The organism is Methylobacterium sp. ap11 (assembly GCF_900110515.1).
GTDB lineage: Bacteria > Pseudomonadota > Alphaproteobacteria > Rhizobiales > Beijerinckiaceae > Methylobacterium > Methylobacterium ajmalii.
The window spans coordinates 89,306-145,933 of record NZ_FOEB01000011.1 but is presented as its reverse complement, the minus strand read 5'-3'; the positions used below and the strand labels follow the sequence as shown (position 1 = coordinate 145,933).

Here is a 56,628-nt window from a genome sequence, read left to right as displayed (position 1 = left end):
ACCTTCCTGACCTTCGAGGGCGAGGTGGCCGAGGGCGAGCCCTTCGCCCACATGGTCGAGGGCGGCGGGCTGCTCGCGGCCCTGCGGGACGCCGCCGTCGCCGCCGGCGTGGTGCTGGAGGCGAGCCCCGTCCAGGCGGCCGTACCGGAAGCCGACCGCATCGTCGCGCGCCTGCCGGACGGGCGCGCCCTCCGCGCCGACCTCGTGGTGGCGGCCGACGGCGCCCGCTCGCGCCTGCGCGAGGCCGCCGGCATCGGCTGGGTCGGCTGGTCCTACCCGCAATCGGGCATCGTCGCGACGGTGGCGCACGAGCGCGACCACGAGGGCCGGGCGATCGAGCACTTCCTGCCCTCCGGCCCCTTCGCGGTGCTGCCGCTGCCCCCCGGCGGCTCCCTCGGCCACCGCTCCTCGATCGTCTGGACCGAGCGCCAGGCCGACGTGCCGGCCCTCCTCGGCGGCGGGCCGGAGGAGGCCCTGATGGAGGTCGAGCGCCGCTTCGGCCTGGCGCTCGGACGCATCGCCCTCGAATCGCCGCTCAAGGCCTATCCGCTCTCCTTCGGCATCGCCCGGCGCTTCGGCGCCAGGCGCCTGCTGCTGCTCGGAGACGCCGCCCACGTCATCCACCCGATCGCCGGCCAGGGCCTGAACCTGGGCCTGCGCAGCGCCGCCGCCCTGGCGGAATCCCTCGCCGACACGATGCGCCTCGGCCTCGATCCCGGCGGCCCCGAGGCGCTCGAGGCCTACGAGCGCAGCCGCCGCTTCGACACCCTGGCGATGGGGGCGGCCACCGACGGCCTCAACCGCCTGTTCTCCACCGATGCCCTCCCGGTGCGCCTCGCCCGCGACCTCGGCCTCGGCCTCGTCGACCGGATGCCGGGCCTGAAGCGCCTCTTCATCCGCGAGGCGGCGGGCCTGCGCGGGCGCCAGCCGCGGCTGATGCGCGGGGAGGCGTTGTAGGGGGACGGACCGTCCCCGCGCGCCGCAGCCGGGACGGGCTCACCCCGCCTGCCGGTCGTCCGCGTCGATCCTGTAGGTCGCCGCTGTTCCCTTTCGGGTGCGCTTGGCGACGTAGAGCGCCGCATCGGCTTGCCGCAGGAGCCGGTCGCGGTCTTGCCCGGCCGTGCTCGACCACGCGATCCCGATCGTTCCCGTGACGCGAGCGATGTGACCGGAACCTTCCATGACGATCTCGAGGTCGTGCAGGAGGCGCCGCACCGTCCGGTCCACGCCATCGACATCGGCGGACAGCACGACGGCGAACTCGTCGCCCCCCAGCCTCGCCGGAAAGCTCCCGGCATTGCAGGAGGCGCGCAGGCGATCGGCGACCTGGCGCAACACCGCGTCGCCGGCGGCATGGCCGAGGGCGTCGTTGACGCCCTTGAAGCCGTCGAGGTCGATCAGCAGGACGGCCACGTCGCCGTCCGCGGCGCGTGCGTCCCGCAGCCGGGCATCGAGAACCCGGTGAAACTCGACGCGGTTGGCCAGCTGGGTCAGGTCGTCGGTGCGGGCCAGGTGACGCAGACGCTGCTCCAGGCGGTGACGCTCGGTGATGTCCTGGATCAGGCCGATGAGGGCGACCGGCTTGCCCTTGGCGAGCTCGATCTCGCACGAACACCGCACGCGCCGCGCATTGCCCTTGGCGGTGACGAAATCGGCATCCAGCTCGAACGGCTCGCCCGTCTCCAGCGTGCGCATCACCGCGGCGACGAACGCGGTGCGGTCGGGCTCGGGAAAGTAGTGCAGGATGTCCTCGCCCGGGACGCCGGCGGCGACGGGGCGTTCGTGGATGGCGAAGACACCGTCCGACCACTCCGTCGACCGCTTCTCGATGTCGTATCGGTACGATCCCATGTCGGCCATGCGTTCGGCCTGCTTGAACTGGCGCCGCTCGCGCTCCAGCCGCTCCGCGGTCCGACGGTGCTCCTCCGCGGCCTCGGCGGCGCGAAGCGCGACGGACCGGGACTCGATCAGCGCTTCCGCGAGGCAGGCCAGTCCCTCCAGAACCTCCAGGTCGATCGGCGTCGGCTCGCGCGGTCGCGCGTCGAGGACGCAGAGCGTCCCGACCGTCACCGGGTCGCCGCCGGGCCGCTGAACGCGAACCGGGACGCCGGCGTAGAAGCGGATGTTCGGTGCGCCCGTGACGAACGGGCTCCCGGCGAAGCGGGGATCGAGGCGGGCATCCGCGACGACGAGCGGCGCCCCGGTCTCGACCACGACCGGGCAGAACGCCCCATCCCGCGGGGTCTGCGGGGCGAGGGGGCCGCAGCGGGCCTTGAACCACTGGCGCTCCGGGGCGATCAGGGTGATCGAGGACATGCCGGTGCCGAGCATGCGTTGTGCGAGCTTCGCCAGGGCATCGAACTCGCGCTCGGGCGGCGTATCGAGGAGGGCGATCTCGGCCAGGGCCTTTTGCCGGAGCGCCTCGTGCTGATCGTCCGACATGCGCCGTTCCGCCCCCACATCGCCTCGCCGAGGCGAGAATGCGACGATGTCTTACGCCGAGCGGGTTTAACCGCTCGTGACGCTGCCGGGCGGACGGCGTCTGCCGAAAGCTCTGAAGGCCCGACCGCGGCGCCAGCCCCGTCGAAGGAAGGTATCCGCACGCATCGGCCCGTATCGTGGAGCGGATCGGCGACGGTCCGCCCGTCCCGATTACCCCCTCGTCTCGGCGCGGGGCGCGGGGCGGACATCGCCGGCCCGCGCAAACGGTCGATGACGCTCGTTCCCTCGGCGAAAACCCGAGCCGATCCGGGCTCCGACGCCTCAGCGCAGATCCCCCGCATGCCGCACGGCGAAATGCGTCAGCTCGGTCAGGGTCCCGAGCCCGAAGCGCTGGCGCAGGGCCGCGCAGGCGTTGGTCACGGTCTTGTAGCTGACCGACAAATCGTCGGCGATCGCCGTGTAGCCCCGGCCCTCGGCCAGCAGCGTGAGGACGCGGCGCTCGCGCGGGGTGAGGGCGCCCAGCATCGTCCGGCGCGGGTCGGCCTGAAGCAGGGCGACCTCGGTGGCGAGCGTCCCGTCGAGGTAGGGCCGGCCGGCCCGAACCTGCTCGTAGGCCCGCACCAGGTCGCCGGCGGGCGCGTCCTTGAGCACGTAGCCGACGGCGCCGGCGGCGAGCGCCCGGGCCACCACCGCCGGGTCGGCGTGCATGCTGAACACCATCATGCGGGTCGCGGGCGCCCGCTTGCGCACCCGCCCGATCAGCGCGAGGCCGCCGAGGTCGCGGCCCGGGAAGGTGAGGTCGATCACCGCCACGTCCGGCCGGTGGCGCAGGATCGCCCGGTAGCCCCGGCACAGGCTCGCGGCCTCGCGCACCTCGGCGCCGGTGTCTTCCAGCAGGCGGCGGGCCCCGCGCAGCACGATCGGGTGGTCGTCGACCACGACGACACGGGTCACGGCGATGCCTCCTCGGGGCTCTCGGGGCCGGAAGGCAGTACGATCCGCAGGGCGGTGCCGGGCGTGCGCGGGACGAGCGCCAGCCGGCCGCCGAGCGCCTCGACCCGCTCGCGCATGCCGGCGAGACCCCGCCCCGCGGTCCGGTCGTCGCCCCGGTCCGGCCCGAGGCCGGCGCCGTCGTCCTCGACGGCGAGGCGCAGGCCGCCGTCGGCCTCCTCGGCGACCGCGACGCTCACCCGCTCCGCCCCGGCATGGCGCAGCGCGTTGGTCAGCCCCTCCTGCACGCAGCGATAGACGGTCAGGTCGACGAGGTCGCCGTAGCCGTCCTTGAGCGGCGCGAAGCGGCCCTCGACGGCGATCTCCGGGTGGTGCCGGGCGGCCTCGCGCACCAGGAGCTCGAGGCAGCGGGCGAGCGGCACCTGGCCGAGCCCGGCCGGGCGCAGGCGGTTGAGCAGCGCCCGGTTGATGGTCTGCACCCGCTTGACGATCGCCGCGATGTCGTCGGTGCGCTGGGTCAGGCGGCCGCGCGCCGGCTCGTCGAGGGTCGTGGCGATGCGGGCGATCGAGGAGGAATTGGCCTCGAGCGCGAACAGGCACGGGCCGAACTCGTCGTGGAGTTCCAGCGCGGTGCGCCGGCGCTCGTCCTCCTCGGCGGTGAGCAGGCGACGGTGGAGCCGCAGGTTGGCGGCCCGGGCCGCCCCGAGCGCCTCGGCGAGGCGGTTGAACCGGGCCGCGATGACGGCCAGCTCGCGGGTGTCGGGCCGGTCGACCCGGGCGCCGTAATCCTGCTGCTCCAGCCGGGTCAGCCCGGCGGCGAGCTGGGCGAGCGGGCTCAGGATCCGGCCGAAGGCGACGTAGAGGATCGCCAGCATGGCGAGGCTGAGCGACAACCCGGTGAGACCCAGGGCCAGGGCGTAGCCCCAGACCTCGTCGATCTCGTCGGAGGGCTCGGCGATGACGAGCGCCGTGCCGATGCGGGCGCCGCGCAGCACCAGCGGCACCTCGTGGCGCTGCTCCGGCGGGGCGATCAGCCGGGAAAACCAGCGCGGGGCCCGCCGCTTGCCCTCCCGCTGCGGACCCGCGCCGGCCGGCCGGTTCGCGGCATCGAGCAGGGTCACCCGGACGTGGCGCAGGCCCTGGAAGCGCAGCGCCAGGGTGCGGAACAGGCCCGGCAGGGGGGCGTCCTGCAACGCCTGCAGGGTCTCGGCCACCAGGGGCTCGACCACCGCGAGCGAGGCCGCGGTCTCGACCTCGGTGGCGGTGCGTGCCTTGTGGATGATGACCGCACCGGAGATCGCCGCCGCCATCAGGTCGATGAGGACGACCACCACCATCAGCCGCGCCCGCATCGGCCGGCCCGACCACAGGGCGGGCACCAGCCCGCGTCCCGCGGCGGCGCCGGCCGGCACCGGACGGTGCGGATCGGCCCCGTCGGTCTCGGGGAACGGCGGTGTGGGGGCGGGGCGCGGAAACAACGGGCTCTCGGGGGAGCGGGGAGGCCCCGCGACACGAGCCTGGGGGCGGGCTCGCTGTCAATGCGACGGACGCGCGTCAGGCGGAATTGCTCCGCGCAATTCCGCCTGACGCTGCTGGATCTTATCCCCCGCACCGGGGCGGCGGGCGCGCCGGTGCAAGGGGCCGGTGCAAGGGACCGCCGGTGCAAGGAGCCGGTCGAGGTCCCGCGGCGGACGACGCACCGTCCGCCTGGGCCGTCCTACCAGGTCATCCGCACGCCGCCATAGACCGACAGCGGCTGCACCAGGGTGGTGGTGCGCGGGTCGTTCAGGACGTAGCGGCCGGCGAAGTCGTTGCTGCGCTCCAGGAAGGTTCCGAAATTGGCGTAGCGGTTGTTGAACAGGTTGGTCACCAGGCCGAAGATCTGTACGTTCTGCGTCAGCTGGAAGCTGGTGTTGAGATTGGCAGTGAAGTAGGCCGGCAGCTTGCGGTTGATGTTCGACTCGTCGCCGCGGAAGTAGGACGACGAGAACGCCTGCATGTTCATGCCGAAGCGCCAGAACGGCGTGATCGCGTAGTCGAAGCCGGCCTTGATCTGGTGGTCGGGGACGAGCGGCACCTTGTTACCCGGGCGAATGGTGATGAGCCCGTCGTCGGCCAGCGGGTTGTTGGGCGAGGACAGGTCGCCGCGGAACTGGAAGGTGGCGTCGATCAGCGCGTAGTTGGCGTAGAGGCTCAGGCGCCCGGTGACGTACTCGGCCGAGACCTCGATGCCCTGGCGCTGGGTCGCCGGCACGTTGACGAAGTAGCCGCGCGCCGCGTTGCCCGGCACCGCCACCTGCAGGATGTCGTTGGTCAGGTCGGTGCGGAAGGCGCCGAGCTTGTAGTTGAGGAGACCGTCCTCGTAGAAGTTCGGCACCGAGCCGCGGATGCCGACCTCGTAGGTGCGGGCCTCGACCTGGCGCAGCGGCGGATCGGCGACGAGCGAGTTCGGCAGCAGGCACGGCCGGTCGGGATTGGCGCAGGCGAGCTCGAGCGGCGTCGGCGCCCGGTTCGACTCCGAGTAGCCGCCGTAGAGGCTCATCCAGGGCGCGATCCGGTAGGTCAGGCCGGCGACCGGGTTGATGCGGCTGAAGTAGTGGGTGCCGGTGACGTCCGGCGAGAAGCCGGTCAGGTCCTGGGTGTTGATCCGGGCGAAGTTCAGCCGGGCGCCGGCGGTGAGCGAGAGCCGGTCGGTGACGTCGAACGTGTCGAGGGCGTAGAGGCCCATGTAGAGGTTCGAGCCGTTGACCGAGCTCGGCGCGATGCCGAGGGCGCCGGCGGTGCGGATCGGGCCGGTGCCGAGCCCCGGGATGTTGCCGTAGGTCGGGTTGTTCGGATCCGTCGTGACGCTCAGGTCCGGGTTGATGACGCCGAGCGTGCTCGACGACTTGAAGCCGTAATGCGCGACGTCGATGCTGCCGCCGACGATGAAGGTGTTGGGACGGTCGAAGATCCGGTCGCGGTTCGTCGCCTGGAGCGTGCCGCCGTAGCCGGTCGCCTCGGTCCGCACGGTGTCGACGGTGCCGTAGGGCACCCCGGCCCGGAACGGGATCCGCTGGTTCTGCGGCCCGAGGATCAGGAACTGGTTGCGGAACTGCGCCTGGGTCTGGCCGGGGGCGGCGGAGAAGCCGTCATCCTCGAAGCACAGGAAGCCGCGGAAGTTCGAGCGCGAGCTGCAATTCTCGAAGTTGCCGTCGTTGCCGTCGATCACGAACTGGCTCAGGCGACGGACATAGGCGTTGCCCGACAGGTCCCAGGTCGGCGAGACGTTGACCTTGCCGGTGACCTGGATCTGGCCGACCTCGGTGTCGATCGATTGCGGGTAGGTGAAGATCGCCCGCTCGTTGTTGCGGGTGAAGTCGACCGGCGAGGCGGCGGCGGCGCCGAAATAGGTCTTGGCGCCGGAGGCGATGATGTGGAACTCGGAATCGAGGGTGCGGTGGCCGATATCGGCGTAGACCCGCCCGATCTCCGACGGCGACTGGTAGCGCCAGCCGGCGTCGCGCAGGCCCTCTCCGGCGAAGTAGAAGCTCCAGGGGCCGATCACCTCGCCGTATTGCAGGGTGCCCAGGATGCGGCCGTCCGAGCCGCCGATCACCGAGACTTCCTTGCCCTGCCAGGTGAAGCCGTTCTTCATCTCGATGTTGACCGCGCCGCCGAGCGCGTTCAGGCCGAAGACCGGGTTGCCGGTGACGATGTCGATGCGGTTGATCGCGACCTGGGGGATCAGGTCCCAGTTCACCACGTCGCCGAAGGCCTCGTTGATGCGGGTGCCGTTCTGGTAGACGGCGAGCCCCTGCGGCGCGCCGAGCAGCGGCGAGGCGTCGAAGCCGCGATAGGTCAGGGTCTGGCGGAAGCTGTTGCCCTGGCCGTCCGACAGGTTCACGCCGGGCGTGGTGCGGGCGAGCGTGAAGGTGGGATCGAGGGTGGCGCGGTCCTGCTCGAGCTTACGGGCCGTCACGGTCTCGACGGTGAACGGCACCTTGGCGAGCGACAGGTTGCCGCCGCCCTCGATCCGCTCGCCGGTGGCCGAGCGGGCGGTGCCGCCGGAGCCTGCGACCGGGGTGACCGGCACCACGTCGATGGTCTCGAGGGCGATGGTGCCCTGCGCGGCGGCCGGCGCGGCGAGCGCGGCCGAGACGAGGGCGGTCGTGACCAGAAGTCCCCAGCGCGACGCAACCATGCCCACCATTCTCCCCCACCGTCTCTCGGTTCGTGCGGTACCGCACGGCCCCGCGAATTGGAGGAGTGATAACGAGCTTCACCGTTTCGCCGCAATCCCGGCAAAGGTCATACGGCACTCTTAGGAAGTACCGGGACAGGATCGGTGCTCGAACCCCGGACACAGTGACGGTCCTGCAACAATCCGTCGGGCCGAAAACGTCGCGTCAGGGAAAGATCGGCAGTGAGAATTGCCGAATCTTCCTGTTCGATCGTCTTCCAGGGAGCCGGTCGGGATCGGGCGAATCATGTCACGGATGGCCGAGGGCCGCCACCGCCTCAGCCCCGGTGAGCGGCGCGCCGTCCCACTGCGCCGGCCGCTCGATGGCCGCGCGCAGCATCGCCTTGTAGGCCTGGCGCGGTACCTCCTCGGCGCCGAACTGGGCGAGGTGGCTGGTGACGAACTGCGCGTCGAGCAGGGTGTAGCCGCCGCGCCTCAGGCGCGCGGCGAGGTGGACGAGGGCCACCTTCGAGGCGTCCCGGACGGTGTGGAACATGCTCTCGCCGAAGAACGCCGAGCCCAGCGAGACGCCGTAGAGGCCGCCCACCAGGGTCCGGGACTCGCCGGCATAGACCTCGACGGTGTGGCAGTGGCCGAGATCGAACAATTCGCCGTAGAGGGCGCGGATGCGGGCGTTGATCCAGGTGCGGTCGCTGTCGCGCCGCGGGGCGGCGCAGCCCTCGATCACCGCGTCGAAGTCGCGGTCGGTCACCACCTCGAAGTCGCCGTTGCGCACCGTGCGGGCGAGGCGAGCCCCGAGATGGAAGCGGTCGAGGGGCAGGATGCCCCGCTCCTTCGGCTCGACCCAGTACAGCGTCGGGTCGTCGGCATCCTCCGCCATCGGGAAGATGCCGGCGGCGTAGGCCTTGAGCAGGATCTCCGCGGTGATCTCGACGTTCAGGCTGCCGTGCATCGACGGGGGTTCCGGGCACAGGGTGCGGGGGCGGCATTCTCACCCCGGACCGGCTCTCGGGAAAGGGCCGACGGGGAGACCCGGTCGAAGTAGGGCGGAGAGCTGCCCCGAACGAGGAAAGGCCCGCGGCGGCCGGCCGCGGGCCTTTCCTGGCGTATCGGGGTGCCCGGTCCGGCTCAGTTCGACGGGCCGCCCGAGGTGTTGCCGAGGTTCGGGTTCAGGCGGCTCGGCATCGCGGCGTTGCCGCCCTTGGCCGAATCGATCTCGGTCTCGATGGTGTTGCGGCCGACGCCGCCGACGGGGGCCGGACGGTCGGGGTTCACCACGGTGCCGGTCGAGAGCGGATCGACCACCGGGGCGGCCGGGCCCGAGTAGACGGGGGCCTGGGCGAGGGCGGGGGTGGCCAGCATGGCGGCCAGGGCGGCAAGCGTGATCATGCGCATGGGACAGTCTCTCTCGGTTCTCGACTGCGATCGTTACAGTCCGGACCGCCCTGTTCACCACCTGACGCTGGGGTGGTCCAAGTGTTCCGGCCGTTGTCGCCGGGAGAACCGGCGAGGCGCCGCCCCGTTCCGGCGCGCGCGCAAAAATCTCGCGCACCATCGATTGCTGCGGCGCCGCATCCGGGCCGAGACCGCAGGCCCCGAAACGCGAAGGGGCGCCCGTGAGGACACCCCTTGCCGAGGATCCGCCGTGCGGGTCCGCCTACTCGACCTCGAGCCCGCCGGTCTTGAGGAATTCCTCGAGCCAGTGGATGTCATAGAGGCCGTTCTGGATGTCGGCGTTGCGCACCAGGGTGCGGAACAGCGGCAGGGTCGTGTCGATGCCCGCGACCACGAACTCATCCAGCGCCCGGCGCAGCCGCATCAGGCACTCGTTGCGGGTGCGGCCGTGGACGATGAGCTTGCCCATCAGCGAGTCGTAGTGCGGCGGGATGCGGTAGCCCTGGTAGGCCGCCGAATCGACCCGCACCCCGAGGCCGCCGGGGGGGTGGAAGTAGGTGATCGTGCCCGGCGAGGGCCGGAAGGTCGCCGGGTGCTCGGCGTTGATCCGGCACTCGATGGCGTGGCCCTCGACCCGCACGTCCTCCTGGCGCACCGAGAGCGGCGCACCGGCCGCCACCCGGATCTGCTCGTTGACGAGGTCGATCCCGGTGATCATCTCGGTAACGGGGTGCTCCACCTGGATCCGGGTGTTCATCTCGATGAAGTAGAACTGCCCGTCCTCGTAGAGGAACTCGATCGTGCCGGCGCCGGTATAGCCCAGCTCCTGCATCGCCCGGGCGACCGTGCCGCCGATCTGCTCGCGCATCTCGGCGTTGAGCGCCGGGGAGGGGCCTTCCTCCCAGACCTTCTGGTGCCGGCGCTGGAGCGAGCAGTCGCGCTCGGCGAGGTGGATGGCGTTGCCGCGGCCGTCGCCGAGCACCTGCACCTCGATGTGGCGCGGCTTCTCGAGGTACTTCTCGATATAGACCGCGTCGTCGCCGAAGGCGGCTTTCGCCTCGGTGCGGGCGGTCATCAGGGCGTTCTCGAGGTCGGCCTCGCTGCGGGCGACCTTCATGCCGCGGCCGCCGCCGCCCGACGCCGCCTTGATCAGCACCGGGTAGCCGATGTCGGCGGCGACGCGCTTGGCCTCGTCGGTATCGGTGACGCCGCCCTCGGAGCCGGGCACGCACGGGATGCCGAGGCGCTTGGCGGTGCGCTTGGCCTCGATCTTGTCGCCCATCACCCGGATGTGCTCGGCCTTCGGGCCGATGAAGCCGATGCCGTGGTGGTTGAGCACCTCGGCGAAACGGGCGTTCTCGGACAGGAAGCCGTAGCCCGGATGCACCGCGTCGGCGCCGGTGATCTCGCAGGCGGCGATGATCGACGGGATGTTGAGGTAGCTGTCGCGGGCCGGCGGCGGGCCGATGCACACGCTCTCGTCGGCGAGCCGGACGTGCATGGCGTCGGCGTCGGCGGTGGAGTGCACCGCCACGGTCGCGATGCCGAGCTCCTTGGCGGCCCGCAGGATGCGGAGCGCGATCTCGCCCCGGTTCGCGATCAGGATCTTGTCGAACATGGGGGCCTAGGCAGGTTCCGCAAAAATGGCCGCCGGTCTCGCGGTGAAAACCTGCGGCGAAACAAGGAACGGAGCGGACGAAGCGGTGGCGCGCCAGCGGTTCGTCCGCGGAGCGATCACTCGATCAGCAGCAGGGGCTCGCCGAACTCGACCGGCTGCCCGTCCTCGATGAAGATCGCCGTCACGGTGCCGGAGCGCGGCGCCACGATGTCGTTGAAGGTCTTCATCGCCTCGACGAGGAGGACCCGGGCGCCGCTCTCGATCCGCGAGCCGACCTCGACGAAGTTCTTCGCCTCGGGCGAGGGCTTGCGGTAGGCGGTGCCGACCATCGGCGAGAGCAACGCGCCCGGATGGGCGGCGAGCGCCTTCGGGTCGGATTCGGCGGTGAGGACCGGCGCGGCGGCGGGGATCGCGGCGGCGGGAAGGGGCGGGGCGACGGCGGCCACCGGGACCTGGACCTGCTGCACGGCGCGCTCGCGGGCGACGCGGATGCGCAGGTCGCCCTTCTCGACCTCGATCTCGCTCAGATCGGTCTCGGCGATCAGGGTCGCGAGCTCGCGCACGAGCTCGGGGTCGAAGGGATCATGCTTGTTGTTGGAGGGCACGGCGGTCTTCGGCACTCGTGAAGGAGGGGCGGGGGTTGGCCCGCCGGGACCCGGTGTCGGACGACGCGGGGGGCGTCGGGCGTCCGTCGGGCGATCGGCGGGCCTCATAGACCATGCGACCGGCGCGCGATAGTGGCGCCGGCGCGACGGGCAAGCAGGAACCTCAGCAGGTGGCGTGGCCGCACTGGCGCACGCCCGCCACCGTCTTGCGGATCGGCTCGACGCCGACGGCGCCCGGGATGATCTCGTCGCCGATGATGAAGGCCGGGGTGCCCGACAGGCCGAGCTTGTCGCCCAGGCCCACGTTCTCCTGCAGGGCCGCCTGGATGTCGGGGGCCTGCATGTCCTTCTGCAGCTTGGCGATGTCGAGGCCCATCTCCTTGGCGACCGCGATCGCCCGCTCGCCGTTCACCCGGCCGCGGCTCTCGAGCAGGCGGATGTGGTAGTCGAACAGCTTGTCGCCCTTGATCTGCTGCTTGGCGGCGAGCGCCACCTTGCTGGCCTCGAGCGAATCGGGTCCGAGCACGGGGAAGTCGCGCAGGACCACCTTGAGCTTCGGGTCGCCCTTGATCAGGGTCTGCAGGTCGGTGAGCGCCCGCTTGCAGTAGCCGCAATTGTAATCGAAGAACTCGACCAGGGTGACGTCGCCGTTCGGGTTGCCGGCGACGAAGCCGTGCGGCGAGTTGTGCAGGGTGTCGCGGGTCTCCTTGAGGGCACTGGCCTGGGCGACCTTCTGGGCGTCCTGCTGGCGCTTCTCCAGCTCGGCCATCGCCTCCTGCAGCACCTCGGGGTTCTTCAGCAGGTAGTCGCGCACCACGCTCTCGATCGCCTGGCGCTGGGCGTCCGGCATCGCGGCCGGGGCGGGAGCTTGGGCGGCGGGCGCCGCCGGCGTGGTGGTCGGCGACTGGGCCTGCGTCGGGGCAACCGCGGCGACGAGGCCCGCGAGGGCGAGGGCGGGCAGAAGGCGGGGCAGGGGCAGCATCGTCGTCCTCATCGGGGTCGTCCACCGTCGGTGGCGCACAATCGTGGCGCGCTCCTTGACTCGCCGGTTAGGCGGTTTCGCGGCGGCCTTGTCAAATCACGCCTGGTCACATCCGTCTCGGCGCCGGCCGCGGGGCGCAATCGCCGGCAAATCCCGCTATGTGCGGGGACGCACCCGTGCCCTCCCATCAAGGCCCGTCATGTCCGATCCCACCTCTCTCGTCTCCCGCCGCGCCGCCCGCGTCGCGCCCTTCCTGGCGATGGACGTGCTCGCCGCCGCGGCGCGGCGCGAGCGGGCCGGCGACAGCGTGGTGCACATGGAGGTCGGCCAGCCCTCCGCACCCGCGCCGAAACCCGCCATCGCGGCGGCGCAGGCGGCGCTGGCCTCGGGCCGCATCCCCTACACCGAGGCGCTCGGCCTCGCGCCGTTGCGCGAGCGGATCGCCCGCCACTACGCCGAGGCCTACGGCGTCGCCGTCGCGCCCGAGCGGGTCGTCGTCACCACCGGCTCCTCGGCCGGCTTCGTGCTGGCCTTCCTCAGCCTGTTCGATGCCGGCGGGCGCGTCGCGATCTCGGCGCCCGGCTATCCGGCCTACCGCTCGGTCCTCCAGGCGGTCGATCTCGAGCCGGTCGGCCTGCCGCTGCGGGCCGAGGACGGCTTCGTGCCGACCGCCGCGGGAGTGCGGGCCGCCCATGCTGCGAGCCCGCTCGCGGGCCTCCTGGTGATGAGCCCGGCCAACCCGTCCGGCACGATGATCGACGAGGCGGGTCTCGCCGCCCTCGCCGGGACCTGCCGCGACCTGGGGCTGCGCTTCATCTCCGACGAGATCTATCACGGCCTGACCTACGGCCGGCCCGCCGCCACCGCGCTCGCGGTCGATCCCGACGCGGTCGTGATCAACTCGTTCTCGAAGTACTATTGCATGACCGGCTGGCGGATCGGCTGGATGGTGGTGCCGGAATCCCTGGTGCGGCCGATCGAGCGGCTGGCGCAGAACCTCTACATCTCGGCGCCCTACCTGTCGCAGGTGGCCGCGCTCGCCGCCTTCGAGGCGACCGAGGAGCTGGAGGGGGTGAAGGCCGACTACGCCCGCGCCCGCGCGCTGCTGCTGAACGAATTGCCGTCGATCGGCCTCGGCGACGTGCACCCGGCCGACGGCGCCTTCTACCTCTACGCCGACGTCGCGCGGCTCACCAACGACTCGATCGGCTTCTGCCGCCGCATGCTCGACGAGGCCGGGGTGGCGGCGACGCCCGGCCTCGACTTCGACCCGGAGGCCGGCGCCCACCACCTGCGCCTCTCGTTCGCCGGCGGCGAGGCCGAGGCGCACGAGGCGGTGCGGCGGCTGAAGGGCTGGCTGGCCTGACGCGCCCGCGGCAGGCCCCGGGTCTGGTGCTCAACCGGCCATCAGGCCGACGCCGAAGCTGACCAGCAGGCCGGAGAAGACCCAGCGCTGCGCCCGCTGGGCCGCCGGGCGCCGGTCGAGCCAGCGGCCGAGCTTCGTCCCCGCCTCGGCATAGACGAGATCGAAGGCGAGCCCGGCCGCGACGAGGACGGCGCCGAGCACGAGGAGGCGGGCGGACGCGTTCGCCTGGTCCGACCGCACGAATTGCGGCAGCAGCACGGAGCAGAACAGCAGCGCCTTCGGGTTGAGGATGTTGGTCACGAGGCCGCGCAGGAAGGCCGCCGCCGGCGAGAGGGCGGGGGCGCCCCCCAGTTCGGGCAGCGCGACCCCGGCGCGCCAGACCCGCCATCCGAGCCAGACGAGATAGGCGGCCCCGGCGAGGCGCAGCCACCCGAAGACGACGGGCGACGCCACCAGGAGCGCGGCGAGCCCGACGGCCGACAGGCTGACATGGACCGTGCGGGCCACGGCGAGGCCGAGGGCCACCGCCCGGGCCGCCCCCCGCCCCTGGGCCGCGCCGGTGCGCAGGATCAGCACCATGTCGGGGCCGGGCACCAGGAAGGCGACGGCCAGGAAGGCGAGGAAGACGACGAGATCGGTCGTGGTGGGATCGGTCATGGCGGGATCGGTCATGGCGGCCCTTGGGCGAACGGCCGGACCCTAGCGCTCCCGGACTGGCCGATCCGGCCGAATGCGGCTTCGCGTGCGGCGATCTTTGGCATATCGTGCCAAGAAACTAGCCTTTGAGGCCGCATCGATGCCCAAAATGGTTCTCGACGCCATCGATCGGCGCATCCTGGCGGCCTTGCAGCGGGACGGGCGGCTGACCAACGTGCAGCTCGCCGAGGAGGTCGGCCTGTCGCCCTCGCCCTGCCTGCGCCGCGTCCGCCTGCTGGAGGAGGCCGGGGTCATCGGCGGCTACCGGGCGACGCTCGACCGGGCCGGGCTCGGCCTCGGCCTCACGGTCTTCGTCGGGGTCAAGGTCGTCCGCCACGACGAGAGCGGGGCGGCGGCGTTCCGGGGCGCGGTGCGCCTCCTCCCGAGCGTGGTGGCCTGCCACCTCGTCTCCGGCGAATCCGATTTCCTGCTCCAGGTCGTCGTGCCCGACCTCGCCGCCTACGAGCGCCTGCTCCTCGACACGCTGATGCGCCTGCCGGGGGTCAGCGACATCCGCAGCAACTTCGCGATCCAGACGGTCAAGGCCGAGGGCCCGCTCCCCCTCGACCATCTCTGATCGCGACGGCGCCGACCGGGCTTGCCCCGTCCCCTCTCCACCCGGATACCCGGCGTGCCGGGCCCGCGACGCCGAACCCGGCCGGCCCGTTCCGTCAGGGGAGGACACCGATGACCGACCTGCATCCCGCCGCCGCGACCGGCTTCGCCTCCGGTGCCGAGACCTACGCGCGGGGCCGGCCCGACTATCCGGCGGCGCTCGGCGCCTGGCTGCGCGACGCCCTGCGTCTCGGGCCCGGCCGCAGGGCCGCCGATCTCGGCGCCGGGACCGGCAAGTTCACCCGCCTCATCGCCGCGACCGGCGCCGACGTGACGGCGATCGAGCCCGTCGCGGCCATGCGGGACGCCCTCGCCGCCGCCCTGCCGGGCGTGACCGCGCTCGCCGGCTCCGCCGAGGCGATGCCGCTCGCCGATGCCAGCCTCGACGCCCTCGTCTGCGCCCAGGCCTTCCACTGGTTCTCGACGACGGCGGCGCTCGCCGAGATCCGCCGGGTGCTCAAGGTCGGCGGCCGCCTCGGCCTCGTCTGGAACGTCCGCGACGAGGGCACGCCCTGGGTGGCGGATCTGACCGCGATCATGAACGCCCACGAGGGCGACGCGCCACGCTACCACACCGGCGCGTGGCGGGCGCCGTTCCCGGCCGAGGGCTTCGGGCCCCTGCACGAGGAGGTTTTTCCGCACGGCCATGCCGGCGCGCCCGATCAGGTGATCCTCGACCGGACCCTGTCGGTGAGCTTCATCGCGGCCTTGCCGGAGGTGGAGCGGGCAGGGGTGGCGGCGAGCGTGCGGGCGCTGATCGATCGCACGCCGGCGCTCGCCGGGCGGCCGGAGGTGACCTTCCCGTACCGGACGCACGTGTACTGGTGCGAGCGGTCGCACTGACCCGCCGCGTGTCCCGACGATCGGCCCCGCGATGCCGGAGAGCGGGTGCGCTCGCACGCCCGGACGTCATTTCCCCGCCGGCGCCGCCACCCCGAAATGGTCGGCGAGCTGCGCGCCCGTATAGCTCTCGGTGAAGCTGTCCGACCGCTCCGGCAGCATGCTGGCGCTCCAGGCGGTCCAGGCCGTCTGAAGTCGCGAAAAGTCCTCCGGACGGCGGTCCTTCAGGTTCGCTCGCTCCAGCGGATCGGCGACCACGTCGAACAGGAACGTGTTGTCCCGGATCTTGAGGTACTTGAGGTCGCCGTCGCGCATCGCCGCCTGGGCGTTGGCGCGGTAGCGCCAGAAGAACGTGCGGGGCCGCTCCGAGGCCTGGCCGGTCAGGATCGGCAGGAGGTCGATGCCGTCGGACGGATAGGCCGGATCGGGGGCGGAGCCGGCGGCGGCGAGCAGCGTCGGCAGCCAGTCCATGGTGATCATCGGCTGGGTCGAGACCGTGCCCGCCTTCAGCCGCCGCGGCCACGACACGATCGCCGGGATGCGCAGGCCGCCTTCGAGCAATTCGGTCTTGCGGCCGGTGAACGGCCAGGTGTCCGAGAAGCGCTCGCCCCCGTTGTCGCTCGTGAACACCACGATCGTGTCCTCGGCGATGCCGTTGGCCTCGAGGGCGTCGAGGACGCGGCCGATCTGGGCGTCCATCTCGCCGACGATCCGGCGGTAGGTGGCTTGGGTGCCGCCGTCGAAGTGGCGCAGGTTGCTACCGGCGATGCGGCGCGATTCGGCCTCGTCGTCGGGCGTCTCCCACGGCCAGTGCGGCGCATTGAAGTGCAGGCTGAGGAAGAACGGCCGTCCGGCCTTCGCCGAGGCCGCGATCGTCTCGACCGCGCGCTGCCCCAGGAGGTGGGTGGCGTAGCCGGCCTCCTCGATCCGTACGTCGCCGTCCCACAGGTCCGGCTTGTCGTCGGTGCCGCGGTGGCTGAAGTAATCGATCGTACCGCCGCGAAAGCCCCAGAACGCGTCGTAGCCGCGCTGCAGCGGCCCGTATTCCTGCACGCTGCCGAGATGCCACTTGCCGACGAGCGCCGTGCGGTACCCGGCCTGCCGCAGCAGGCCGGGCAGGGTCGGATGCTCCGCCGGGATGCCGCCCGCGAAGCGGGTCGTCACCGGCTCCTCGAGCCCGACGGCCAGGCGGTACTGGTAGCGTCCGGTGATCAAGGCCGTGCGGGTGGCCGAGCACACCGCCGAATTGGCGTAGGCCTGCGTGAACCGCACGCCGCGGGCGGCGATCCGGTCGATGTGCGGGGTGGCGAGGTCGGGCCGGCCGTAACAGGCGACGTCGGCGTAGCCGAGGTCGTCGGCCATGATGAACACGATGTTCGGGGCGTGCGCCGCCCGGGCCGCCCGTGGTCCGGCGAGCGCCGCCGCCCCGGCGGCCGCGCTGCCCAGCACGCGCCTGCGCGTCACTCCCGCCATGGCCGATCCTCCCGCGTCGTTGCGGGTACGCTACGGGGCGAGGCACCGACGGGCAACCGGTTCGGGGTTCAGCCCGCGGCCGCCCGCTCCAGCGCCGCCCCGTCGATCCGCACCATGCCCTGCATCGCGGCAAACACCCGGGCGGCGACGGCGGGGTCCGGGTGCGCGAGCAGGCGCGGCAGGACTTCCGGGACGATCTGCCAGGGCACGCCCCAGCGGTCGCGCAGCCAGCCGCACTGGATCTCGGTGCCGCCCCCGGCGAGGAGCCCGTCCCACAGGCGGTCGACCTCCCTCTGGTCCGGGCAGGCGACGGCGATCGAGGCGGCGGTGCCGTAGTCGACCCCCGTGCCGCCGTTGAGCGCCTGGAAGCTCTGCCCGCCGAGGGTGAAGCTCACCAGGATCGCGGCGCCGGGCTCGCCCCCGGGCCAGGGGCCCGGCGCGCGCAGGATCGGCCCGAGCTGCGAATCCGGGACGAGGGCGACGTAGGTGCGCACCGCCTCCTCGGCGTCGCGCGCGAACCACAAGCAGGTGCTGACAGGAGCCATCATGCGTCTCCTCGACGGTCACAGGCGGGAGGCGAGGGCGGCGAGCTGGTCGGCGCAGCGGCCCCAGCCGTCGTGGAACCCCATCGCCTCGTGGGCGGCGCGGTCCTCCGCATTCCAGTGCCGGGCGAGCGCGGTGTAGCGGGTGCCGCCGTCCTCGGGCGTGAAGGTGATGATGCCGGTGAAGAACGGCTTTTCCGCCGGCTCCCAGGCGCACGTATAGGCGTCGGTGAAGACGATGCGGGCATTCTCGACCAGCTCGAGATAGACGCCGCGGCTGGTGAACTCGCTCCCGTCCGGCCCCCGCATGACGATGCGGGTCGTGCCGCCGGGGCGGGGATCGGTCTCGGCCTGCGCGACCGTGAAGGGGTGCGGGGCGAACCACCGCTCGATCAGCTCCGGCTCGGTCCAGGCGCGGTAGAGCGCGGCGGCCGGGGCGGGGATCAGGCGGGTGAGGACGAGGTCGCGTCCGGTCGGATCGGTCATCGGAGGGCTCGACGGGGGATGGGCGTGGGGGATCGGCGGTGTCCGGTTCCGCCGGCGGCTTCAGCGCTTCGCCTGGTTCATCGCCCAGACCACCCCGAAGGGATCGCGCAACTGTCCGTAGCGGTCGCCCCAGAACATCTCGGCCGGCGGCATGATCGCGGTGGCGCCGGCCTCGACGGCGCGGGCGTAGCGGGCGTCGATGTCCTCGACCATCAGCGTCAGGGTGAAGCTCTGGGGCGGCTGAAGCGGATGGCCGTGCTCCGGATAGGCGTCGCACAGCATCAGCGACGAGCCGTTGACGTGGAGATGGACGTGGCAGGTCCGTCCCTGCTCGTCCGCCGGCAGGGCGGCGACGGTCTCGGCCCCGAAGGCGCGGGCGTAGAATTCCGCCGCCTTCAGGGCGCCGTCCACCGTCACGTAGGTGACGAGGCCGCCCTTCACCGGAGGGGGCGCGTCGGACGGGGTCGCCGGGGTGTCGTCTCTCATGGTCCTCTCCTCGGTCGGGCCGGTCGTCGGTGCGGCCTCGTTGCAAGGACGGGCGGCGGAGGCCGTCCCCGACAGCCCCGCTTCAGATTTTTTCGCGCTCCGTCGAGCCGTCCCCGGCCAGCCGGTCGAGCTGGAGGCGGATATGCGCGGCCTCGGCCGGGGTGCCGGCGAGCGCGATCGCCCGGCCCATCGCCTCCCGGGCCTCGGCGGTGCGGCCGAGCTGCAGCAGCAGGGCGCCGCGCAGGCCGTGGAAGTGGAAGTAGCCCTGCAGCGGCCCGGCCAGGGGCTCGACGAGGGCGAGCCCGGCCGCCGGGCCGGCGACCTTGGCGGCCGCGACGGCGCGGTTGAGCGTCACCACCGGCGAGGGCTGCATCCGTTCGAGCGTCGCGTAGAGCGCGTCGATGCCGGCCCAGTCGGTGTCCCGCGGCCGCGCGGCCCGGGCGTGCAGGCCGGCGATGGCCGCCTGGACCTGGTAGGGGCCCGGCGCGCGGTGGCGCATCGCCTTGTCGACGAGGGCCAGCCCCTCGGCGATCGGGGCCTGGCGCCAGAGCCCGCGATCCTGGTCCTCCAGCAAGATGATCTCGCCGTCGGCGTCGAAGCGGGCCGGGGCGCGGGCGTGCTGGAGCAGCATCAGGGCGAGGAGCCCCATCGTCTCCGGGTCGGTCGCGAACAGCCGCAGCAGCAGGCGGCCGAGGCGGATCGCCTCGTCGCACAGCTCCGCCCGCTCCGTGCCGGTCGCGGCCGAGTAGCCGGCGTTGAAGACGAGGTAGAGCATCGCCGAGACGGCGGCGCGCCGCTCCGCCCGCTCGGCCGGCCCCGGCGCGCCGTAGGGCACCGGGCTCCTGGCGATGCGGGCCTTGGCGCGGGTGATCCGCTGCTCCATCGCCGCCTCCGAGACCAGGAAGGCGCGGGCGATACGCGGCACGGAGAGCCCCGAGACGATGCGGAGCGCCAGCGCGATCTGCTGCGTCGCCGGCAGGTCGGGATGGCAGCAGACGAACAGGAGCCGCAGGATGTCGTCGCGATAGGCCCCGGCGTCGATCGTCTCGGCGAGCGGCGCCTCGGCGTCGCCGAGGTCGGACAGCGCCTCGTCCGGCGGCAGGGGAGCGAGGCGGGCGAGGTGGCGCCTGCCGTCGAGGGCGGCGTTGCGCCCGACGAGGATCAGCCAGGCCGCCACGTCCCGCGGCGGTCCGGTGCGGGGCCAGGTCCGCAGCGCCCGCAGGCTCGCCTCCTGGAACGCCTCCTCGGCGGTGTCGAGGTCGCGAAACACCCGCAACAGCGCGGCGACCACCCGAGGCCTCGCCGCCGCCAGGGAGGCGGCGAGCCAGGCCGCGTCGGGCGAGGCCCCGCTCACCGGGGCCCGCCCTCGGGGCGCCCGGCCCGGGACGGGCGCGGGTCGGGATTGTAGAGCAGGACCGGCCGCAGCTCGTAGGCGCCGCCCGGATTGGCCGCGGCGAGATCGCGGGCGATCTCCAGGGCCTCGTCGAGGTCGGCGACCTCGACGACGTAGAAGCCCAGCAGCTGCTCCTTGGTCTCGGCGAAGGGGCCGTCGATCACGAGCGGCGGCTCGCTCGCCTTGCGCAGGGTGGTGGCGGTGCTCGTCGGCAGGAGCCGCAGCGACGGGCCGAGCTTGCCGTCCCGCTCCAGCCGCGCGTGCACGTGCCCGAGCCGGTCCATCACGGCGGCGTCGTCCGCCGCGCTCCAGGCGGCGACGACGTCCTCGTCCTTGTAGCAGAGGATGGCGTAGAGCATGGCGGCGATCCCTTCCGGTCACAGGACGCGCGAGGCGGCCCGGATCCGACGAGGATCGCCGAAATTTCGCCCGGTGGCGAACCTGCTCCGGGGCCCCGTGCTTCAGTGGCGCGTCGCGCTCTCGGCGGTGGTCACCAGCGTCTTGGCGGCGGCCTCGAAGGCCTGGAAGGCCGGGATCGCCTTGTCCCAGGCCCCGACGCCCAGGGCCTCGATCATGGTGGCGGCGTGGCGGCGTGCCTCGGTGCAGGCCGCGACGATCTGGGGCGTGGCCGGGTGCGAGGCGTCGAGGCCGAATTCGGCGGCGTCGCTGGTGGCGAAGGCCGGCACCGCCGCGGAGGCCTGGCCGAGCCCGACTAGGGCCGCCGCGAGGCGGCGCTTCCACATCCCCATGTCGGCGGGCAGGCGCAGCAGGCGGTAGCCCGGCAGGTCGCGCGTGGCGCCGGCGTCGAGGACCTCCTGGGCCTTGGTCTCGGCCCGCACCAGGATCGCCATCAGGCTCTTGATCTCGTCGCTCGTCTTCTGGGCCTTGCCGGCGACCTGCTGCACGCCCGACGAGATCTCGGCCGTGGCGGCATCCTGCTGGCCCAGCACCTCGGCCAGGGCCCGGATCCCCTCCGCCGAGCGGGCGACCGCGTCGCCCTCCTGCACCACCCGGGCCTCGACCCGGGCCACCGCGGCGGTGCCGCTCGCCACGGCGTGGCGGCTCTCCGCCACCGCGGCCTGGATCGCTGCCAGCTCCTGCAGCAGCACCGCCAGGCGGCCGCGGATCTGCTCGGTCGCCCGGGCGGTCTGGCCGGAGAGCTGCTTGACCTCCGCCGCCACCACGGCGAAGCCGCGGCCCGCCTCGCCGGCGCGCGCCGCCTCGATGGTGGCATTGAGCGCCAGCAGGTTGGTCTGGCTCGAGATCGCCTCGATCGTGCCGGCCATCTCCTGGATCTGAAGCGCCGCGCTCTCGAAGCCGGTCAGGCGCTGCTCGATCTGCCCGGCATGGGTCTCGATCGCCGCCATCGTGCTGCTGGCCTCGCGCATGTCCGCCGCGCAGGACGCGATGCCGCCGCTCGCCCGCTCGGCGACCTCGGCGCTGGCCTGCGAGCGGCCCGCGAGCTCGCGGGTGGAGGCCGCGACCTCCTCGACCGCCGCCGCCATCGCGCGGGTCTGGCCGGCGATCTCGCTGGCGTCGTGCGTCATCCAGCCCAGCACCGTCGCGGCCTCGGAGGCCTCGGCGGCGACGCGGGCGGTGCTGCCGAGATCCGCGGCGGCGGCCACCTGCAGGCGCCCGACGAGCTGACCGAGGGACCGGGCGAGGCGCCCGGAGCCCAGGTCGGACCCGCTGGCGCCGGCCCGCTCGACGAGACCGGCGAGGCGCTCCTCGACCATCTCCGGGGTCTCGACGGGAACGGGCGCAGGGGCGTGGCGGGAGCGGAACATGGCGAGGATCCAGGGTGATATGGCCCGATTTCTCCCGATCCCCGTATCGTTTCCGTTAACGGCCGGCCTGAACCCTGGTCTAGCGTGTGAAATGACGCATCGTCGTCTTAGATCCCCCTCATGGTTCCGGCCCGCACCGAACTCCCCGACACTATCCTTCCGCCGCGCGACAGCAGATCGGCAATGTCGCGATAATGTATAAAATGCCGCGCTGTTCGGTCATCCGTCCTAGGCCGTACGCCCTATGATGCACCGCCGCAACGGAAAGGGCCGCGCTCCTCTCGGAGCGCGGCCCGCATGCTTCGTCGTGGCGTCCCGGTGGGGACGGGCCTTTGCACCCGTCCCGCGGCGGTCACTCGCCGCCGATCGCCGCCTTGGTGCGGGACCACCAGCCGGCCCGCTTCGGGCGGTCCGGATCCGACGGGGGGGTGAGCACGACGGCCACCGGCTCGGGCTCCGGCTCGGGGGCGGGCGCCGGCTCGGCCGGTGCCGGCTCCGCCGCGCGGGCGGGCTCGGCCTCGCCGAGCGGAGCCTCGATCGCCTCGGCGGCCAGGGCCTCGCGCTCGACGGCCGGGAGGTCCGGCGTCGCCACCGGATGGCCGATCGCCTCGGGCGCCGAGCCGGAGATCTCGTCGAGGGCGACGATCTCCTCCGCCAGGGCGTCCTGCACCAGGCTACCCCCGGCCTCCCCGGGCTCGGCGCCGGCGACGACCTCGTCGCCGATCGTGCCGCCGGTCTCCTCGAAGCGGTCGCGGCCGCGGCCGCCGCGGCGCCCGCGCCGGCGGCGCCGGCTCAGGGCGTCCTCACGGCTCTCGCGCTCGTCGCGGGGAGCCGCCGCACCGTCCTGGGTGATCGGGATCGACACCGCCTCGCCCTCGGCGGCCTGCTCGCGCGGCGCCTCGCCGGCCTCGTCGCCCTCGTCCTCGTGACCCTCGGCCTCGCCGTCCTCGGACCCGGAGCGCTCGCCCCGGCCCCGCCGGCGGCGACGACGGCGACGGCGCTTGCCCCCGCCCTCGTCCTCGCCCCGCGGCGCGCCGTCGCCGGCCTCCTCGTCGGACTCCGGCTCGGCGTCGCCCTCGGCCTCGGCGGTCTCCTCGACCTCCTCGGCCTCCTCGACGATCTCCTCGTCCTCGTCATCCTCTTCCAGCGGCGGCGGCAGAACCGCCTCGGCCCGGATGCTGGTCACGGTCCGGGGCTCGACCCGCTGGGCCGGGTCGCCGCGATCGAGGTGGAAGGCCGAAGTCGCGGCCAGCCTGTCGTCGGCCGCGATGATGATCGCGACGCCGAAGCGCATCTCGAGCTCGTGCAGGTGGGCGCGCTTCTGGTTGAGGATGTAGAGCGCCACCTCGCTGCGGGTGCGCAGCACGAGGTTGTGGGTGCTCGACTTGATCAGCGCCTCCTCGATCGCCCGCAGGATCAGGAGCGCCACCGAGGCGGTCGCCCGCACGAAGCCCGAGCCGCCGCAATGCGGGCAGGGCACCGACGAGGATTCGAGCACGCCGGTGCGGATGCGCTGGCGCGACATCTCGAGCAGGCCGAAGGGCGAGATCCGGCCGACCTGGATGCGGGCGCGGTCGTTCTTCAGGCACTCGTTCAGCTTCTTCTCGACGGAGCGGTTGTTCCGCTTCTCCTCCATGTCGATGAAGTCGATGACGATCAGGCCGGCGAGGTCGCGCAGGCGCAGCTGGCGCGCCACCTCCTCGGCGGCCTCCAGGTTCGTCTTGTAGGCGGTGTCCTCGATGTCGTGCTCGCGGGTGGCGCGCCCCGAGTTCACGTCGATCGAGACCAGGGCCTCGGTCGGGTTGATGACGAGGTAGCCGCCCGAGCGCAGGGAGACGTGGTTGGAGAACATCGCGTCGAGCTGCTGCTCGACCCCGAAGCGGGCGAAGACCGGCGTCGGGTCGCGGTAGGGCTTCACCACCTTCGACTGCGTCGGCATCAGCATCCGCATGAAGTCCTTGGCCTCGCGGTAGGCGTCCTCGCCCGCGACCAGAACCTCGTCGATGTCCTTGTTGTAGAGGTCGCGGATGGCGCGCTTGATCAGCGAGCCCTCCTCGTAGACCAGCGCCGGCGCGGCCGAGGACAGGGTGAGCTCGCGCACGCTCTCCCACAGCCGCATCAGGTACTCGAAGTCGCGCTTGATCTCCGGCTTGGTGCGCGAGGCGCCCGCCGTGCGCAGGATGACGCCCATCCCCTCGGGCACCTCGAGGTCGGTGGCGATCTCCTTCAGGCGCTTGCGGTCGGCCGCGCTGGTGATCTTGCGCGAGATGCCGCCGCCCCGGCCGGTGTTCGGCATCAGCACCGAGTAGCGGCCGGCCAGCGACAGGTAGGTGGTGAGCGCCGCGCCCTTGGTGCCGCGCTCCTCCTTGACGACCTGGACCAGGATGACCTGCCGGCGCTTGATCACCTCCTGGATCTTGTAGTGCCGGCGCGGGGTGCGGGGACGCTCCGGGATCTCGGCCAGCGCGTCGCCGCGGCCGCCGACCTGCTCGACGATGGCCTCCTCGTGGTCGTCGTCCTCGTCCTCGTCCTCGTCGTCCTCCCCGTCGTCCTCGTCCTCGTCCTCGTCATCCTCGTGGTCGTCGTCCTCGTCGTCGGACTCGTCCTCGTCGGCCTGCGGCGCCTCGACCGGCTGCGAAGCGGCGACGGGCTGGGGCAGGACGCCCGCGTCGTCGCTCTCGCCGGCGGTGTCGGCCTGAACCGTGGCCTCGACGGGCTCGGACGCGGCGGGAGCGGCCTCGGTCGCGTCCGCGACGGGGGCGGGCTCCGCCGACACGGCGGCGGCGATCGCCGCCGGGGTCTCGGCGCCGGCCTCGCCCTGCAACGGGGCGGCCTCGACGGGGTGATGCTCGGCAGAAGTCGCCTGGGCAGAGGTCTCCTGGGCCGGGCTCTCGTGAGCCTGGCCGTCCTGAGCCTGGGTCTCCGGGATCAGGTTGTCCTGCGCGACGGCGTCGCCGGCCTGCGCCTCGGCCGGAGCCTCGTGGGCGGCCTGCGCCGGATGCTCGCCGCTCTCGGGCTGGCCGGGCGTCCCTTCGCTGGAGGTCTCTTCGCTGGAGGTCCCTTCGCTGAAGGTTTCCTGGGCGAGCGTCTCGCGCGGGTGCGTGTCCTGCCAGCCGGTCGTCTCGACAGCGCTCGTCTCGACACCGGTCTCCTGACCGGCCTCGTGCAGACCCTCCGCCGGGGCGCTCACCACGGCGTCGGACGGGCGCGACGAGGCCTCGGCCCGGCGGCCGCGGCGGCGCCGGCGGCGGGGCTGGTCGCCGCGCTCCTGGCGCTCGCCACGCTCCGAGCGCTCGCTGCGCTCACCGCGCTCCTGGCGCTCGGGGCGCTCCTCGTGCTCGCGCTCGGCCCGCGCCTCCTCCTCGAGGAGCGCCATCCGGTCGGCGATCGGGATCTGGTAGTAGTCGGGGTGGATCTCGCTGAACGCGAGGAAGCCGTGGCGGTTGCCCCCGTACTCGACGAAGGCGGCCTGCAGCGACGGCTCGACCCGCGTGACCTTGGCGAGATAGATGTTGCCGCGCAGCTGGCGGCGGCTAGCGGACTCGAAGTCGAATTCCTCGACCTTGGAACCCTTGACCGTCACCACCCGGGTCTCTTCCGGGTGGGCGGCATCGATGAGCATCTTGTTGGCCATGACGAACTTTCGGCATGGCGACCGACGGCAGCGCCGCTGGACGGGGGCATCCGGGAACGGACCCTGAGGCGGGTGACCTCAGGGATCCTGGCCGTGCGCGGGAGGACGAGCCTCCGTAGTCCGGTGCCGCCCCGGGCGCGCAAACCTGCGCCGGGAGGGCTCTCCCGTGCCGTGCCCTTCCGGGCCCGGCGGATGATGTCGTGCGGGGGATGCCGTCAATCGCCGCTGCGCGCATCCACGCGCGCGAGGGGTTGACGATGGCCGGGGGCAGGGGGCGCGGACGGGCGCGACGCGGAGCGCGTGCGCCGGGGACGGCAGCTTCGTAATCCGAGGCTGTGCGTCCACGCATACTCCCACCGACCTTTCGAATCAGGGCGCGCGGGCCTGGAAGGCCCCGCGGCCGTTGGAAAACGGGCGACGACGTTCGGGAACGCCGCCGCGGATCACGCGACTCCTGCCCGGCACGCTGATCGTCGGACGATCTGCCGGCGGCCGGCCAACGCCGAAGCCGCTGCGAGAGCGTCCGGGCGGGCCCGCGGGCCGCGGCGGAAGAGCCGGCGGCATCGGGCAAGGGTCCATACCATTACAGAGTGTCGCGGCGAATTTGCAAGCATGTTCGCGCGCTTGTCCGGCCCGAGCGGCGCCGGTCCCCTGCCGGCCCCTTGAGTGGGCTCCCGCCGGCCCGGGCGTCCCTCCCTGTACCCGCCCGGCCACAGGGGCCGGGCGGGCGATCCGATCGGCTTTGCGAAGCGTTAACCATGGCGCGGTTATCGCGTAACCGGGATGCCGCCAGAAGTCGCCGCGAGACCATGCCGACACGCGCACGTCCGATCCGCCTGCCGCTCCGCGCCGCCCTCGTGGCGCTGGGCCTCCTCGCGCCGCTGCCCGGCCTCGCCGCGCCCGAGCGTCCGGCCGTCGATCGCCAGATGCCCGAGGGTCCGGCCGCCGAGCGCGCACCCGCCGACCGGCCCGCGGTGGCGATCGGCGCCGAGATCTCGGCGGTCCCGGAGGGCACCCGCCTGACCGTGGTGCTGTCCCGGCCGGTCGAGGCCCGGGCCTTCGTGATGGAACGGCCCGACCGGGCGATCGTCGACCTGCCGGAGGTCAACTTCCAGCTGCCTTCCGAGGCGGGCCGCAAGCGCGACGGCCTCGTCGCCTCCTACCGCTACGGCCTGTTCGCCCCCGGGCGCTCGCGCATCGTCATCGACCTCGCCCAGGCCGCGACCGTGGCGCGGGTCGCGACCACGACCCGGCCGCGGGACGGGGCGACGCTGCTCACCATCGATCTCGCCCGCAGCGACCGCGAGGCGTTCCGGCGCGCCGCCCAGCCGGCCGCGCCCGCCCGCGCCGAGGGCCCGGCGACCCGCGATCCGGTCGATTCGCGGCCCCTCGTCATCGTCGATGCCGGCCATGGCGGCATCGATCCGGGCGCCATCGCGGGCAACGGCGTCTACGAGAAGGACATCGTGTTCGGGGTCGCCCAGGGGCTGGTCCAGCGCCTCGAGGCCGGCGGCCGCATCCGGGTCCAGATGACCCGCGACCGCGACGTGTTCGTGCCGCTCGCCGAGCGGGTGCGCATCGCCCGCGACGCCCGCGCCGACCTGTTCGTGTCGATCCACGCCGATTCGATCTCGGCCGCCCCGCAGGTGCGCGGCGCCACGATCTACACCGGCTCCGAGAAGGCGACCGACGCCGAATCGGCGCGGCTGGCCGACCGCGAGAACAAGGCCGACGCCGCCGCCGGCGCCGACCAGGGCGAGGGACCGGGCGACGTCGCGACGATCCTGCAGGAGCTCACCCTGCGCGAGACCCGCGGATTCTCGGCACGGTTCGCGCAAGGGTTGCTCACCAACCTCTCCGGCGTGATGGAGATGAGCGTGAAGCCTCACCGCGAGGCGGGGTTCCGGGTGCTGCGCTCGCCCGACGTGCCCTCGGTGCTGGTCGAACTCGGCTACCTGTCGAGCAAGCGCGACCTCGATCTGCTGCTCTCCGACGAGTGGCGCACCAGGGTCACGGCGCAGATGGCCGGGGCGATCGAGCGGTTCTTCGCCGGCCGCCTCCCGCCCGCCGGCCAGGCGATGACCGCGCTCAACGGCGACGGCTTGCGCCTCGGCCGGGCCGCCGAGCACGCACCCGCCCCAGTTTCACCATAGATCCCGTGTCGATAGGGCTCCGTCGGCCCCTCGCTGTCCTGGCTTTCGCGCCCGTCCTCCGCTAATCGCGGGAGCGGCTGCGCGTCGTCATGGCGGGTAGCGTTCCGGTGGGGAGCCGCGCCGAGGCGTGGCCGTCCGCTGCGGGCCTCGGGCTTTCGATCGGCCAGAGGGCCGCCGCGGCATCATCGACGGATCGGGTTTCGATGCGCTTCATCCTCCGCTTCTTCGGCTTCCTGTTCAGCATCGCAGCGATGCTCTTCGTCGTCGGCGCGGCCGCGGGCGGCTACTTCTACTGGAAGTACTCGCGCGACCTGCCGGACCACGCCGCGCTCGCCAATTACGAGCCGCCGGTGATGACCCGCGTCCACGCGGCCGACGGCAGCCTGCTCGCCGAGTATGCCCGCGAGCGCCGGCTCTACCTGCCGATCCAGGCGATGCCGAAGATCGTCGTCGCGGCCTTCCTGTCGGCCGAGGACAAGAACTTCTACAAGCACGGCGGCATCGACCCCGAGGGCATCGTCCGGGCGATCGTCACCAACGCGTCCAGCGGCAAGAAGCAGGGCGCCTCGACCATCACCCAGCAGGTCGCCAAGAACTTCCTGCTCTCCTCCGAGCAGACCCTCGACCGCAAGGTCCGCGAGGCGCTGATCGCGCTGCGCATCGAATCGACCTACTCGAAGGACAAGATCCTCGAGCTCTACCTCAACGAGATCTTCCTCGGCACGATCGTGCCGGGCCGCAACCTGCACGGCATCGCGGCCGCCGCCCTCGACTATTTCGGCAAGTCGGTGCACGAGCTGACGATCCACGAGGCGGCCTATCTCGCGGCGCTGCCCAAGGGCCCGAACAACTACCATCCCTACCGCCGCACCCAGCAGGCGCTGGCGCGCCGCAACGAGATCATCGGCCTGATGGCCCAGAACGGGTACATCACCAAGGAGGAGGCCGAGTCCGAGCGCAAGCAGCCGCTCGGCGTCAACCCGCGCACCGTCTCGCCCAACACCGCCAACGCGAACTACTTCGCCGAGGAGGTCCGCCGCGAGATCTCCGAGCGCTACGGCGAGAAGAAGCTCTACGAGGGCGGCCTGTCGGTGCGCACCACCCTCGACCCGAAGATGCAGGCGATGGCCCGCAAGGCGCTGGTCGACGGCCTCGTCCGCTACGACCAGGCCCGCGGCTGGCGCGGCCCGAAGAGCCGCGTCGAGCTCGCCGGCCGCGACTGGGGCATGGCGGTGGCCGAGGTCCCGGCGCTCGGCGACGTGCAGCCCTGGCGCCTGGCCGTGGTGCTCGACACGTCGGGCGGCCGCGCCACGATCGGCCTGCAGCCCAAGCGCGAGAGCTCCGGCCAGGTCTCGAAGGACCGCGAGACCGGGATCATCTCGGCCGAGGGCGTGCGCTGGACCGGCCGCAGCGTCGCGGCGGCGCTCAATTCCGGCGACGTCGTCTATGTCGAGCGCATGGAGGGGGCCGGCAACACCTACCGCCTGCGCCAGATCCCGGAGGTCTCCGGCGCGATCGTGGCGATGGACCCGTACACGGGCCGCGTCCACGCGATGGTCGGCGGCTTCTCCTACGACGAGAGCGAGTTCAACCGCGCCACCCAGGCGATGCGCCAGCCCGGCTCGTCGTTCAAGCCGATCGTCTACTCGGCGGCCCTCGACAACGGCTACACCCCGTCCTCGATGGTCCTCGACACGCCGATCACCATCGAGGCGGGCCCCGGCCAGGAGGCCTGGACCCCGACGAACTACGGCGGCAAGGCCGGCGGCGGCCCCCACACCCTGCGCTACGGCATCGAGCACTCGAAGAACCTGATGACGGTGCGGCTCGCTAAGGACGTCGGCATGCCGCTGATCGCCGAGTACGCCCGCCGCTTCGGCGTCTACGACGACATGCTGCCCGTCCTGCCGATGTCGCTTGGTGCCGGCGAGACCACCGTGATGCGGATGGTCACCGCCTACTCGATGCTCGACAACGGCGGCCGGCGCATCCGCCCGACGCTGATCGACCGGATCCAGGACCGCAACGGCGAGACCATCTACCGCCACGACACCCGCAAGTGCATCGGCTGCGACGCTGACAAGTGGTCGGGCCAGGACGAGCCGAAGCTGGTCGACGAGTCCGAGCAGGTGCTCGACCCGCTCACCGCCTACCAGATCGTCTCGATCATGGAGGGCGTGGTCCAGCGCGGCACCGCCACGATCCTGAAGGAGATCGGCAAGCCGCTCGCCGGCAAGACCGGCACCACCAACGACTCCAAGGACGCCTGGTTCGTCGGCTTCTCGCCGGATCTCGCGGTCGGCATCTATATCGGCTACGACAAGCCCCGCTCGCTCGGCGACAGCGCCACCGGCGGCGGGCTCGCCGCCCCGATCGCCCGCGACTTCCTGAAGGCCGCCCTCAAGGACAAGCCGCCGACGCCGTTCCGCGTGCCCCCGGGCATCAAGCTGATCCGCGTCAACGCCGCCAGCGGCACCCGCGCCGGCGGCTCGGAGGGGGGGCTGCTCGAAGCCTTCAAGCCCGGCACCGCCCCGCCCGACAGCTACTCGGCCCCGGCAAGCGCCCAGCCGGCGGCGCCGGCGGCGGTGCCCGCGGACGCGGACCGGGCGGCCCAGGCGGGCGGGCTGTACTGACGGCGACAGGGAGGGCGGGGCGCCGGCGGGTGCCTCGCCCTTCGCGTAAGAGCGCTTCGGCACGTCGCGACGAGCCCTGTCCGGGAAAGAAGAGGTGCGGGATTCCTCCTCTCCCCGCCCGCGGGGAGAGGGGAAAACCCGCGCTGTTCTTTTCCTCGGACCGCCCAGTATCCCTCTGTGAGGCTCGCTGATGACCGAACAGATCTCGGACTTCGATCCCGCTGCCTCGCTGAGTTCGACCGAGGCCATCGCAGTGTTCCTGTCCGATGCCTTCGAGGCCGGAGCCGCATCCCACGTGGCGTCGGCTCTCCGCGTGGCGGTTCGTGCCGTGCACCAGAACCGAACCGTCGAAGCGGCCAGCCTGCCGCTCTGCGACCTCGACCTCGACGATCTGCCTCTCGCGACTGCGCTCTCGGTGACGAAAGCTCTCGGCTTGCGTCTCACCGTTGATCTCGCCGATCCGGCTCCAGACAAGCCGCGCCGCATCCCGATCGCCGAGCTTCTCGTCGGTGCCGACCACCTGCCCGAGATCAACCCGGATATCGCCGGCGCGCTCGACGGGCCTCCGGTCGGCCGAGAGCTCGGCTGACGCGATCCCCTCCCGCCGTTTACACCCGCGCCCCCCGGCGCTATCACCCAGCACCCCAACCTCACGCGAGTGAACCCACACCAGATGCGCGCCGAGATCGAGCAACTCTCGGATGCCGCCAAGCAGTCGATCGGACTGCTGAGGAGGCATCTTTGACTGGGATACCGTTGACAAGCGCCTCGCGGAGCTGAACGCCCGCTCCGAGGACCCCTCGCTCTGGAACGATCCGGAGGAGGCCCAGAAGGTGATGCGCGAGCGCACGCAGCTCGATGACGCCGCGACCGCGATCCGCCGCCTCGAGCAGGGGCTGGAGGACGGCGCCACGCTGATCGAGCTCGGCGAGATGGAGGGCGATGCCGCCACCATCCGCGAGGGCGAGGAGCAGATCCGCGCCGTGCAGGTCGAGGCGGCCCGCCGCCAGATCGAGACCCTGCTCTCCGGCGAGGCCGACGGCAACGACACCTACGTCGAGGTCCATGCCGGCGCCGGCGGCACCGAGAGCCAGGACTGGGCCAACATGCTCCAGCGCATGTATTCCCGCTGGGCCGAGCGCCGGAAGTACAAGGTCGAGATCGTCGAGTGGTCCGACGGCGAGGAGGCCGGGATCAAGGGCGCCACGCTCCTGATCAAGGGCCACAACGCCTATGGCTGGCTGAAGACCGAATCGGGCGTCCACCGCCTGGTGCGGATCTCGCCCTACGATTCCAACGCCCGGCGGCACACCAGCTTCGCCAGCGTCTGGGTCTACCCGGTCATCGACGACCGGATCACGATCGAGATCAAGGAATCGGACTGCCGGATCGACACCTACCGGTCGTCGGGCGCGGGCGGCCAGCACGTCAACACCACCGACTCGGCGGTGCGCATCACCCACAACCCGACCGGGATCGTGGTGGCGTGCCAGCAGGAGCGCTCGCAGCACAAGAACCGGGCCACCGCCTGGAACATGTTGCGCGCCCGCCTCTACGAGCTCGAGCTGAAGAAGCGCGAGGAGAAGGCCAACGCCGAGGCCGCCTCGAAGACCGATATCGGCTGGGGCCACCAGATCCGCTCCTACGTGCTCCAGCCCTACCAGCTGGTGAAGGACCTGCGCACCGGCGCCCAGTCGACCAGCCCCGACGACGTCCTCGACGGCGACATCGACGACCTGATCGAGGCCTCGCTCGCCCACCGGGTCTACGGCGGCGCCGAGGCGGTCGCGGATATCGACTGAGGACCCGCACGTCTCTCAAGACTGAGATCAGGGCGCGGCGCTTCGCCCGGACCGGGGGAGGGGCCGCGCCCTTTTCATGGTCCGGTGCCGGGCCTGTTACGGCTTGACCGCGCCGCGCCCCCGGTTGTCAGATGCCCGCCGGGCAGGCGGGATGACGCGCATGGCGAAAGAGATCTTCGTGTCCTACGGCGTCGACGTCGACGCGGTGGCGGGCTGGCTCGGATCGTATGGCGGCGAGGACAGCCCCTGCGACATCTCCCGCGGGGTCTTTGCCGGCAGGGTCGGGTCGCCCCGGCTCCTGCGGATGTTCGCGCGCTGGGGCATCCAGACGACCTGGTTCATCCCCGGCCACTCGATCGAGACGTTTCCCGAGGAGATGAAGGCCGTGGCGGCGGCGGGCCACGAGATCGGGATGCACGGCTACAGCCACGAGAACCCGATCGCGATGACCCCCGAGCAGGAGGAGGCGATCTTCGACAAGTGCGTCGGGCTGATCAGCGACCTCGCCGGCAAGCCGCCCCGCGGCTACGTCGCCCCGTGGTGGGAGTTCGGCCCCAAGACCAACGAGCTCCTGCAGAAGAAGGGCATCCGCTACGACCACTCGCTGATGCACAACGACCACCACCCCTACTACGTGCGGGTGGACGAGAAATGGACCAAGATCGATTATTCGCAGCATCCCTCGACCTGGATGCGCCCGTTCGAGCACGGCACCGAGACCCGGCTGATCGAGATCCCGGCCTCCTGGACCCTCGACGACCTGCCGCCGATGATGTTCGTCAAGGCGGCGCCCAACAGCCACGGCTTCGTCAACCCGCGCGACATCGAACAGATGTGGCGCGACCAGTTCGACTGGGTCTACGCCAACTACGACTACGCCGTCTTCCCGATCACCATCCACCCGGACGTCTCGGGCAAGCCGCACGTGCTGCAGATGCACGAGCGGCTGTTCCAGCACTTCAAGGCCCATGACGGCGTGCGCTTCGTGACGATGGAGACGATCGCAGAGGACTTTGCGAAGCGCTTCCCGTTCGAGGGCAAGGCGCGGCCGGAATCCTGATTCGATGTGCGGCCTGTGCGGCGCCTTCGGGGCGCCCGATCACTGGAGCGACGGGGTGGCCCGCCCGGGCCCGGCCCAGGCCGGGCGGCGAGCCCGGGCGGAGGCCGCCAACCGCGTGCTCGGCCTCTACGGCCTGCGCCTCGCGGCCTGGGCCGATCGCTACACGCTGTCGGGCCGCACCGGGCGGACAGCGATGGTCGACCATCTCGGCGCCCTGTGGCCGGCCGCCGAACGCCTCGCCGGGCATCCCTGCGATCCCCTCGATCCCGCGATCATCGCCGCCCTGGAGGCGCGGTGACCCGCGCCCCAGCGACACCCGTCACCCTGCTCACCGGCTTCCTCGGCGCCGGCAAGACCGCGCTCCTCGCCCGCCTGCTGCGCTGGCCGGACCTGCGCGACACCGCGGTCCTGATCAACGAGTTCGGCGAGGTCGGCCTCGACCACCTCCTGGTCGAGCCGCTCGAGGGCGAGGTGGCGCTCCTGCGCGGCGGCTGCGTCTGCTGCAGCATCCGCGGCGACCTGAAGGCGGCGCTCGTCGACCTGCACGATCGGCGCCGGTGCGGCCTGGTGCCGCCCTTCCGCCGGGTGGTGATCGAGACGACGGGCCTCGCCGATCCGGGCCCGGCCGTCGCCACCCTGGTGGCCGACCCGGTCCTGCGCCACGCCTTCACGACCGCCGCCATCGTCACGGTGGTGGACGCGGTGAACGGCGCCCGCACCCTCGACACGCACGAGGAGGCGGTGCGGCAGGCGGCCTGCGCCGACCGGCTGGTTCTGTCGAAGACCGACCTCGCCCCGCCCGCGGTCGTCGCCGCCCTCAGGGCGCGGCTCGCCGCCCTCAACCCGCCCGCACCGGTCACCGACCTCACCCTCGACGACGCGCCGGAAGCGGCCCTCCTCACCGACGACCCGACCGGGACCGCGAGCGCCCGGCGCTGGCTCTGCGCCGAGATCCCGTCGCAACCCCACGGCGCGGCCGGGGCGGTGACGATCGAGAGCGGGCCGGTGGACTGGACCCGGTTCGGCCTCTGGCTCGGCATGCTGCTCAACCGTCACGGCTCCCGCATCCTGCGGCTCAAGGGGCTGGTGGCGGTCGAGGGCGTCGCGACGCCGGTGGTGATCCAGGGCGTGCAGCACCTCGTCCATCCGCCCCGGCACCTGGCCGAATGGCCCGAGGGCGGGGCCCGCACCCGCCTGGTGCTGATCGGACACGACCTCGACGGCGCCCTGCTGCGCCGCTCCTACGCCGCCTTTACCGGCGCGCAGCCTCCCGCCGCCTCGCCGGGCGTCCCGGAGGCGCACGCCGCCGCCGCGCCGGCGGCAGCCGATCGTTAACCCTGCGGGTCCTACACCTCCGCTCTGTCCGGCCGTCGGGAGGGTGAGGCGTGAACGCACTGGTGCCGAAGGAACTCGCCGCGAAGCTGAGCGCCCTGCCGCGCCGCCCCTGCGCGCTGGGCGAGGCCGGGCACGAGCCGCACAAGCCGGTCTTCGCCGAGATCCTCGACCGGTCCGGCCACGGCACCGGCCACTTCGTCCGCCTGCCCCAGAGCATGGTGGAGATGATCACCCGCGAGGCCAAGGCGCCCGAGCCGGTGCAGGATCTGGAGAAGGAGCCGGCAAGGGAGCCGGCGCGCGAGCCGGAGGCCGCCGCACCGGCGGCAAAGCCCCGCCGCAAGCCCGCCGCCAAGCGAGCGCCCGCCACGCGCGCGCCCGCCAAGGCGGAGTGACCGGGACCGGGCTTGCGCCGGTGCGTCCCCGCCCGCGGCCCCCCGCATCGGTGCGGGGTTGCAAACTTGCCGGTCCTCAGCCCTGCTCCGGGACGGTATGACGCCTCTCAACGCGCGTCACGCGCGAGGGGAGGACGGCCGGTGCGGACCATCGAACGGGAGCCGGACATCGCTGCCGCGCGGCCGGGGAGGGCGGGGTTCCACCCGGTCCTGATCGGCCTCGGGCTGATGCTGGTGGCCTTCAACCTGCGGCCCGCCCTGTCGAGCATCGGCCCGCTCCTGCCGGGCATCCGCGCCGAGACCGGCCTCTCGGGTGCGCTCGCCGGGGCCCTCGTCACCGTGCCGGTCCTGTGCCTCGGGGTGTTCGGCCGTCTCGCGCCCGTGCTGGTGCGGCGCGTCGGGCCGGATGCCGGCGTGCTGGCCGCGCTCCTCGTCCTGGCGCTCGGCCTCGGCGTGCGCGGCCTCGGCGGCCTGCCGTCGCTCTTCCTCGGCTCGGTGATCGCCGCGGCGGCGATCGGGATCGTCGGCGTCATCCTGCCGGGCATCGTCAAGCGCGACTTTCCCGACCGGGCCGGCCTGATGACCGGGCTCTACACCGCGCTGCTCTGCCTCGGCGCCGCTGCCGGGGCGGGCTTCACCGTGCCGGCGCGCCATGCCCTCGGCCTCGGTTGGGAGGGGGCCCTGATGCTGTGGGCCGCCCCCGCCCTCGTCGCCGCGGCGGCCTGGCTGCCCTTCGCGCGCGGCCGCGACAAACCCGCCGGGGCGGCGGCGCGGCCGAGCGGGGCGCTGTGGCGCGATCCCCTGGCCTGGCAGGTCACCGCCTTCATGGGCCTGCAATCCTCGCTCGCCTACATCGTGTTCGGCTGGCTGCCCGCGGCCCTGGTCGACCGGGGCCTCGACATCGTGGCAGCCGGCCTCGTCGCCTCGGTCTCGGCACTGGCGCAAGGCGTGCTCGCCCTCGTGGTGCCGACGCTGGCGGCGCGCCGGCCCGACCAGCGGCCCTGGGTGGTGCTGGTCGTCAGCCTGCCGCTCGTCGGCTTCGTCGGGCTGCTGGTCGGCCCGCTGGTGCTGGCCTGGGGCTTCGCGCTGCTGCTCGGCCTCGGCCTCGGCGGCTGCTTCGGCCTCGCCCTCACGCTGATCGTGCTGCGGGCCGGCGATCCCCGGGCCGCCGCCGAACTCTCCGCCATGGCGCAGGGCGTCGGCTATTGCGGGGCGGCGCTCGGCCCGTTCCTGGTCGGCATCGCCCACGACTGGAGCGGTGGCTGGGGCCTGCCGGCGGCGCTCTACGCCGTCGTGTGCCTTTCGGCCGGGAGCTTCGGCCTGCTGGCCGCCCGCAACCGGACGGTGCGGATCTGAAGGAAGCGGGCGGCCTCAGCCGCCCGCCAGCGCCCGCGTCAGGGCGCTCGCCGGATCGGCCAGGTCCTCGACGACGCCGAGGTGGTGGCGCCCCGGGATCTCGAACGCCTCGGTCCGCGCCCCGAGCCCGTGCCAGATCGTCGGCAGCAGCAGGTTCTGGCGCAGGAATTCGGGCAGTTCGTCGCCTCCCGCCACCGCGATCAGGTGCGCGCCGGGGCGCGGCTCGCGGAGCGCCGGGCTCTCGGCCCGGGCCTCCCCGGGATCGAGGCGCAGGGTCTCGTTCATGGCCGTGGCGAGGAGCGGGCGCAGGTCGTGGACGCCGCTGATCGACACCACCCGGTCGATCCGCCCGGCGCAGGCGAGAGCGATGTCGGTGCAGAGCATCCGGCTGACGAGGTGCCCGCCGGCGGAATGCCCGGCGAGGCGGATCGGACCCGCCACCTCGGCGCTCGCCCGGTCGAGGAAGGCGGCGATCTCGGCGGTGATGGCGCCGATGCGGGCCTCGGGGCAGAGCGTGTAGCTCGGCACCGCGACGGCGAGCCCGTGGGCGAGCGGCCCGGCGGCGAGGTGGGACCAGACCGAGCGGTCGAAGGCCTTCCAGTAGCCGCCATGGACGAACACCGCGAGGCCGGCGGGCGTACCCTCAGGCATGAAGAGGTCGTAGGCCTGGCGCGGGCCCGCCCCGTAGGGCAGGCCGAGCCGGGCGCGCCCTTGCGCGACGAGACCTTCCCGGAACGCCGCAGCCGCCGCGATCCAGCGTGGCGGATAGGTCTTGGCGTCCGGGATGGCGCCGAGATTGTCGTAGGCGCGGTCGATGTCGCCGAGCGTCCCACCGGTCGTCCAGGAGACCGGCTGCATCACGCGGCGTCCGGCACGATCGCGGTCGCCTCGATCTCGACGAGCGCCCCCGGCTCGACGAGGTCGGCGACGCCGACGAGCGCCATGGCGGGGAAGTGGCGGCCCATCACCCGGCGATAGACCGGCCCGAGCTCGGGCAGGGAGGCCCGATAGGTGTCGACGCTGCGCACGTACCAGGTGAGCCGCGCGACGTGCTCCGGCCCGCCCCCGGCCTCGGCCAGGACGGCGAGGATGTTGCGCAGGATCTGCTCGACCTGGGGGAGGAAGCCCTCGGCCAGGACCTCGTTCTCGTCCCAGCCGATCAGCCCGCCGGTCATCACCACGGTGCCGCGCCCGGCCATGCCGTTGGCGTAGCCCTTCGGCTTCTTCCAGCCCGGCGGCTGGAGGGTGGTGAGCGCGGGCGCCTCCGTCGCGGGGCGGAGCGGGATCGGGCTGGCGGTCATGCGGTCTCTCCCTGGACGATCGCCGCCTCCGCCTCAGCCTGCCGACGCAGGGCGAAGCGTTGCAGCTTGCCGGATTCGGTCTTGGGCAGGGCGGGCACGTAGTGCACCGCCCGCGGATACTTGTAGGGCGCGAGGTCGGTCTTCACGTGCTCCTGCAGCGCCTTGGTCAGGGCCTCGGTCCCGTCGAAGCCGGGGTTGAGCACCACATAGGCGGCGACGATGCGGCCGCGCTCGGGGCAGGGCGCGGCGACGACGCCGACCTCCGCCACCGCCGGATGGGCGAGCAGGCTCGCCTCCACCTCGGGGCCGGCGATGTTGTAGCCGGCCGAGACGATCATGTCGTCGTTGCGGGCCTGGAACCAGAAATAGCCGTCGGCGTCCTGCAGGTAGGTGTCGCCGGTGACGTTCCAGCCGTCCTGCACGTAGACGACTTGGCGCTCGTCCGCGAGGTAGCGGCAGCCGATCGGCCCGCGCACCGCGAGCCGCCCCGGCACTCCGGGCGGGCACGGCTTGCCGTCCGCATCGATCACCCTGGCCTCGTAGCCCGGCACCGGCCGCCCCGTCGCGCCGGGGCGGATCTCGTCCTCCGGCGAGGCGATGAAGATGTGCAGCATCTCGGTCGCGCCGATGCCGTCCATCAGCTTGATCCCGGTCGCCTTCAGCCAGGCATGCCAGGTCGGCGCCGGCAGGGTCTCGCCGGCCGAGACGCATTTTCGCAAGCTCGACAGGTCGTGCTGGCCGATCAGGCCGAGCATCGCCCGGTAGGCGGTGGGCGCGGTGAACAGCACCGTCGCGCGGTAGCGCGCGATGGCCGCCGCGAGGTCGGCCGGGCCCGCCTTCTCGAGCAGCACCGCCCGGGCGCCGACCCGGAAGGGAAACAGCACCAGCCCGCCGAGGCCGAAGGTGAAGGCGAGCGGCGGCGAGCCGATGAACACGTCGTCTTCCGTCGCCCGCAGCACCTCGCGGCCGTAGGCGTCGCAGATCACCAGGAGGTCGCGGTGGTAGTGGATCGTCGCCTTCGGCAGGCCGGTGGTGCCTGAGGTGAAGCCGAGCAGGCATGGATCGTCGGCCCGGGTGAGGGGCGCCTCGAACCGGTCGGAGGCGTCGCGGAGGAGGTCGCCGAGCTCGCCCCCGGCGGTGCCGCGCCAGGTGACGACCCGCACCGGTTCGGCGCGCCCGTCCACGGCCTTCGCCATCTCGTCGATCAGGCCGGCATCGCAGAGCGCGAGCGGGATCCGGGCCTTGTCGAGGATCTGGGTCAGTTCACGCGCGCGCAGGAGCGGCATCGTCGCGACCACGATCCCGCCCGCCTTGATGATCGCGAGGTAGAGCGCGACCTTGGTCGGGTTGTTGGCCGAGCGCAGCAGCACCCGCCCGCCCGGGACGAGGCCGAGCCGGTCGACCAGCACGTTCGCCATCCGGTCGATCCGGCGCGCCAGCTCGGCATAGGTCCAGGTCACGTCCGGCCCGACGAGGGCCACCCGGTCGCCGCGCCCCTCTGCGACGTGCCGGTCCACCAGCTCGACCGTGGCGTTCAGGTGCTCGGGATAGCCGAGCCGGTCGAGGTTGACGAAGTCCGGCATCCGGTCCGGCGGGGGCAGGTTGTCCCGCACGAAGGTGTCCGGGCGCCGGGCCCACGGGCTGCCGCCCGGGCGAGGAGCGTCCCCGGCGACGGCTTCGGGATACGCGATGGGACGAGTTTCCGGCACGGCAGCCTCCATCGGACGAACCTCCTATCAGGCGAGAATCTGGCGGGCGATGACGAGCTTCTGGACCTCGGTGGCGCCCTCGTAGATCCGCAGCGCCCGGATCTCGCGGTAGAGCGTCTCCGGCACCGAGCCGGAGCGGACGCCCTCGCCGCCGTGGAGTTGCACCGCCCGGTCGATCACCTCTTGCGCCGCTTCCGTCGCCACCATCTTGGCCATCGCGGCCTCGCGGGTGATGCGGGGCGCCCCGGAATCCCGGGTCCAGGCGGCGCGGTAGACGTGGAGCGCCGCCGAATCGATCGCCGTCGCCATCTCGGCGAGGCTGGTCTGGGTCAGCTGCATCGCGGCGAGCGGCGCCCCGAACAGCGTGCGGTTCTGCGCGCGGTGCAAGGAGGCATCGAGGGCGCGGCGGGCGAATCCCAGGGCCGCGGCGCCGACGGTGGAGCGGAACACGTCGAGCGTCGCCATCGCGACCTTGAAGCCCGCGCCCGCCTCGCCGATGCGGTTCTGCGCCGGCACGCGGCAATTCTCGAAGCGCAGCCGCGCGAGCGGATGGGGCGCGATGGTGTCGAGGCGCTCGGCGACCGTCAGGCCGGGCGTGTCCGCCGGCACGAGATAGGCCGAGAGGCCCCGCGCCCCCGGCGCCTCGCCGCTGCGGGCGAAGACGACGTACGTATCGGCGATGCCGCCATTCGAGATCCAGGTCTTCTCGCCATCGAGCCGGACCGTCCCGTCGTCGGCCGGCCGCACCGAGAGCGCGATCTGGGCGACGTCGGAGCCGGCCTCGGGCTCGGTGAGCGCGAAGGCGGCGATGCCGCGGCCCGCCCGCACCCCGGGCAGCACCGCATCGCGCTGGGCCGGCGTGCCGGACAGCGTCAGCGCCCCGGTGCCGAGGCCCTGCATGGCGAAGGCGAAATCGGCGAGGCCGTCGTGGCGGGCGAAGGTCTCGCGCAGGAGGCAGAGGGCCCGCACGTCGAACACCCCGTCCTCCGGCGCGGCGAAGCGCAGGAACCCCGCCTCGCCGAGGGCCGCGACGAGCCGCCGGCACGAGCCGTCGACGTCGTGGTGGTCGACGAGGGCCGGCACCGTGCGGGCGGCCCAGTCGTCGGCCTGCGCGGCGAGGTCGCGGTGGCGCGGCTCGAAGAACGGCCAGTCGAGGAAGGTCCGGTCGGGCATGGTCAGGGCCTTCCCACTTGGTTCATCCCACCCACAACCTCATCCTGAGGTGCGACTGAAAGGAGCCTCGAAGGAGGGCTCCAGAAGTCTCCGAGATACTTGGAGCCCTCCTTCGAGGTCAGTCCATCTCCGATGGACTGACACCTCAGGATGAGGTCGTGTGTAGGAGAGAGCGGAATACGGATGACCATCGGTCAGTTCCCCTCGAAGACCGGCTTGGTCTTGCCCGCAAAGGCCTCGAAGGCGCGGCGGAAATCCTGGGTCTTCATGCAGAGCGCCTGGGCCATCGCCTCTGCGTCGATGGCGGCATCGACTCCCATCGCCCATTCCATGTGCAGCATCCGCTTGGTCAGGCCGTTGGCGTAGGCCGGGCCTTGCGTGAGCGCGCGGGCGGTCTCGCGGGCCGTGCTCAAGGCCTCGCCCGCCGGGACCAGGCGGTTGAAGAAGCCCCAGCGCTCGCCCTCCTCGGCGCTCATGAAGCGGCCGGTATAGAGAAGCTCGGAGGCCCGGCCCTGGCCGATGATCCGGGGCAGGATCGCGCAGGCCCCCATGTCGCAGCCGGCGAGCCCCACCTTGTTGAACAGGAACGCCACCTTGGCGCCGGTGCCCGCTACCCGCAGGTCGGAGGCCATGGCGATGATGGCGCCCGCGCCCGCGCAGACGCCCTCGACCGCGGCCACGACCGGCTGCGGGCAGGCCCGCATCTCCTTGACGAGGTCGCCGGTCATGGTCGTGAAGGCGTGGAGGTCGGCGGCGCCCATGGCGGTCAGCGGCTCGATGATCTCGAACACGTCGCCGCCGCTGGAGAAGTTGCCGCCGGCCCCCGTGATCACCACGGCCGTCACGCTCTCCTCGAAGCGCAGGGCCCGGAAGGTGTCGCGCAGTTCCGCGTAGCTCTCGAAGGTGAGCGGGTTCTTCTTCTCCGGCCGGTTCAAGGTCACGGTCGCGATGCCGCCTTCGATCGCGAAGCCGAAATGCTGCGGCGTGAACCCGGCGAGCGGGGCCGCGATGGCGTTCTGGCGCCTCATGGTGCCTCCCTGACGTTTTGGTTTTGATTTGGTGCCGCCCGGCCGCACCGAGGCCTTGAGGGCGGAGAGCTGGGTGGACAGGGCGTCCTGCTCGGCGGGGTCGAGGGCGCCGACGAGCTCGGCGATCCAGTCGGCATGGGCGCGGGCCATCTCGGTGAAGACGGCGCGGCCCCGGGCCGTCAGGCGCACCTGCACCGCCCTGCGGTCGGTCTCCGAGACCTGGCGGTCGATCAGCTCTTCCTGCGCCAGCCGCTCGACGAGGCCGGTGACGTTGCCGTTCGACACCATCATCCGGCGCGACAATTCTCCGAGCTGGATCCCGTCGGGCGCGCGTTCGAGCTGCGCCAGCAGGTCGAAACGGGGGAGCGTGGTATCGAAGCGGTCGCGCAGGCGGCGGCGGATCTCCGCCTCGATGGTGTTGGCGGTGGTGAGCAGGCGCAGCCACAGCCGCACCTCGCTGCGGTGGGCCGGGGGCTCGGCGGAGATCTCGGTGGGGGCGTTCACAGCTCGCCTCCCGCCACCGCGACGGCCTGGCCGGTGACCGCGCCGGCCTCCCGGCCGGCGAGCCACAGCACCGCGTCCGCCACCTCCTCCGGGCGGATCAGGCGGCCCATCGGGTTGTGACGGGTGAACTCGGTCAGGAGGTCGTCGCGGCCGCGGCCGGTCTTCGCCTCCAGCCCGTCGATGGCGCTGCCGACGAGGTCGGTGTCGGTGAAGCCGGGGCAGACCGCGTTGACGGTGATGCCGGTGGCGGCGAGTTCGAGCGCCAGCGCCCGGGTGAGACCCACCACCGCGTGCTTGGCGGCGCAGTACGCGCCGACATAGGCGTAGCCCTTCAGCCCGGCCGTGGAGGCGACCGAGACGATCCGCCCCCCGCCTTGCGCCTTCATGCCGGGCACGACGGCACGGGCGGCGACCAGCACCGGCTCGAGGTTGAGCGCCATCATTCGCCGCAGGGTGTCGACGTCGCTGCGGGCGAGCGGCGCCGTCTCGGCTCCGCCGGCATTGTTGACCAGCACCGCGACCGGGCCGGCCTGCTCGGCGGCCTGCGCCAGGGCGCGCTCCAGGGCGGTCGCATCGGTGACGTCGGCCGCGACGGCGTGGGCGGCGCCGAGTTCGGCCTGCGCGCGGGCGGCGCTGTCCGGCGTGCGGCCGAGCACGGTCACCCGCTCCCCCGCCGCCACGAACCCGGCCGCGATCGCCCGCCCGATGCCGCGGGCGCCGCCGGTGACCAGGACGTGGCGGGGAGGGGGAGAGGCGTGGGGCATGGATATTTCAACCTTAAAGGAATTGGGCGCGGGTCCCCCTCTCCCCGCGGGCGGGGAGAGGGCCGCGTCCCCCGTTCAGGGGGCGCGGCTAGCGCAGGCGAAGCCGAGGCGAGGGTGAGGGGGTCTCGACGAGTGAGACTCGTCCGGAAACACCCCCTCACCCTCGGCTGCCGCCTCGCCTCGGTGACGACAAGGTCACCGAGGCCCTCTCCCCGCCCGCGGGGAGAGGGGAATGCTCACGGCGCGGCGTATCTCACACCGCCACCCGCAGCGGGCTCACGTTCCCCGCCACCGCGAACCCGGCCTTGCCGGCATAGCCCCCGACGATCGCCTGGCGCTCGGCGTGGCTCAGCACGTCCTCGACCCGGGAGAACCCGGCGGGCGCCCGCTTCTCGACCTCGTCGATCACCCGCTCCGGCCCGCCCTTGCGGTTGAGCATCACGATCTCGGCGGTCTTCGGCCGGCGCTCGGCCTCATACCTGTGGAGCGCCTGCATCGGATGCTCGGCGCCCGCCAGCGCGTCGCCCAGCGCCCGCGCGTCGAGGATCGCCTGAGAGGCGCCGTTGGAGCCGACCGGGTACATCGGATGGGCGGCGTCCCCCAGAAGCGTCACCCGCCCGTGGCTCCAACGCGGCAGCGGATCGCGGTCGCACATCGGGTATTCGAAGATTTGCGGCGTCGCCTCGACCAGCGCCGCGAGGTCGAAATCCGGCAGGGCGAAGCGCCGCGCGTAGGGCAGCACCTGCGAGCGGTGGGCGGGACGCGACCAGCTCTCCTTGGGCGGCGGCGAGACCTGCCCGTCCGCCATCTTCACGAACACCACCCAGTTCATCAGCTGGCGGCCGCCCTCGGCCTCGGCGATCGGGTAGAGGACGCATTTCGCCCCCATGCCGCCGCCGATCGCCATGGTGCGGCCGTCGCCCCAGGGCGCCCACTCGGTGGCGCCGCGCCACATCAGCACCCCGTCCCAGCGCGGCGGGCCCTCGTCGGGGAAGAACTTTTTCCGCACCACCGAGTGGATGCCGTCGCAGGCGATCAGCACGTCGGCCCGGATCGTGCGGCCGGCATCGCCCCGGAGCGCGTCGGTGAAGTGGGCGGTGATCCCGCCCTCGTCCTGCAGGAAGCCGGAGAGCGCCAGCCCGGTCCGGACCGCGTCCGGCCCCAGCCGCTCGCGCACCGCGTCGTAGAGCACGGCCTGCAGGCGCCCGCGATGGATCGAGAATTGCGGCACCGGATGGCCGGCCTCCAACCCCCGCGGCTCGCGCCAGACCTCCTGGCCCTGGCGGTTGAAGTAGGCGAGTTCCCTCGTGCGGATCGCCACCCGGTCGAGGGCCGGCAGCAGGTCGAGCTCGGCGAGTTCGCGGATCGCGTGCGGCAGGGTGTTGATGCCGACGCCGACCTCGCGCACCTCGGAGGCCTGCTCGACGATCGTGGCGCGGATGCCGCGCCGGTGGAGCATCAGGGCGGTGGCAAGGCCCCCGATCCCGGCGCCGACGATGAGGACGCGCATCGCTTCACTCCGCGTCCGGGGGCGGCAGGAAATCGACCTCGTGCTTGGCCGAGATCGCCACCACGTCGGCCGGGTTGGCCTGGGGGCCGAGATTGTGCAGCGCCCAGAACAGGTCGTAGAGGCGGCGCGCCGGCGAGACCCAGAACACGCACTTCACGTCCGCATCCGAGCGGTTGAACAGGCCGTGCGGCTGGCCCCGCGGCAGGCGCACCGTGTCGCCGGGCTCGGCCACGCTCTCCTGCCCGTCGAGGACGGCGGTGAGCCGGCCCTGCAGGATGTACAGGAACTCGTCCTGCGTCGGGTGGATGTGCGGCGGCACGAAGGTGCCCGGCGGAAAGGTGGCGTGCCAGGACAGCGAGCTCTCGGAGTGCTGCTTCGGCACGTAGATCTGCCCGAGGATGTTCCAGCGGACGCCCTCGATGCCCTCACCGGCGCGGGTGATGCCTGCGGTCATGGGGGTCATGGGCTTACTCCTTCGACGGATGTTTCACACATGAAGGAACCGGTCCTTCACCTCCGGCGCCTCGCGGAGCGCCGCGCTGGTGCCGGTCCAGACCACGCGGCCCTTCTCGATCACCACGTGCCGGTCGGCGAAGCGGGCCAGCGCATCGACGTTCTTGTCGATCACCAGGATCGCCTCGCCCTCGTCCTTGATCGCCCGCAGGCAGGCCCAGATCTCCTCGCGGATCAGCGGCGCCAGCCCCTCGGTCGCCTCGTCGAGGACGACGAGGCGCGGATTGGTCATGAGTGCCCGTCCGATCGCCAGCATCTGCTGCTCGCCGCCCGAGAGCTGGTCGCCGCCGTTGCGCCGCCGCTCCTTCAAGCGCGGGAACAGGCGGTAGACCGCCTCGAGGCTCCACTTGGCGCCGCGCCCGCCGCGATGGGTGGCGACGAGGTTCTCCTCGACCGAGAGGGTCGGGAAGACCTGGCGCCCCTCCGGCACCAGCCCGAGGCCGCGCCGCGCGACGAGGTGCGACGGGCGCCCGGCCATGTCCTCGCCGTCGATCAGGATCCGGCCGGCCCGGGGCTTCAGGAGGCCGAAGATCGACTTCACGGTAGTGGTCTTGCCCATGCCGTTGCGGCCGAGCAGCGTCACCACCTCGCCCTTGGCGACCGAGAGGTCGATCCCGAACAGGATGCGGGAATCGCCGTATGCGCTCTCCAGGCCCTCGACGCTGAGCATCAGGCCGCCTCCTCCTCGCCGAGATAGGCGGCGCGCACCGCCGGATCGGAGCGGACGACGGTGGGCGCGCCGCTCGCGATGACGCGGCCGTAAACCAGCACGCTCATCCGGTCGGCGAGCGCGAACACCGCGTCCATGTCGTGCTCGATCAGCACGAGGGTGTGGGTGGATTTCAATTCGCGCATCAACTCGACCAGGATCGCGGATTCTTCCGGGCCGGTACCGGCGAGCGGCTCGTCGAGGAGGAGCAGGCGGGCCCTCGTCGCGAGCGCCACCGCCAGTTCGAGTTGGCGCTTCTCGCCGTGCGACAGGCTGCCGGCCCGGCGCGCGGCGCGATCGGCGAGGCCGACGCGCCCGAGCGCGTCCATTGCCTCGGCGTTGAGCGCCGTCTCGCTCGCGGCGGGGCGGAAGAACCGGAAGCCCGAACCGGATCGGGCCTGGACCGCCAGCGCCACGTTCTCCAGCACCGAGAACCCGTCGAGGATCGAGGTGATCTGGAACGAGCGGGCCAGCCCCCGGCGCACACGCGCGACCATCGGCAGGGCCGTCACGTCCTCGCCGGCGAGGTGCACGGTGCCGGAATCGCTGGCGAGGCTGCCCGACAGCTGGTGGATCAGCGTGGTCTTGCCGGCGCCGTTCGGGCCGATGATGGCGTGCAACTCGCCCGACGCCACGTCGAGGCTGACGTCGTCCGTCACCTTCAGCGCGCCGTAGGACTTGCGCAAGTTACGAACGGAGAGGAGCGAGGTCATGCGCGCCTCCCGATCTTCGCCGCGAGCCCCGCGAGGCCGCCGCGGGAGAGGAGCACCACCGCGACCAGCATCAGCCCGAGGCCGAGGCGCCAATGGTCGGAATAATGCGCCAGCACCTCTTCGAGGGCGATCAAGGCGGCGGCCCCGACGACCGGCCCCACCAGCGTGCCCATGCCGCCGAGCACCACCATGACGATCAGTTCGCCCGAGCGCTGCCAGCTCATGTAGGCCGGCGAGACGAATTCGGCTTGGTTGGCAAGCAGCACCCCGGCCAGCCCCGCGATGGCGCCGGCGATCACGTAGGCGGTGAGCCGGTAGGGCAGGGGCGAGAAGCCGATCGCCTGCATCCGCACCGCGTTGTCGCGGCTGCCGCGCAGCACCCGGCCGAAGCGCGAGGCGACGACGCGGCGGAGCACCAGCAACGCGACCGCCAGCACCGCCAGCACGCAGTAGAACAGCGCCGGGTCGCCCTCGATCAGCCGCATCCCGAACAGGGTCGAGCGGCCCGACAGCGGCAGCCCGTCGTCGCCGCCGTAGGGCGCGAGCGAGACCATGAAGAAATACGCCATCTGCCCGAAGGCCAGCGTGATCATGATGAAGTAGACGCCGCGGGTGCGAAGCGAGATCGCCCCGGTGACGAGGGCGAAGAGGGCGCAGGTCACGGCTGCCACCGGTGCCTGCACCGCGAGGTCGCGGATGCCGTGGGCGTCGAGGATGCCAACCGCGTAGGCCCCGAGGCCGATGAAGGCGGCGTGGCCGAACGACACCATCGCGCCGTAGCCGAGCACGAGGTCGAGGGAGAGGGCGGCGAGCCCGAAGATCATCATCCGGGTCGCGGTGACGACGAGGAAGGGGAGGCCCACGGCCTCGGCCGCGACCGGCAGGGCGGCGAGCGCGGCGAGGACCAGCCCGGCCAGCGCCGCGCCGGGGAAGACGGCCCGGCGCCGGGGCGGCGCGGCGGCCATGCGGGCGACGAGGGTGCTCATCGGGACCCCCGCGCCGGAAAGAGGCCGGAGGGCCGGAAGAACAGGATGGCGGCCATCAGGATGTAGATCAGCATCGGGGCGAGCGTCCGGCCGGTCTGCGAGGCGGACGACGCATCCATCACGCTGCGCAGGAGGATCGGCCCGAAGGTGCGCCCGAGCTGGTCGGCGAGGCCGACGAGGAGACCGGCGACGAAGGCACCCCGCACCGAGCCGACGCCGCCGATGACGATGACCACGAAGGTCAGGATCAGCACCGAATCGCCCATGCCGGGATCGACGGAGAGGATCGGCGCCACCATCGCGCCGGCGAAGCCCGCCAGCATCGCGCCGAGGCCGAACACCACCAGAAAGAGCCGGCGGATGTCGACCCCGAGCGCCGCCACCATCGGGCCGTTGCTGGCGCCGGCCCGCAGCCGCATGCCGAGCCGGGTGTGGTTGACGAGGAGGTGGAGGCCGAGCGCCGTGGCGAGGCCGGCGGCGATGATCGCGACGCGATACAGCGGGTAGTGCAGGGTGCCGACGAGCCGGACCGAGCCCGACAGGGCGTCCGGCACCGGCACGCTCATGGGGGCCGCCCCCCAGACGATCCGCACGCCCTCGTTGAGGATCAGGATCAGCCCGAAGGTGGCGAGCACCTGGTCGAGGTGGTCGCGCCCGTAGAGGTGGCGCACCACCAGGACTTCGAGGGCGAGGCCGAAGAGGAGCGTCGCCGGCAAAGCCAGCAGGAGCCCGAGGCCGAAGCTGCCGGTGGCGGCGGTGAACGTCGCGGCCAGATAGGCGCCGATCATGTAGAGCGCGCCGTGGGCGAGGTTGATGAGGTCCATCACCCCGAAGATCAGCGTCAGCCCCGCCGCCACCAGGAAGAGCAGGATGCCGAGCTGGACGCCGTTCAGCGCCTGGATCAGGAACAGGTTGAGCATGGCGCGACTTGCGGGTGAGAGGTTTGCCCTGCGGTTTCCAAGACCCTCCACGTCATCCTGGGGCCGCGAAGCGGAACCCGGGATCCATAACCGTCGACGCGGCAGGCAGAGGTGGAACGGTTCCGCTTCATCCGGCATCCTCGGCGGTCATGGATCCCGGGTTCTCGCCTGCAGCGAGCCCCGGGATGACGAGGTGAGTTCGAGTCTCCCGGAGGGAAAAATTATTTACTTCATCTTGCACTCTGTCGCGTAATTATCCTGATAATTCGAAAAGATCTTTTCGGCGATCTGGGTCTCGTACTTCCCGTCCGGGCGCTTGGCGGCCTTGACGAGGTAGAAATCCTGGATCGGGTAGTGGTTGTTGCCGATCTTGAAATTGCCGCGCAGGGACTGGAAGTCGGCGGCCTTGAGGCCGGCGCGGATCGCATCCTTGTCCTTCAGGTCGCCCTTGGCGCGCTTGACCGCGGCGTCGATCATCAGGGCGGCGTCGTAGGCCTGCATGGCGTAGGTGCCCGGCACGCTGCCGTACTTCTTCTCGTAGGCGGCGACGAAGGCCTTGGATTGCGGGTTGTCGAGGTCCGGCGCCCAGTTGGCGCCGCCGTAATACCCCACCGCCGCGTCCTTCTGGGCCGGCAGCGTGCTCTCGTCGACCGTGAAGGCGGAGAGGAACGGGATCGTGCTGAGACCCGCCTGGCGGTACTGGCGCACCAGGTTGACGCCCATGCCGCCCGGCATGAAGGCGAACACCGCGTCGGGCTGGGCGGCCGAGATCTGGGCGAGCTCCGCCGAGAAGTCGAGCTGGCCGAGCGGGGTGAACATCTCGTTCACCACCTCGCCCTTGTAGGAATGCTTGAAGCCGGCGAGCGAGTCCTTGCCCGCCTGGTAGTTCGGCGCCAGCAGGACCAGGCGCTTGTAGCCCTTGTTCTGGGCGTACTTGCCCAGCACCTCGTGGACCTGGTCGTTCTGGTAGGAGGAGACGAACAGGTTCGGGTTGCACTCCGTCCCGGCATAGTTCGACGTGCCGGCATTGGGCGAGATCAGGAAGGCGCCGCCGTCGGTCACCGGCCGCACCACCGCGCGCAGCACGTTGGAGAAGGTCGGTCCGACCACGAAGTCGACCCGGTCGCGCTTCACCAGTTCCCGCGCCTTGTTGGTGGCGACGTCGGGCTTCAGCTCGTCGTCGACCGTCACCACCTCGGTGTCCAAGCCGCCGAGCTTCTTGCCGAGGGTGTCCAGCGCCAGCAGGAACCCGTCGCGGCCCTGCTCGCCGAGCACCGCCGAGGGCCCCGAGAGGGTGAACATCAGCCCGACCCGGACCTTTCCAGATCCTTCCCCCTGGCCCTGCGCGGCGGCGGGACCGGCCAGCAGCGTGGCGCCCAAGAGAGCGGTCGCGAGGCGGCTGGCGTTCCGGATCGGCGTCATCCCGTGTGTCCCTTGTCTGTCGAGAGCATCGTCGGCACTTGTCCGGTGCGAAGCGGCCGAAGTCGAGTCGGCGCGAGACGCGAAGGCGACGCTCTTTCGTTGGATCCCGGCCTGTCCCGCCCGGAATACTTTACGCATGAAATATCGTCTGGCAACCGCCTTCGATGATTTTTCCGCCATGCCGCATCGGTGTGCAGTGCAACGAGCATTATGCTGAAAAACAAGACTTTTTATCTGCTGCATCGCAGCATTCGGACGGCCGCCCCCGATCGGCTGCCGGACCGATGGCCGGCCGGTCGGTGCGCCTTCGCGAGGCCCCCTTGCGCCGCGATATTTCAAGTATAAAGTTTCTGAGCCGGCGGACCCGCCGCCCCACGAAGGAGCCCTTCATGCGCGTCACGGTGATCGGCGGCGGACCCGGCGGGCTCTATTGCGCACTCCTGACCAAGAAGCGCCGGCCCGGCTGGCAAGTCGAGGTCTACGAGCAGAACCGGGCCGACGACACGTTCGGCTTCGGGGTGGTCTTCTCCGACGAGACCCTGCACGAGTTCCTGTCGCGCGATCCCCGCTCGTTCTCCCGCATCAGGGACGCCTTCTCGTACTGGGACGACGTGGCAATCCACAAGCAGGGCACGGTGATGCGCTGCGGCGGCAACGGATTTGCCGGGGTGAGCCGGATGCGCCTGCTCCAGATCCTGCAGGAGCGCTGCCGCGAGGAGGGGGTGGCGCTGCATTTCGGCGAGAGCGTCCCGCCGGACCGGCTCAAGGAACGCTTCCCCGATTCCGACGTCATCGTCGCCTGCGACGGCATCAACTCGCGCATCCGCGAGCATTTTCGCGATGCGTTCCAGCCCGAGGTCGAGATCAAGTCCAACCGGTTCTGCTGGATGGGCTCGACCCGGCCGATGGACGAGTTCAACTACTTCTTCCGCGAGACGCCGCACGGCATCGTCTGCGCCCATACCTACCAGTACGAGCCGGGCCGCTCGACCTGGGTGTTCGAGATGGACGAGGCCTGCTGGCAGGGCCACGGCTTCACCGAGACCGACGAGGAGGGCGCGCGCCGGGTCCTCGAGGCGATGTACGCCGAGGAGTTGCAGGGCCACGGCCTGCTCCTCAACCGCTCGACCTGGCGCCGCTTCCCGCGGATCTTCTGCCACAACTGGTCGCATGACAACATCGTGCTCTTGGGCGACGCCAAGGCCTCGGCGCATTTCTCGATCGGCTCGGGCACCAAGCTCGCGATGGAATGCGCCATCGCGCTCTCGGACGCGCTGGTCGAGACCGCGGAGGACGACGTCCAGGCGGCATTCGCGGCCTACGACCGGGCGCGCCGCACCCCCTGCCAGGTGGTGCAGCACAATGCCGACGTGTCGCTCGCCTGGTTCGAGCACATGAACCGCTCCTGGGACATGGACCCCGCGCAGTTCTCCATGGTGGTGATGTGCCGGGCGAAGTCCGTCACCTACGACAACCTGGTGGTGCGCGATCCCGCCTACGTCGCGGCCGTCGACGACGCCTTCTACGCTCGCCTTCATGCCGAGACCGGCGAGGATTACCGGGAGAGCCGGCCGACGCCGATGTTCACCGGCCTGCGTTTACGCGAGATGCGGATCCCGAACCGCGTCGCGATGGCGCCGATGGCGCAGTACTCGGCCGATCGGGACGGCAACCTCACCGACTGGCACTTCGTCCACTACACCTCGCACGCGCTCGGCGGCCCTGGCCTGCTCTTCACCGAGATGACCTGCCCGTCGGCCGAGGCCCGCATCACCCCCGGCTGCCCGGGCCTGTGGACCGACGCGCACGAGGCGCAATGGGCCCGCATCGTCGATTTCGTCCACGCCCATACCGACACCAGGATCGTGATGCAGCTGGGGCACGCCGGTCGCAAGGGCTCGACGCAGGTCGGCTGGGAGCGGATGGACCACCCGCTGCCAGAGGGCAACTGGCCGGTCGTCTCGGCCTCCCCGATCCCGTATCTCGACGGCGTGAGCCAGGTGCCCCGCGCCCTCGACCGGGCCGGGATGGACCGGGTGCGGAACGAGTTCGTCCAGGCGACCGAACGGGCGGCGCGGGCGGGCTTCGACATGCTGGAGCTGCACTGCGCCCACGGCTACCTGATGGCCTCGTTCCTCTCGCCGCTGACGAACACCCGCACCGACGAATACGGCGGGTCGATCGAGAACCGCCTGCGCTTCCCGCTCGAGGTCTTTGCCGCCATGCGGGCGGCCTGGCCGGCGGAGCGCCCGATGTCGGTGCGCATCTCCGCCACCGACTGGGCCGAGGGCGGCATGACCGAAGCCGACACGGTGGCGGTGGCGCAGGCCCTGCACGAGGCGGGTTGCGACCTCGTCGACGTCTCGGCCGGCCAGACCGTCGCCGAGCAGCGCCCGGTCTACGGCCGGATGTTCCAGGTCCAGTTCGCCGACGCGATCCGCAACCGCGCCGGCAACCGCGCCCCGATGGCCGTGATGGCGGTCGGCGCGATCACGGAAGCCGGCCAGGTCAACACCATCCTGCACACCCGCCGGGCCGACATCGTGGCGCTCGGCCGGCCGCACCTGTGGAACCCGAATTTCTGCCGCCAGGCCTCGGCCTGGTACGACGCCCGCACCCAGGCCTGGCCGAAGCCCTATCGGCCCGGCCGCGACCAGGCCCACCGCGAACTGCCGAAGGCGCGCGAGCAGGAGATCGCCTTGCGCCGCAAGGCCCGGCCGCGGCCGCACCAGGCCGGGCAGCCGGCGGCGGACTAGAGCATTTTCCGACAAAGTGGATGCCGGTTCGTCGAAGAAAATGCGGCAAAATCAGAAACATAGAGAGCTTCGCGATTGCAACGCGATCGTGAAGCGCTCTAGGCCGCAGCGGCGACGGCGTGCCGCCCGCACCGGCGGCGCTGCCGATCTTTTCGACGCCGTGACGCTTTGTGCGCCAACTACAGTGTGATTCATCAAGATATAACAAGTCCGGACCTATGCATGTCGGCGCCTCGGATCGTGAGGCGCGACCATCGATGCCGGGCGGTTTCGTGATGAAGTTGTCGATCAAGCAGGTCCTGATCGGGACGATTCTGACGTTGATGCTTTTCGGCGTGGCGCAGGGCGGCAACGGCATCTTGCGCCTGATGACGCTGCGGGACGACATCGTCGCCATTGCCCAGACCCGGCTGCCGGCCTCGAACCTGATCAGCCAGATCTACGCCGAGACCCAGAGCTACCGGCTCAACCTGTACCGCTTCGTCGTGACCTCGACCGACGATGCCGCCTACGACCGCAACGAGCAGGCCTTGATCAAGGGCCGCCAGGCGCTGGTCGACCTCCAGGCGCGCTACGCGCCGCTGATCTCCGGCCCCGAGGAGCGGACGGCGTTCGACCGCTTCGTCACGAAGTGGAGCGAGTATCTGGAAGGCCAGAAATCGGTGACCGGCGCGATGGCGGCCGGCGACCAGGCCTCGGCACTCGCGACCCTGACCGGGCCCGAGATGACCGCCACCAACGCCCAGGCGACCGGCGCCCTGAAGTCCATCGTGGCGATGAACGCCGAGGCGGCGCTCGCCAGCGCGGAGCGCAGCAGCGCCAGCGCCGGCGGCGGCATCCTGGCCGCCGGGGTGATGACCGCGCTGGCCCTCGCCGCCGCCATCGGGGCGATCGTCTTTTCCCTGCTCGGCGTCGCCCGGCCGATCGCCCGCATGACCGCCGCCATGGAGCGGCTGGCGCGCCACGACCTCGTGGTGCCGGTCCCCGGCATCGGCCGGCGCGACGAGATCGGCGCGATGGCGGGCGCCGTGCAGGTGTTCAAGGAGAGCATGCAGCGGGCTCGCGCCCTGGAGGAGGAGACCGCGCTCGCCCGTGCCTCGGCGGAAGAGCAGCGCCGGGTCGGGATGCGCCAGATGGCGGACGCCTTCGAGGCGGCGGTCGGCGGCATCGTCGGCCGGGTCTCGACCTCGGCGACCGAGCTGCAGGCGACCGCCGAGGTGATGACCGCGACGGCGCGGGAGACCGCCGCGCAATCGACCACCGTCGCGGCGGCGGCCGAGCAGGCCTCCTCCAACGTCGGCACGGTTGCGGCGGCGGCCGAGGAGCTCGGCGCCTCGGTCCAGGAGATCGGCCGCCAGGTCGACGGCTCGGCCCGGCTCGCCCGGGCCGCGGTGGCGGAGGCCGGACAGACCGCCGACCAGGTCCGCACCCTGACCGAGGCGACCGCCCGGATCGGCGACGTGGTCGGGCTGATCGCCTCGATCGCCAGCCAGACCAACCTCTTGGCGCTCAACGCCACCATCGAGGCGGCCCGCGCGGGTGCGGCCGGCCGCGGCTTCGCGGTGGTGGCCGCGGAGGTGAAGGAGCTCGCCGGCCAGACCGCCCGGGCGACGCAGGAGATCACCTCGCAGATCGCCGCGATCCAGGCCTCGACGGGTCTGGCCGCCGGCGCGATCGGCGGCATCACCGCGCGGATCGAGGAGATCTCGACCGTGGCGACCTCGATCGCGGCCGCCGTGGAGGAGCAGGGCGCGGCGACCCAGGAGATCGTCCGCAACGTCTCCCAGGCAGCGGCCGGCACCGGCGAGGTCACCGGCACCATCGCGGGCGTGGCGGGCGCCGCCGAGGAGACCGGGGCGGCGGCGGGCCAGGTGCTCACCGCGGCCTCCGCCCTGACGCGCCAGTCCGAGCACCTCGCGGCCGAGGTCGCGCAGTTCCTCGCCACCGTCCGGGCGGCCTGACCGCCTGCTCGACGGGATCGACGCGTTCCATCCCATCCCCGGCCTCATCCCGAGGTGTCAGTCGAGTGCAAGTCGGCCGACATCTCGAAGGAAGGCTCCATGGATCTTCGCGTCGACTGGAGGGATCGTTCGAGGTCGGTCCATCGAAGATGGACTCGCGCCTCGAGACGAGGGGTGGGTCGGATGAAAAGCTTCTCGCGACATCCATGACCTGTCCCGAGAAGAGTCCGGGGGATTGTTTGATCGAGGGCCCGCATCGTCCCCCAGGCGGGACGATGCGGGCCCTCGCCGTGTGACGAACCGGCAGGGCGGGGGCCGTCACTCGCCGGGAAGGCCGTCGCCGGGCCGCCGGGCCGATCGCGCCGCGGCTTGTCATCGCGCCCGCGGACCGGTACACGACGAGTCTCGCACCGGGTCCCGCACCCTTTAGGAGACGCGAGCCGTGGCTCATGCCGGCTCCCTGCTGACGCCCCCGACGACCGCCTTCGCGGCGGCGCGGTCGCGCGCGCTCCTCCTCGCCGGCCTTCTCCTTACCAGCCCCTGAGGGCCGTCCGGGCGCGCGCCTGGGCCCTTGGGGGATCTGAGAGACCTGCCGACCAGCTGCGCCCGCGCGACCTTTGCGATCCCGGGCGAACCAGGATTTTCCGCACATGACCGACACGACCGCCCGCACCCCCGCCGCCGCCGAGCGCGTCCTGATCTTCGACACCACCCTGCGCGACGGCGAGCAATGCCCCGGCGCCACCATGACGCTGGAGGAGAAGCTGGCGGTGGCCGAGATGCTCGACGCGATGGGCGTCGACATCATCGAGGCCGGCTTCCCGATCGCCTCGAACGGCGACTTCGAGGCGGTCGCCGAGATCGCCCGCCGCGCGAAGTCCGCGGTGATCGCCGGCCTCGCCCGCGCGATTCCCGCCGACATCGCCCGGGCCGGCGAGGCGGTGAAGTTCGCCCGCCGCGGCCGCATCCATACCTTCGTCTCCACCTCGCCGATCCATCTGGCCCACCAGATGCGCAAGACCGAGGACGAGGTCCTGGAGATCATCCTGAAGACCGTGGCCCAGGCCCGCGACCTCGTCGAGGACGTCGAGTGGTCGGCGATGGACGCCACCCGCACGCCGATCGACTACCTGTGCCGCTGCGTCGAGGCGGCGATCCGGGTCGGTGCCACCACCATCAACCTGCCCGACACCGTCGGCTACGCCACGCCCGAGGAGTACCGGGCGATGTTCCGGGCCGTGCGCGAGCGGGTGCCGAATTCCGACAAGGCGGTGTTTTCCGTCCATTGTCACAACGATCTCGGCCTGGCGGTGGCGAACTCGCTGGCCGGCATCGAGGGCGGCGCGCGCCAGATCGAGTGCACCATCAACGGCATCGGCGAGCGGGCCGGCAACGCCGCGCTGGAGGAGGTCGTGATGGCGATCAAGACCCGCGCCGACGTGCTGCCCTATGCCACCGGCATCGACACCACCCAGCTGGTGCGCGCCTCGAAGCTGGTGGCCGGCGCCACCCACTTCCCGGTGCAATACAACAAGGCGATCGTCGGCCGGAACGCCTTCGCCCACGAGAGCGGCATCCACCAGGACGGGATGCTGAAGAACCAGACCACCTACGAGATCATGACGCCGGAATCGGTCGGCGTGCACAAGACCTCGCTGGTGATGGGCAAGCATTCGGGCCGGGCCGCCTTCCGCTCGAAGCTCGACGACATGGGCTACCGGCTGTCCGACAACCAGTTCCAGGACGCGTTCGAGCGGTTCAAGGCGCTGGCCGACCGCAAGAAGCACGTCTACGACGAGGACATCGAGGCCCTGGTCGACGAGAACCTGGCGACCGCGCACGACCGCATCAAGCTCGTCTCGCTGACGGTGATGGCCGGCACCCGCGGCCCGCAGCGGGCGACGATGAAGCTCGACATCGAGGGCCGCGTCGTCACCGAGGAGACCGACGGCAACGGCCCGGTCGACGCGGTGTTCAAGGCGATCCACGCCCTGGTGCCGCACGAGGCAGCCCTGGAGCTCTACGACGTCCACGCCGTCACCGAGGGCACCGACGCCCAGGCCGAGGTCTCGGTGCGCCTGCGCCAGGACGACCGCATCGTCACCGCCCGCGGCGCCGACCCGGACACCCTGGTCGCCTCGGCCAAGGCCTACCTCGCCGCGCTCAACAAGCTGATGGCCGGCGCCAGCCGCCTGCACGCCCAGCACGCCGCCGCCGAGTAGCCCGAGCGCCGGCGCGAGCCGGCAAAAAATCGACCGGCCGGCGGGTTCGGGGCTGGACAGCCCTCCGCCGGCCGATTAAACGACCCTCACCGCCGGGGCGGTTTGGTGGCTTCCCCGGACGTTCTCTTGTGAGAGCGGGCGCATAGCTCAGTTGGTAGAGCAGCTGACTCTTAATCAGCGGGTCCTAGGTTCGAGCCCTAGTGCGCCCACCA

Annotated in this window: 47 protein-coding genes, 1 tRNA gene and 1 pseudogene (1 of these 49 running past the window's edge); 17 read left to right on the top strand and 32 right to left on the bottom strand. The window is 72.0% G+C overall.

What is annotated here, in order from left to right; genetic code table 11:
* Positions 1 to 957 carry the 3' portion of an FAD-dependent monooxygenase gene (locus BMX97_RS17755; RefSeq protein WP_091752674.1) on the top strand. Its footprint begins 312 nt before the window's first position, so 957 of the gene's 1,269 nt are visible here — the last part of the coding sequence; its start codon lies off the left edge, out of view; its stop codon occupies positions 955 to 957.
* Between the two features lie 39 nt (positions 958 to 996).
* On the opposite strand, the gene BMX97_RS17750 is transcribed toward BMX97_RS17755, so the two are convergent.
* The 9 genes from BMX97_RS17750 to BMX97_RS17710 all read right to left on the bottom strand — a co-directional run bounded on the left by BMX97_RS17750 (position 997) and on the right by BMX97_RS17710 (position 12,176).
* Positions 997 to 2,442, bottom strand: a complete 1,446-nt coding sequence (locus BMX97_RS17750; protein ID WP_091752673.1) for a diguanylate cyclase domain-containing protein — start codon at positions 2,440 to 2,442, stop codon at positions 997 to 999.
* Positions 2,443 to 2,763: 321 nt separating this feature from the next.
* Positions 2,764 to 3,396: a response regulator gene (locus BMX97_RS17745; RefSeq protein WP_091752672.1), complete on the bottom strand. Its 633-nt coding sequence runs from the start codon at positions 3,394 to 3,396 to the stop codon at positions 2,764 to 2,766.
* A complete protein-coding gene (locus tag BMX97_RS34200; RefSeq protein WP_280142805.1) occupies positions 3,393 to 4,871 on the bottom strand; it encodes an ATP-binding protein in 1,479 nt (492 codons plus the stop codon). Before BMX97_RS34200 ends, BMX97_RS17745 begins: the two co-directional genes overlap by 4 nt.
* A 239-nt stretch (positions 4,872 to 5,110) precedes the next feature.
* Positions 5,111 to 7,576 (bottom strand): TonB-dependent receptor, encoded by a 2,466-nt coding sequence (locus BMX97_RS17735; RefSeq protein WP_091752671.1) that lies wholly within the window; start codon positions 7,574 to 7,576, stop codon positions 5,111 to 5,113.
* 289 nt (positions 7,577 to 7,865) lie between these two features.
* A complete protein-coding gene (gene aat, locus BMX97_RS17730; protein WP_091752670.1) occupies positions 7,866 to 8,528 on the bottom strand; it encodes a leucyl/phenylalanyl-tRNA--protein transferase in 663 nt (220 codons plus the stop codon).
* Between the two features lie 176 nt (positions 8,529 to 8,704).
* Complete coding sequence (locus BMX97_RS17725; RefSeq protein WP_091752669.1) at positions 8,705 to 8,971, bottom strand: hypothetical protein; 267 nt, start codon at positions 8,969 to 8,971, stop codon at positions 8,705 to 8,707.
* Positions 8,972 to 9,233: 262 nt separating this feature from the next.
* Positions 9,234 to 10,589 (bottom strand): acetyl-CoA carboxylase biotin carboxylase subunit, encoded by a 1,356-nt coding sequence (gene accC, locus BMX97_RS17720; protein WP_060847338.1) that lies wholly within the window; start codon positions 10,587 to 10,589, stop codon positions 9,234 to 9,236.
* A 116-nt stretch (positions 10,590 to 10,705) separates the two neighbouring features.
* Positions 10,706 to 11,194: an acetyl-CoA carboxylase biotin carboxyl carrier protein gene (gene accB / locus BMX97_RS17715; RefSeq protein ID WP_244538489.1), complete on the bottom strand. Its 489-nt coding sequence runs from the start codon at positions 11,192 to 11,194 to the stop codon at positions 10,706 to 10,708.
* Between the two features lie 163 nt (positions 11,195 to 11,357).
* A complete protein-coding gene (locus tag BMX97_RS17710) occupies positions 11,358 to 12,176 on the bottom strand; it encodes a DsbA family protein (protein WP_091752667.1) in 819 nt (272 codons plus the stop codon).
* A 199-nt stretch (positions 12,177 to 12,375) separates the two neighbouring features.
* Here BMX97_RS17710 and BMX97_RS17705 point away from each other — a divergent pair, with 199 nt between their 5' ends.
* A complete protein-coding gene (locus BMX97_RS17705) occupies positions 12,376 to 13,542 on the top strand; it encodes an aminotransferase class I/II-fold pyridoxal phosphate-dependent enzyme (protein ID WP_091752666.1) in 1,167 nt (388 codons plus the stop codon).
* 30 nt (positions 13,543 to 13,572) lie between these two features.
* Here the strand turns inward: BMX97_RS17705 and BMX97_RS17700 are convergent, their stop codons facing one another.
* A complete protein-coding gene (locus BMX97_RS17700) occupies positions 13,573 to 14,214 on the bottom strand; it encodes a LysE family translocator (RefSeq protein WP_244538488.1) in 642 nt (213 codons plus the stop codon).
* Between the two features lie 124 nt (positions 14,215 to 14,338).
* Between BMX97_RS17700 and BMX97_RS17695 the strand changes: the two genes are divergently transcribed.
* Together BMX97_RS17695 and BMX97_RS17690 are read left to right on the top strand one after the other, a co-directional pair.
* Entirely contained in the window at positions 14,339 to 14,815 is a 477-nt protein-coding gene (locus tag BMX97_RS17695; RefSeq protein WP_210187650.1) for an Lrp/AsnC family transcriptional regulator, read from the top strand.
* Between the two features lie 110 nt (positions 14,816 to 14,925).
* On the top strand, positions 14,926 to 15,696 hold the full coding sequence (locus BMX97_RS17690) for a class I SAM-dependent methyltransferase (RefSeq protein ID WP_091752664.1): 771 nt from the start codon (positions 14,926 to 14,928) through the stop codon (positions 15,694 to 15,696).
* Between the two features lie 66 nt (positions 15,697 to 15,762).
* Here the strand turns inward: BMX97_RS17690 and BMX97_RS17685 are convergent, their stop codons facing one another.
* The 8 genes from BMX97_RS17685 to BMX97_RS17650 all read right to left on the bottom strand — a co-directional run bounded on the left by BMX97_RS17685 (position 15,763) and on the right by BMX97_RS17650 (position 25,494).
* Positions 15,763 to 17,166, bottom strand: coding sequence for a sulfatase family protein (locus tag BMX97_RS17685; protein ID WP_091752663.1), 1,404 nt, complete (start codon positions 17,164 to 17,166; stop codon positions 15,763 to 15,765).
* A gap of 68 nt (positions 17,167 to 17,234) precedes the next feature.
* The gene (locus BMX97_RS17680; RefSeq protein WP_091752736.1) at positions 17,235 to 17,711 is read right to left on the bottom strand and encodes a VOC family protein; all 477 of its coding nucleotides are present in this window, start codon (positions 17,709 to 17,711) and stop codon (positions 17,235 to 17,237) included.
* A gap of 18 nt (positions 17,712 to 17,729) precedes the next feature.
* Positions 17,730 to 18,194, bottom strand: a complete 465-nt coding sequence (locus BMX97_RS17675; protein WP_091752662.1) for an SRPBCC family protein — start codon at positions 18,192 to 18,194, stop codon at positions 17,730 to 17,732.
* A gap of 60 nt (positions 18,195 to 18,254) precedes the next feature.
* Complete coding sequence (locus BMX97_RS17670; RefSeq protein WP_091752661.1) at positions 18,255 to 18,680, bottom strand: VOC family protein; 426 nt, start codon at positions 18,678 to 18,680, stop codon at positions 18,255 to 18,257.
* 82 nt (positions 18,681 to 18,762) lie between these two features.
* Positions 18,763 to 20,034, bottom strand: a complete 1,272-nt coding sequence (locus BMX97_RS17665; protein WP_091752660.1) for an RNA polymerase sigma factor — start codon at positions 20,032 to 20,034, stop codon at positions 18,763 to 18,765.
* On the bottom strand, positions 20,031 to 20,432 hold the full coding sequence (locus tag BMX97_RS17660) for a YciI family protein (protein WP_091752659.1): 402 nt from the start codon (positions 20,430 to 20,432) through the stop codon (positions 20,031 to 20,033). Before BMX97_RS17660 ends, BMX97_RS17665 begins: the two co-directional genes overlap by 4 nt.
* A 102-nt stretch (positions 20,433 to 20,534) precedes the next feature.
* Complete coding sequence (locus tag BMX97_RS17655) at positions 20,535 to 21,860, bottom strand: methyl-accepting chemotaxis protein (RefSeq protein ID WP_091752658.1); 1,326 nt, start codon at positions 21,858 to 21,860, stop codon at positions 20,535 to 20,537.
* 352 nt (positions 21,861 to 22,212) lie between these two features.
* The gene (locus BMX97_RS17650) at positions 22,213 to 25,494 is read right to left on the bottom strand and encodes an Rne/Rng family ribonuclease (RefSeq protein ID WP_091752657.1); all 3,282 of its coding nucleotides are present in this window, start codon (positions 25,492 to 25,494) and stop codon (positions 22,213 to 22,215) included.
* 926 nt (positions 25,495 to 26,420) lie between these two features.
* On the opposite strand from BMX97_RS17650, the gene BMX97_RS17645 reads away from it, so the two are divergent.
* The 9 genes from BMX97_RS17645 to BMX97_RS17605 all read left to right on the top strand — a co-directional run bounded on the left by BMX97_RS17645 (position 26,421) and on the right by BMX97_RS17605 (position 36,225).
* On the top strand, positions 26,421 to 27,647 hold the full coding sequence (locus tag BMX97_RS17645; RefSeq protein ID WP_244538499.1) for an N-acetylmuramoyl-L-alanine amidase: 1,227 nt from the start codon (positions 26,421 to 26,423) through the stop codon (positions 27,645 to 27,647).
* A gap of 203 nt (positions 27,648 to 27,850) precedes the next feature.
* A complete protein-coding gene (locus BMX97_RS17640; RefSeq protein ID WP_091752655.1) occupies positions 27,851 to 30,280 on the top strand; it encodes a penicillin-binding protein 1A in 2,430 nt (809 codons plus the stop codon).
* Positions 30,281 to 30,470: 190 nt separating this feature from the next.
* The gene (locus tag BMX97_RS17635) at positions 30,471 to 30,869 is read left to right on the top strand and encodes a helix-turn-helix domain-containing protein (RefSeq protein ID WP_091752654.1); all 399 of its coding nucleotides are present in this window, start codon (positions 30,471 to 30,473) and stop codon (positions 30,867 to 30,869) included.
* Between the two features lie 84 nt (positions 30,870 to 30,953).
* A protein-coding gene (gene prfB / locus BMX97_RS17630; RefSeq protein WP_143074643.1) for a peptide chain release factor 2 occupies positions 30,954 to 32,082 on the top strand; the annotation gives its coding sequence in 2 pieces (ribosomal slippage) (positions 30,954 to 31,022 and positions 31,024 to 32,082; 1,128 coding nt in all).
* 160 nt (positions 32,083 to 32,242) lie between these two features.
* Complete coding sequence (locus BMX97_RS17625) at positions 32,243 to 33,142, top strand: polysaccharide deacetylase family protein (RefSeq protein ID WP_091752652.1); 900 nt, start codon at positions 32,243 to 32,245, stop codon at positions 33,140 to 33,142.
* A gap of 4 nt (positions 33,143 to 33,146) precedes the next feature.
* Positions 33,147 to 33,440, top strand: coding sequence for a hypothetical protein (locus BMX97_RS17620; protein WP_091752651.1), 294 nt, complete (start codon positions 33,147 to 33,149; stop codon positions 33,438 to 33,440).
* Positions 33,437 to 34,477, top strand: coding sequence for a CobW family GTP-binding protein (locus BMX97_RS17615; RefSeq protein ID WP_091752650.1), 1,041 nt, complete (start codon positions 33,437 to 33,439; stop codon positions 34,475 to 34,477). The genes BMX97_RS17620 and BMX97_RS17615 overlap by 4 nt, the downstream gene beginning before the upstream one ends.
* Before the next feature lie 50 nt (positions 34,478 to 34,527).
* The gene (locus BMX97_RS17610; RefSeq protein WP_091752649.1) at positions 34,528 to 34,869 is read left to right on the top strand and encodes a hypothetical protein; all 342 of its coding nucleotides are present in this window, start codon (positions 34,528 to 34,530) and stop codon (positions 34,867 to 34,869) included.
* A gap of 141 nt (positions 34,870 to 35,010) precedes the next feature.
* Positions 35,011 to 36,225: an MFS transporter gene (locus tag BMX97_RS17605; protein ID WP_244538487.1), complete on the top strand. Its 1,215-nt coding sequence runs from the start codon at positions 35,011 to 35,013 to the stop codon at positions 36,223 to 36,225.
* Positions 36,226 to 36,240: 15 nt separating this feature from the next.
* Here BMX97_RS17605 and BMX97_RS17600 read toward each other — a convergent pair whose 3' ends face one another.
* From BMX97_RS17600 to BMX97_RS17535, 14 genes and pseudogenes are all read right to left on the bottom strand, one after another.
* Positions 36,241 to 37,083, bottom strand: a complete 843-nt coding sequence (locus BMX97_RS17600) for an alpha/beta hydrolase (RefSeq protein WP_143074642.1) — start codon at positions 37,081 to 37,083, stop codon at positions 36,241 to 36,243.
* Positions 37,083 to 37,526, bottom strand: a complete 444-nt coding sequence (locus BMX97_RS17595; RefSeq protein WP_091752648.1) for a RidA family protein — start codon at positions 37,524 to 37,526, stop codon at positions 37,083 to 37,085. The genes BMX97_RS17600 and BMX97_RS17595 overlap by 1 nt, the downstream gene beginning before the upstream one ends.
* On the bottom strand, positions 37,523 to 39,109 hold the full coding sequence (locus tag BMX97_RS17590; RefSeq protein ID WP_244538498.1) for an AMP-binding protein: 1,587 nt from the start codon (positions 39,107 to 39,109) through the stop codon (positions 37,523 to 37,525). The genes BMX97_RS17595 and BMX97_RS17590 overlap by 4 nt, the downstream gene beginning before the upstream one ends.
* 153 nt (positions 39,110 to 39,262) lie before the next feature.
* Positions 39,263 to 40,408 carry an acyl-CoA dehydrogenase family protein gene (locus BMX97_RS17585; RefSeq protein WP_091752646.1) on the bottom strand — a complete coding sequence of 382 codons (1,146 nt, stop codon included), beginning with the start codon at positions 40,406 to 40,408 and terminating at the stop codon, positions 39,263 to 39,265.
* A 194-nt stretch (positions 40,409 to 40,602) separates the two neighbouring features.
* On the bottom strand, positions 40,603 to 41,436 hold the full coding sequence (locus BMX97_RS33325; protein WP_210187651.1) for an enoyl-CoA hydratase family protein: 834 nt from the start codon (positions 41,434 to 41,436) through the stop codon (positions 40,603 to 40,605).
* A gap of 204 nt (positions 41,437 to 41,640) precedes the next feature.
* A pseudogene (locus BMX97_RS34350) lies at positions 41,641 to 41,889 on the bottom strand (MarR family transcriptional regulator); the annotation flags it as partial.
* Positions 41,890 to 41,936: 47 nt separating this feature from the next.
* Complete coding sequence (locus BMX97_RS17575; RefSeq protein WP_091752644.1) at positions 41,937 to 42,704, bottom strand: SDR family NAD(P)-dependent oxidoreductase; 768 nt, start codon at positions 42,702 to 42,704, stop codon at positions 41,937 to 41,939.
* 253 nt (positions 42,705 to 42,957) lie between these two features.
* Entirely contained in the window at positions 42,958 to 44,214 is a 1,257-nt protein-coding gene (locus BMX97_RS17565) for a flavin-dependent oxidoreductase (RefSeq protein WP_091752642.1), read from the bottom strand.
* A 4-nt stretch (positions 44,215 to 44,218) separates the two neighbouring features.
* Positions 44,219 to 44,677, bottom strand: coding sequence for a cupin domain-containing protein (locus BMX97_RS17560; RefSeq protein WP_091752641.1), 459 nt, complete (start codon positions 44,675 to 44,677; stop codon positions 44,219 to 44,221).
* A 24-nt stretch (positions 44,678 to 44,701) separates the two neighbouring features.
* On the bottom strand, positions 44,702 to 45,397 hold the full coding sequence (locus BMX97_RS17555; RefSeq protein WP_091752640.1) for an ABC transporter ATP-binding protein: 696 nt from the start codon (positions 45,395 to 45,397) through the stop codon (positions 44,702 to 44,704).
* Positions 45,397 to 46,149 carry an ABC transporter ATP-binding protein gene (locus BMX97_RS17550; protein WP_091752639.1) on the bottom strand — a complete coding sequence of 251 codons (753 nt, stop codon included), beginning with the start codon at positions 46,147 to 46,149 and terminating at the stop codon, positions 45,397 to 45,399. The genes BMX97_RS17555 and BMX97_RS17550 overlap by 1 nt, the downstream gene beginning before the upstream one ends.
* Entirely contained in the window at positions 46,146 to 47,114 is a 969-nt protein-coding gene (locus BMX97_RS17545) for a branched-chain amino acid ABC transporter permease (protein WP_244538497.1), read from the bottom strand. Before BMX97_RS17545 ends, BMX97_RS17550 begins: the two co-directional genes overlap by 4 nt.
* 17 nt (positions 47,115 to 47,131) lie before the next feature.
* Complete coding sequence (locus tag BMX97_RS17540) at positions 47,132 to 48,055, bottom strand: branched-chain amino acid ABC transporter permease (RefSeq protein ID WP_091752637.1); 924 nt, start codon at positions 48,053 to 48,055, stop codon at positions 47,132 to 47,134.
* Between the two features lie 225 nt (positions 48,056 to 48,280).
* The gene (locus tag BMX97_RS17535; protein ID WP_091752636.1) at positions 48,281 to 49,477 is read right to left on the bottom strand and encodes an ABC transporter substrate-binding protein; all 1,197 of its coding nucleotides are present in this window, start codon (positions 49,475 to 49,477) and stop codon (positions 48,281 to 48,283) included.
* A gap of 389 nt (positions 49,478 to 49,866) precedes the next feature.
* Here BMX97_RS17535 and BMX97_RS17530 point away from each other — a divergent pair, with 389 nt between their 5' ends.
* From BMX97_RS17530 to BMX97_RS17515, 4 genes are all read left to right on the top strand, one after another.
* Complete coding sequence (locus tag BMX97_RS17530; RefSeq protein ID WP_091752635.1) at positions 49,867 to 52,233, top strand: oxidoreductase; 2,367 nt, start codon at positions 49,867 to 49,869, stop codon at positions 52,231 to 52,233.
* A 275-nt stretch (positions 52,234 to 52,508) separates the two neighbouring features.
* On the top strand, positions 52,509 to 54,194 hold the full coding sequence (locus BMX97_RS17525) for a methyl-accepting chemotaxis protein (RefSeq protein WP_091752733.1): 1,686 nt from the start codon (positions 52,509 to 52,511) through the stop codon (positions 54,192 to 54,194).
* Between the two features lie 650 nt (positions 54,195 to 54,844).
* Entirely contained in the window at positions 54,845 to 56,416 is a 1,572-nt protein-coding gene (locus BMX97_RS17520) for a 2-isopropylmalate synthase (protein WP_091752634.1), read from the top strand.
* Between the two features lie 136 nt (positions 56,417 to 56,552).
* Positions 56,553 to 56,628 (top strand) — tRNA-Lys (locus BMX97_RS17515).

Bases quoted from the DNA above. Each gene is read 5' to 3' on its own strand.
- BMX97_RS17750 (WP_091752673.1), bottom strand. From the start codon at position 2,442: ATGTCGGACGATCAGCACGAGGCGCTCCGGCAAAAGGCCCTGGCCGAG.
- BMX97_RS17735 (WP_091752671.1), bottom strand. From the start codon at position 7,576: ATGGTTGCGTCGCGCTGGGGACTTCTGGTCACGACCGCCCTCGTCTCG.
- aat (WP_091752670.1), bottom strand. From the start codon at position 8,528: ATGCACGGCAGCCTGAACGTCGAGATCACCGCGGAGATCCTGCTCAAG.
- BMX97_RS17725 (WP_091752669.1), bottom strand. From the start codon at position 8,971: ATGCGCATGATCACGCTTGCCGCCCTGGCCGCCATGCTGGCCACCCCC.
- accC (WP_060847338.1), bottom strand. From the start codon at position 10,589: ATGTTCGACAAGATCCTGATCGCGAACCGGGGCGAGATCGCGCTCCGC.
- BMX97_RS17710 (WP_091752667.1), bottom strand. From the start codon at position 12,176: ATGCTGCCCCTGCCCCGCCTTCTGCCCGCCCTCGCCCTCGCGGGCCTC.
- BMX97_RS17705 (WP_091752666.1), top strand. From the start codon at position 12,376: ATGTCCGATCCCACCTCTCTCGTCTCCCGCCGCGCCGCCCGCGTCGCG.
- BMX97_RS17700 (WP_244538488.1), bottom strand. From the start codon at position 14,214: ATGACCGATCCCGCCATGACCGATCCCACCACGACCGATCTCGTCGTC.
- BMX97_RS17695 (WP_210187650.1), top strand. From the start codon at position 14,339: ATGCCCAAAATGGTTCTCGACGCCATCGATCGGCGCATCCTGGCGGCC.
- BMX97_RS17690 (WP_091752664.1), top strand. From the start codon at position 14,926: ATGACCGACCTGCATCCCGCCGCCGCGACCGGCTTCGCCTCCGGTGCC.
- BMX97_RS17685 (WP_091752663.1), bottom strand. From the start codon at position 17,166: ATGGCGGGAGTGACGCGCAGGCGCGTGCTGGGCAGCGCGGCCGCCGGG.
- BMX97_RS17680 (WP_091752736.1), bottom strand. From the start codon at position 17,711: ATGGCTCCTGTCAGCACCTGCTTGTGGTTCGCGCGCGACGCCGAGGAG.
- BMX97_RS17675 (WP_091752662.1), bottom strand. From the start codon at position 18,194: ATGACCGATCCGACCGGACGCGACCTCGTCCTCACCCGCCTGATCCCC.
- BMX97_RS17670 (WP_091752661.1), bottom strand. From the start codon at position 18,680: ATGAGAGACGACACCCCGGCGACCCCGTCCGACGCGCCCCCTCCGGTG.
- BMX97_RS17660 (WP_091752659.1), bottom strand. From the start codon at position 20,432: ATGCTCTACGCCATCCTCTGCTACAAGGACGAGGACGTCGTCGCCGCC.
- BMX97_RS17655 (WP_091752658.1), bottom strand. From the start codon at position 21,860: ATGTTCCGCTCCCGCCACGCCCCTGCGCCCGTTCCCGTCGAGACCCCG.
- BMX97_RS17650 (WP_091752657.1), bottom strand. From the start codon at position 25,494: ATGGCCAACAAGATGCTCATCGATGCCGCCCACCCGGAAGAGACCCGG.
- BMX97_RS17645 (WP_244538499.1), top strand. From the start codon at position 26,421: ATGCCCGAGGGTCCGGCCGCCGAGCGCGCACCCGCCGACCGGCCCGCG.
- BMX97_RS17640 (WP_091752655.1), top strand. From the start codon at position 27,851: ATGCGCTTCATCCTCCGCTTCTTCGGCTTCCTGTTCAGCATCGCAGCG.
- BMX97_RS17635 (WP_091752654.1), top strand. From the start codon at position 30,471: ATGACCGAACAGATCTCGGACTTCGATCCCGCTGCCTCGCTGAGTTCG.
- BMX97_RS17625 (WP_091752652.1), top strand. From the start codon at position 32,243: ATGGCGAAAGAGATCTTCGTGTCCTACGGCGTCGACGTCGACGCGGTG.
- BMX97_RS17620 (WP_091752651.1), top strand. From the start codon at position 33,147: ATGTGCGGCCTGTGCGGCGCCTTCGGGGCGCCCGATCACTGGAGCGAC.
- BMX97_RS17600 (WP_143074642.1), bottom strand. From the start codon at position 37,083: ATGCAGCCGGTCTCCTGGACGACCGGTGGGACGCTCGGCGACATCGAC.
- BMX97_RS17595 (WP_091752648.1), bottom strand. From the start codon at position 37,526: ATGACCGCCAGCCCGATCCCGCTCCGCCCCGCGACGGAGGCGCCCGCG.
- BMX97_RS17590 (WP_244538498.1), bottom strand. From the start codon at position 39,109: ATGCCGGACTTCGTCAACCTCGACCGGCTCGGCTATCCCGAGCACCTG.
- BMX97_RS17585 (WP_091752646.1), bottom strand. From the start codon at position 40,408: ATGCCCGACCGGACCTTCCTCGACTGGCCGTTCTTCGAGCCGCGCCAC.
- BMX97_RS33325 (WP_210187651.1), bottom strand. From the start codon at position 41,436: ATGAGGCGCCAGAACGCCATCGCGGCCCCGCTCGCCGGGTTCACGCCG.
- BMX97_RS17575 (WP_091752644.1), bottom strand. From the start codon at position 42,704: ATGCCCCACGCCTCTCCCCCTCCCCGCCACGTCCTGGTCACCGGCGGC.
- BMX97_RS17565 (WP_091752642.1), bottom strand. From the start codon at position 44,214: ATGCGCGTCCTCATCGTCGGCGCCGGGATCGGGGGCCTTGCCACCGCC.
- BMX97_RS17560 (WP_091752641.1), bottom strand. From the start codon at position 44,677: ATGACCCCCATGACCGCAGGCATCACCCGCGCCGGTGAGGGCATCGAG.
- BMX97_RS17555 (WP_091752640.1), bottom strand. From the start codon at position 45,397: ATGCTCAGCGTCGAGGGCCTGGAGAGCGCATACGGCGATTCCCGCATC.
- BMX97_RS17550 (WP_091752639.1), bottom strand. From the start codon at position 46,149: ATGACCTCGCTCCTCTCCGTTCGTAACTTGCGCAAGTCCTACGGCGCG.
- BMX97_RS17545 (WP_244538497.1), bottom strand. From the start codon at position 47,114: ATGGCCGCCGCGCCGCCCCGGCGCCGGGCCGTCTTCCCCGGCGCGGCG.
- BMX97_RS17540 (WP_091752637.1), bottom strand. From the start codon at position 48,055: ATGCTCAACCTGTTCCTGATCCAGGCGCTGAACGGCGTCCAGCTCGGC.
- BMX97_RS17535 (WP_091752636.1), bottom strand. From the start codon at position 49,477: ATGACGCCGATCCGGAACGCCAGCCGCCTCGCGACCGCTCTCTTGGGC.
- BMX97_RS17530 (WP_091752635.1), top strand. From the start codon at position 49,867: ATGCGCGTCACGGTGATCGGCGGCGGACCCGGCGGGCTCTATTGCGCA.
- BMX97_RS17525 (WP_091752733.1), top strand. From the start codon at position 52,509: ATGAAGTTGTCGATCAAGCAGGTCCTGATCGGGACGATTCTGACGTTG.
- BMX97_RS17520 (WP_091752634.1), top strand. From the start codon at position 54,845: ATGACCGACACGACCGCCCGCACCCCCGCCGCCGCCGAGCGCGTCCTG.